Source organism: Streptomyces sp. NPDC102406 (assembly GCF_044765725.1).
GTDB lineage: Bacteria > Actinomycetota > Actinomycetes > Streptomycetales > Streptomycetaceae > Streptomyces.
In genome coordinates this window covers 225105-281633 of sequence record NZ_JBIWKP010000009.1, presented here as the reverse complement: position 1 = coordinate 281633, position 56529 = coordinate 225105, and the positions used below count along the sequence as shown (strand labels likewise).

General features: G+C 72.5%; 49 protein-coding genes, 2 pseudogenes and 1 riboswitch (1 of these 52 cut by a window edge). Of the genes and pseudogenes, 20 read left to right on the top strand and 31 right to left on the bottom strand.

Features of this window, described 5'->3' with window-relative positions; genetic code table 11:
• A protein-coding gene (locus ACIRF8_RS30205) for a glycoside hydrolase family 31 protein (protein ID WP_404219839.1) crosses the window boundary here: on the top strand, nt 1-2081 show its 3' portion. The gene continues 289 nt to the left of window position 1, outside the view; the window shows 2081 of its 2370 coding nt (coding positions 290-2370); the start codon falls outside the window, past its left edge; it ends in the stop codon at nt 2079-2081.
• Between the two features lie 36 nt (nt 2082-2117).
• On the opposite strand, the gene ACIRF8_RS30200 is transcribed toward ACIRF8_RS30205, so the two are convergent.
• Complete coding sequence (locus ACIRF8_RS30200; protein ID WP_404219879.1) at nt 2118-2633, bottom strand: NUDIX domain-containing protein; 516 nt, start codon at nt 2631-2633, stop codon at nt 2118-2120.
• A 93-nt stretch (nt 2634-2726) separates the two neighbouring features.
• On the opposite strand from ACIRF8_RS30200, the gene ACIRF8_RS30195 reads away from it, so the two are divergent.
• From ACIRF8_RS30195 to glpK, 6 genes are all read left to right on the top strand, one after another.
• Nucleotides 2727-3539 (top strand): M15 family metallopeptidase, encoded by an 813-nt coding sequence (locus ACIRF8_RS30195; RefSeq protein ID WP_404219837.1) that lies wholly within the window; start codon nt 2727-2729, stop codon nt 3537-3539.
• Between the two features lie 176 nt (nt 3540-3715).
• Nucleotides 3716-3901 (top strand): hypothetical protein, encoded by a 186-nt coding sequence (locus ACIRF8_RS30190; RefSeq protein WP_404219835.1) that lies wholly within the window; start codon nt 3716-3718, stop codon nt 3899-3901.
• A 190-nt stretch (nt 3902-4091) separates the two neighbouring features.
• Entirely contained in the window at nt 4092-4529 is a 438-nt protein-coding gene (locus ACIRF8_RS30185) for a Zn-ribbon domain-containing OB-fold protein (protein ID WP_404219833.1), read from the top strand.
• Nucleotides 4526-5716 (top strand): lipid-transfer protein, encoded by a 1191-nt coding sequence (locus ACIRF8_RS30180; protein ID WP_404219831.1) that lies wholly within the window; start codon nt 4526-4528, stop codon nt 5714-5716. Before ACIRF8_RS30185 ends, ACIRF8_RS30180 begins: the two co-directional genes overlap by 4 nt.
• A 389-nt stretch (nt 5717-6105) precedes the next feature.
• On the top strand, nt 6106-6918 hold the full coding sequence (locus ACIRF8_RS30175) for an MIP/aquaporin family protein (protein WP_404219829.1): 813 nt from the start codon (nt 6106-6108) through the stop codon (nt 6916-6918).
• 68 nt (nt 6919-6986) lie between these two features.
• The gene (gene glpK, locus ACIRF8_RS30170; RefSeq protein WP_404219827.1) at nt 6987-8507 is read left to right on the top strand and encodes a glycerol kinase GlpK; all 1521 of its coding nucleotides are present in this window, start codon (nt 6987-6989) and stop codon (nt 8505-8507) included.
• 109 nt (nt 8508-8616) lie between these two features.
• Here the strand turns inward: glpK and ACIRF8_RS30165 are convergent, their stop codons facing one another.
• The 5 genes and pseudogenes from ACIRF8_RS30165 to ACIRF8_RS30145 all read right to left on the bottom strand — a co-directional run bounded on the left by ACIRF8_RS30165 (nt 8617) and on the right by ACIRF8_RS30145 (nt 13000).
• The gene (locus ACIRF8_RS30165) at nt 8617-9222 is read right to left on the bottom strand and encodes a GTP-binding protein (RefSeq protein ID WP_404219825.1); all 606 of its coding nucleotides are present in this window, start codon (nt 9220-9222) and stop codon (nt 8617-8619) included.
• A 51-nt stretch (nt 9223-9273) separates the two neighbouring features.
• Nucleotides 9274-9522: pseudogene (locus tag ACIRF8_RS30160) on the bottom strand (DUF742 domain-containing protein); the annotation flags it as partial.
• 204 nt (nt 9523-9726) lie between these two features.
• Nucleotides 9727-9869: pseudogene (locus ACIRF8_RS30155) on the bottom strand (DUF742 domain-containing protein); the annotation flags it as partial.
• 9 nt (nt 9870-9878) lie between these two features.
• Complete coding sequence (locus ACIRF8_RS30150; protein ID WP_404219823.1) at nt 9879-10316, bottom strand: roadblock/LC7 domain-containing protein; 438 nt, start codon at nt 10314-10316, stop codon at nt 9879-9881.
• The gene (locus tag ACIRF8_RS30145; RefSeq protein ID WP_404219821.1) at nt 10313-13000 is read right to left on the bottom strand and encodes a nitrate- and nitrite sensing domain-containing protein; all 2688 of its coding nucleotides are present in this window, start codon (nt 12998-13000) and stop codon (nt 10313-10315) included. Before ACIRF8_RS30145 ends, ACIRF8_RS30150 begins: the two co-directional genes overlap by 4 nt.
• Before the next feature lie 386 nt (nt 13001-13386).
• Between ACIRF8_RS30145 and ACIRF8_RS30140 the strand changes: the two genes are divergently transcribed.
• Entirely contained in the window at nt 13387-13830 is a 444-nt protein-coding gene (locus ACIRF8_RS30140; protein WP_404219819.1) for a hypothetical protein, read from the top strand.
• 21 nt (nt 13831-13851) lie between these two features.
• Here the strand turns inward: ACIRF8_RS30140 and ACIRF8_RS30135 are convergent, their stop codons facing one another.
• The 6 genes from ACIRF8_RS30135 to ACIRF8_RS30110 form a co-directional block, all read right to left on the bottom strand.
• The gene (locus ACIRF8_RS30135) at nt 13852-18486 is read right to left on the bottom strand and encodes a hypothetical protein (RefSeq protein WP_404219817.1); all 4635 of its coding nucleotides are present in this window, start codon (nt 18484-18486) and stop codon (nt 13852-13854) included.
• A 43-nt stretch (nt 18487-18529) separates the two neighbouring features.
• Nucleotides 18530-19429 (bottom strand): hypothetical protein, encoded by a 900-nt coding sequence (locus ACIRF8_RS30130; RefSeq protein ID WP_404219815.1) that lies wholly within the window; start codon nt 19427-19429, stop codon nt 18530-18532.
• Between the two features lie 31 nt (nt 19430-19460).
• On the bottom strand, nt 19461-20987 hold the full coding sequence (locus ACIRF8_RS30125; protein ID WP_404219813.1) for a hypothetical protein: 1527 nt from the start codon (nt 20985-20987) through the stop codon (nt 19461-19463).
• Between the two features lie 69 nt (nt 20988-21056).
• Nucleotides 21057-21749, bottom strand: a complete 693-nt coding sequence (locus tag ACIRF8_RS30120; protein ID WP_404219877.1) for a GntR family transcriptional regulator — start codon at nt 21747-21749, stop codon at nt 21057-21059.
• 167 nt (nt 21750-21916) lie between these two features.
• The gene (locus ACIRF8_RS30115) at nt 21917-23329 is read right to left on the bottom strand and encodes a HEAT repeat domain-containing protein (protein ID WP_404219811.1); all 1413 of its coding nucleotides are present in this window, start codon (nt 23327-23329) and stop codon (nt 21917-21919) included.
• A 280-nt stretch (nt 23330-23609) separates the two neighbouring features.
• Nucleotides 23610-24002 carry an ankyrin repeat domain-containing protein gene (locus ACIRF8_RS30110; protein WP_404219809.1) on the bottom strand — a complete coding sequence of 131 codons (393 nt, stop codon included), beginning with the start codon at nt 24000-24002 and terminating at the stop codon, nt 23610-23612.
• A gap of 285 nt (nt 24003-24287) precedes the next feature.
• Between ACIRF8_RS30110 and ACIRF8_RS30105 the strand changes: the two genes are divergently transcribed.
• Nucleotides 24288-24482, top strand: coding sequence for a hypothetical protein (locus ACIRF8_RS30105; RefSeq protein WP_324767692.1), 195 nt, complete (start codon nt 24288-24290; stop codon nt 24480-24482).
• A gap of 37 nt (nt 24483-24519) precedes the next feature.
• Nucleotides 24520-26367 carry a hypothetical protein gene (locus ACIRF8_RS30100; protein ID WP_404219806.1) on the top strand — a complete coding sequence of 616 codons (1848 nt, stop codon included), beginning with the start codon at nt 24520-24522 and terminating at the stop codon, nt 26365-26367.
• A gap of 34 nt (nt 26368-26401) precedes the next feature.
• Here the strand turns inward: ACIRF8_RS30100 and ACIRF8_RS30095 are convergent, their stop codons facing one another.
• The gene (locus ACIRF8_RS30095; RefSeq protein ID WP_404219804.1) at nt 26402-27901 is read right to left on the bottom strand and encodes a PLP-dependent aminotransferase family protein; all 1500 of its coding nucleotides are present in this window, start codon (nt 27899-27901) and stop codon (nt 26402-26404) included.
• Nucleotides 27902-27931: 30 nt separating this feature from the next.
• Between ACIRF8_RS30095 and ACIRF8_RS30090 the strand changes: the two genes are divergently transcribed.
• The 3 genes from ACIRF8_RS30090 (at nt 27932) to ACIRF8_RS30080 (ending at nt 30390) form a co-directional block, all read left to right on the top strand.
• A complete protein-coding gene (locus tag ACIRF8_RS30090) occupies nt 27932-28678 on the top strand; it encodes a YitT family protein (protein WP_404219802.1) in 747 nt (248 codons plus the stop codon).
• Nucleotides 28675-29442 carry a glycerophosphodiester phosphodiesterase gene (locus tag ACIRF8_RS30085; protein ID WP_404219800.1) on the top strand — a complete coding sequence of 256 codons (768 nt, stop codon included), beginning with the start codon at nt 28675-28677 and terminating at the stop codon, nt 29440-29442. Before ACIRF8_RS30090 ends, ACIRF8_RS30085 begins: the two co-directional genes overlap by 4 nt.
• Before the next feature lie 573 nt (nt 29443-30015).
• Nucleotides 30016-30390 carry an RNA polymerase-binding protein RbpA gene (locus ACIRF8_RS30080; protein ID WP_003977404.1) on the top strand — a complete coding sequence of 125 codons (375 nt, stop codon included), beginning with the start codon at nt 30016-30018 and terminating at the stop codon, nt 30388-30390.
• An 80-nt stretch (nt 30391-30470) separates the two neighbouring features.
• Here ACIRF8_RS30080 and fxsA read toward each other — a convergent pair whose 3' ends face one another.
• From fxsA to ACIRF8_RS30060, 4 genes are all read right to left on the bottom strand, one after another.
• Entirely contained in the window at nt 30471-31061 is a 591-nt protein-coding gene (gene fxsA / locus ACIRF8_RS30075; RefSeq protein ID WP_404219798.1) for an FxsA family membrane protein, read from the bottom strand.
• Between the two features lie 81 nt (nt 31062-31142).
• Complete coding sequence (locus ACIRF8_RS30070) at nt 31143-31916, bottom strand: polyprenol monophosphomannose synthase (protein ID WP_404219796.1); 774 nt, start codon at nt 31914-31916, stop codon at nt 31143-31145.
• A 416-nt stretch (nt 31917-32332) separates the two neighbouring features.
• Entirely contained in the window at nt 32333-33946 is a 1614-nt protein-coding gene (locus ACIRF8_RS30065) for an amidohydrolase (RefSeq protein WP_404219794.1), read from the bottom strand.
• Nucleotides 33947-34010: 64 nt separating this feature from the next.
• Nucleotides 34011-34451 carry an Lrp/AsnC family transcriptional regulator gene (locus tag ACIRF8_RS30060; RefSeq protein WP_324767677.1) on the bottom strand — a complete coding sequence of 147 codons (441 nt, stop codon included), beginning with the start codon at nt 34449-34451 and terminating at the stop codon, nt 34011-34013.
• A gap of 236 nt (nt 34452-34687) precedes the next feature.
• Here ACIRF8_RS30060 and ACIRF8_RS30055 point away from each other — a divergent pair, with 236 nt between their 5' ends.
• Nucleotides 34688-35122, top strand: coding sequence for a hypothetical protein (locus ACIRF8_RS30055; RefSeq protein ID WP_404219792.1), 435 nt, complete (start codon nt 34688-34690; stop codon nt 35120-35122).
• Nucleotide 35123: 1 nt separating this feature from the next.
• Here ACIRF8_RS30055 and ACIRF8_RS30050 read toward each other — a convergent pair whose 3' ends face one another.
• The 3 genes from ACIRF8_RS30050 to ACIRF8_RS30040 all read right to left on the bottom strand — a co-directional run bounded on the left by ACIRF8_RS30050 (nt 35124) and on the right by ACIRF8_RS30040 (nt 39015).
• On the bottom strand, nt 35124-36227 hold the full coding sequence (locus ACIRF8_RS30050) for a phosphotransferase family protein (protein ID WP_404219790.1): 1104 nt from the start codon (nt 36225-36227) through the stop codon (nt 35124-35126).
• Between the two features lie 29 nt (nt 36228-36256).
• Nucleotides 36257-37330, bottom strand: coding sequence for a hypothetical protein (locus ACIRF8_RS30045; protein ID WP_404219875.1), 1074 nt, complete (start codon nt 37328-37330; stop codon nt 36257-36259).
• 521 nt (nt 37331-37851) lie between these two features.
• Complete coding sequence (locus ACIRF8_RS30040) at nt 37852-39015, bottom strand: acyl-CoA dehydrogenase family protein (protein WP_404219788.1); 1164 nt, start codon at nt 39013-39015, stop codon at nt 37852-37854.
• 328 nt (nt 39016-39343) lie between these two features.
• Here ACIRF8_RS30040 and ACIRF8_RS30035 point away from each other — a divergent pair, with 328 nt between their 5' ends.
• Nucleotides 39344-40585, top strand: coding sequence for a glycoside hydrolase family 18 protein (locus ACIRF8_RS30035; protein ID WP_404219786.1), 1242 nt, complete (start codon nt 39344-39346; stop codon nt 40583-40585).
• A gap of 95 nt (nt 40586-40680) precedes the next feature.
• On the opposite strand, the gene ACIRF8_RS30030 is transcribed toward ACIRF8_RS30035, so the two are convergent.
• Entirely contained in the window at nt 40681-40836 is a 156-nt protein-coding gene (locus ACIRF8_RS30030; protein WP_404219784.1) for an SCO1431 family membrane protein, read from the bottom strand.
• A 205-nt stretch (nt 40837-41041) separates the two neighbouring features.
• On the opposite strand from ACIRF8_RS30030, the gene ACIRF8_RS30025 reads away from it, so the two are divergent.
• Complete coding sequence (locus ACIRF8_RS30025) at nt 41042-42529, top strand: M1 family metallopeptidase (RefSeq protein ID WP_404219782.1); 1488 nt, start codon at nt 41042-41044, stop codon at nt 42527-42529.
• Nucleotides 42530-42550: 21 nt separating this feature from the next.
• On the opposite strand, the gene ACIRF8_RS30020 is transcribed toward ACIRF8_RS30025, so the two are convergent.
• Nucleotides 42551-43915, bottom strand: coding sequence for a peptidase C39 family protein (locus ACIRF8_RS30020; protein WP_404219779.1), 1365 nt, complete (start codon nt 43913-43915; stop codon nt 42551-42553).
• 213 nt (nt 43916-44128) lie between these two features.
• On the opposite strand from ACIRF8_RS30020, the gene ACIRF8_RS30015 reads away from it, so the two are divergent.
• Nucleotides 44129-44770 carry a uridine kinase gene (locus tag ACIRF8_RS30015; RefSeq protein ID WP_404219777.1) on the top strand — a complete coding sequence of 214 codons (642 nt, stop codon included), beginning with the start codon at nt 44129-44131 and terminating at the stop codon, nt 44768-44770.
• 396 nt (nt 44771-45166) lie between these two features.
• Nucleotides 45167-47038, top strand: a complete 1872-nt coding sequence (locus ACIRF8_RS30010) for an AAA family ATPase (protein ID WP_404219775.1) — start codon at nt 45167-45169, stop codon at nt 47036-47038.
• Between the two features lie 27 nt (nt 47039-47065).
• Here ACIRF8_RS30010 and ACIRF8_RS30005 read toward each other — a convergent pair whose 3' ends face one another.
• The 9 genes from ACIRF8_RS30005 to ACIRF8_RS29965 form a co-directional block, all read right to left on the bottom strand.
• Entirely contained in the window at nt 47066-48142 is a 1077-nt protein-coding gene (locus ACIRF8_RS30005) for a hemolysin family protein (protein WP_404219773.1), read from the bottom strand.
• On the bottom strand, nt 48139-49476 hold the full coding sequence (locus tag ACIRF8_RS30000) for a hemolysin family protein (protein ID WP_404219771.1): 1338 nt from the start codon (nt 49474-49476) through the stop codon (nt 48139-48141). The genes ACIRF8_RS30005 and ACIRF8_RS30000 overlap by 4 nt, the downstream gene beginning before the upstream one ends.
• A gap of 224 nt (nt 49477-49700) precedes the next feature.
• Complete coding sequence (locus ACIRF8_RS29995) at nt 49701-50159, bottom strand: PH domain-containing protein (protein ID WP_404219769.1); 459 nt, start codon at nt 50157-50159, stop codon at nt 49701-49703.
• A 12-nt stretch (nt 50160-50171) separates the two neighbouring features.
• Nucleotides 50172-51029 carry an ATP phosphoribosyltransferase gene (hisG, locus tag ACIRF8_RS29990; protein ID WP_404219767.1) on the bottom strand — a complete coding sequence of 286 codons (858 nt, stop codon included), beginning with the start codon at nt 51027-51029 and terminating at the stop codon, nt 50172-50174.
• A 54-nt stretch (nt 51030-51083) separates the two neighbouring features.
• Nucleotides 51084-51356, bottom strand: a complete 273-nt coding sequence (locus tag ACIRF8_RS29985; RefSeq protein WP_361079704.1) for a phosphoribosyl-ATP diphosphatase — start codon at nt 51354-51356, stop codon at nt 51084-51086.
• A gap of 34 nt (nt 51357-51390) precedes the next feature.
• Complete coding sequence (gene ribH / locus ACIRF8_RS29980) at nt 51391-51876, bottom strand: 6,7-dimethyl-8-ribityllumazine synthase (protein ID WP_399060963.1); 486 nt, start codon at nt 51874-51876, stop codon at nt 51391-51393.
• A 52-nt stretch (nt 51877-51928) separates the two neighbouring features.
• Nucleotides 51929-53218, bottom strand: coding sequence for a bifunctional 3,4-dihydroxy-2-butanone-4-phosphate synthase/GTP cyclohydrolase II (locus ACIRF8_RS29975; RefSeq protein WP_404219764.1), 1290 nt, complete (start codon nt 53216-53218; stop codon nt 51929-51931).
• A complete protein-coding gene (locus tag ACIRF8_RS29970) occupies nt 53215-53865 on the bottom strand; it encodes a nicotinamide riboside transporter PnuC (RefSeq protein WP_404219762.1) in 651 nt (216 codons plus the stop codon). Before ACIRF8_RS29970 ends, ACIRF8_RS29975 begins: the two co-directional genes overlap by 4 nt.
• A complete protein-coding gene (locus tag ACIRF8_RS29965; protein WP_404219760.1) occupies nt 53862-54500 on the bottom strand; it encodes a riboflavin synthase in 639 nt (212 codons plus the stop codon). The genes ACIRF8_RS29970 and ACIRF8_RS29965 overlap by 4 nt, the downstream gene beginning before the upstream one ends.
• A gap of 174 nt (nt 54501-54674) precedes the next feature.
• Nucleotides 54675-54805, bottom strand: a riboswitch (FMN riboswitch).
• Nucleotides 54806-54943: 138 nt separating this feature from the next.
• On the opposite strand from ACIRF8_RS29965, the gene ACIRF8_RS29960 reads away from it, so the two are divergent.
• Nucleotides 54944-55846 carry an RNA polymerase sigma-70 factor gene (locus ACIRF8_RS29960; protein ID WP_404219758.1) on the top strand — a complete coding sequence of 301 codons (903 nt, stop codon included), beginning with the start codon at nt 54944-54946 and terminating at the stop codon, nt 55844-55846.
• 106 nt (nt 55847-55952) lie between these two features.
• Nucleotides 55953-56529: SDR family oxidoreductase (locus ACIRF8_RS29955; protein WP_404219756.1), on the top strand; the 577-nt coding region annotated here is incomplete at its 3' end.

Below are 56529 nucleotides of genomic sequence, written 5' to 3'. Positions count from 1 at the left end.
TGGCCGACGGATGTCCCGAGGCGGATCCGCGGGCCGTCCTGGAGCCGGACAAGGACGGTGGCCGACGGGTGGTGTCGGAGCGGGTCACCGTGACGGTGTCGCGGCACGGCGCGGTCTCCGTGTGCACTCCGGGCGGTGTGCTGTTGCGGCGCGATCTGCCGCCGCGGTGGTGGGAGCCCGTGGGCGGCGGGGAGGCGCGGTGGGTGCAGCGGTCGGAGGTGGCGGCGGACGCGCGGTTCTTTGGGCTCGGGGGGCGGACCGCGGGTCCGCGGTTGCGTGACGGGACGTACGCCTTGTGGAACGCCGAACGGTGCGGCCTGTTCGGGCCGGGTGACGATCCGCTGTCGGTCGCGAGGCCGGTACCGGTCACGATGCCGGTCCAGATGGTGGTCGCGGACGCGGGCACGCACCTGGTGTTCCACGACAACACATGGAACGGCGCGGTGACTCTGCGTGAGGGCCGGGAGGGGGCTGGTTCGGGGCACGACCGGCCGGGGACGAGCGAGGTGCGCATGGAGGGCGGCCCGTTGCGCTGCTGGGTCGTGGTCGGTCCGCCCGCGCGCGTGCTGCACACGTGGGCGCGGTTGACGGGTGCCCCGGCGGTGCCGCCGTCGTGGGCGCTGGGGCACCATCACGCGCGTCAGGGCGGTGAGGAGGAGGTGCGCCGGGTTGTCGCCGGCTGCAAGGAGCGTTCGCTGCCTCTGGACGCTGTGCACGTGGACAGCGAGCGCCGGGGTTCGTGGCGGTCCGTCGTGGCCGCTCCCGAGGGTTCTCCGTCGGTCTCCCGGCTCGCCGAGGTGTTGCGTGGGGAGGGTGTCCGGTTGGTCTCCGTCGTCGATCCGGAGGTGAGGGCCGAGCATGGCGAGGCGGTGTTCGACGACGGCCGGGCGATCGACGCCTTCGTGCAGGATGCGGCGGGCCGGGTCGTGCGCGGGGTGTCGGGGCCGGGCGAGACGGTGTACCCGGACTTCACGGCGAAGGGTGTCCGCAAGTGGTGGGGCGGCCTGTACGAGGAGCGGCTGGCGCGGGGTTCCTCGGGTTTCTTGCACGACATGGGCGTGCCGGTCTCCTTCCTCGCGTCGGGGGTCTCGTGGTCGCCGCGGTCGGCACGGCATGCGTTGGAGGGACGTGGGGGCGACCATCGTGAGGCGCACAACGTGTACGCCTTGTGCATGGCGCGCTCCGCCTACGAGGCCCTGCGTGAACTGCAACCCCGGGAGCGGCCGTTCGTGCTCTCCCACGCCGGCTGGGTGGGCATGCAGCGCTACGGCGGGGCGTGGTCGGGGAACGTGGGGGCCGGATGGTCCGGGTTGCGCGCTTCGTTGTCCCTGGTGATGGGGCTCGGGCTGTGCGGAGTTCCGTACTCGGGGCCGGACGTGGGCGGACTCGACGGGGATGCGTCCGGGGAGCTCTCCTTGCGCTGGTTGCAACTGGGCGCCTATCTGCCCCTGTTGCGTACGTGTTCCGGTGTTCGGGCAGGGCGGCGGGGACCATGGGCCTTGGACGACGACGTGGTGGTGCACGCGCGCGTGGCACTGGACGAGCGTCGGCGTCTCTTCCCGTACTTCATGACACTCGCCCACCTGGCTCGGCGTACGGGTGCTCCGTATGTGCGTCCCTTGTGGTGGGGCAATCCGGAGGAGCGTGCTCTGCGGGACTGTGAGGACGCCTTCTTGTTGGGGGACAGCCTGTTGGTGGCTCCCGTGCTGGAGCCGGGGGCACGGCGCAGGGTCGTACGGCTGCCCCCGGGGCGGTGGTACGACACCGCGACCGGTGCGGTCCTCGACGGGCCGGGTGCGGTGTCGGTCGAGGCTCCCCTGTCGCGGATCCCGGTCCTTGCCCGCGCCGGGTCGGTGATCCCCGTACGGGGTGAGGGGGGTGGCACCGAGGTGGAGGTGTGGGCTCCGGAACCAGGCCGTGCAGGGGGTGGCGTGGTCGTGCCGGACGCGGGGGACGGGTGGGAGGAACCCGCGGTCGAGCGGTATCGGGTGCGTTGGAGCGGGGGCCGGGTGGTCGTGGAGGAGGACGACGAGCACGGCGGCGGTGCACCGCCGCGCCCGGTGCGCGTACGCGGCCTGTGAACCGTTCCTCACGGGCTCACCGACCGCTCCCCCGGGTCACATGTAGCGGCCCTCGAACCATGCCTCGACGGCCAGGGTGTGAAGCGGGAAGGCCAGCTCCGCGGGGCGTCGCAGGAGCTGCCAGCCGTCCGTCTCGTCCGTGGGGGCGCTGACGGGCAACTGCGCGGCCGGGCGCTCGGGCAGTCGGCCGAAGAGCAGGAGGTGGCCGTCGGGGGCGCTGAGGGCGTCCACGAGGCGTACGTCGCGGGCAGCCGCCTCGATGCCCGTCTCCTCCTTGAGTTCACGGACGACGGCCTGCCGCCAGTCCTCCCGGTCGTCGATGAAGCCGCCGGGCAGCGCCGTCTCCCCGCGCGCGGGGGCGACCGTACGGGTGATCACGACCAGGCCCGTGCCGGTGGCGTCGTACACGGGTTGCAGGGCGACGGCGACGGGCAGCGGGTTGCGGTAGGCGACGGAGTGACAGGCGGGGCAGGTGCGCGGCCAGCCGTGCGCCTCGGTCCCGTAGGCGGTCCCACAGCTCGAACAGTGGGAATCCGGAACGGGGTTGACCATGGGGTGGGTTGATGCGGACACGGCGCGGACTGTATCCGATCACCGGTGGCCGCCCTTCCCCGGAGGGGTCGGGTCCTGATAGACGGAGGGGCCATGAGGCGAACCTTCTCCGCTCCACGGAAAATCGCGACCTTGTCGGCCGCCGCGCTGCTCGGTGTTGCCGCGGCCCCCGCGACCACCGCCCAGGCGACACCTGATCCCAAGGCGCCCAAGAACTTCGTGGCGCTGAGTGATGTCGATCCCACGATCATCCAGGAGATCCGCTATTTCACGGAGCACGACTTCGTGGGCGAGCCGATCGACGGTTACAAGAAGCCCCTGTGCATTCTCACCGAGCCTGCCGCCAAGGCGTTGCACAAGGCACAGCTCGGGCTTTTGAAGAAGGGCTACTCCCTGAAGGTGTACGACTGTTATCGGCCGCAGCGGGCGGTCGATCATTTCGTACGGTGGGCCAAGGACCTGGACGACCAGAGGATGAAGCCCGAGTTCTATCCGCAGGTCGACAAGACGCGTCTGTTCGCGGACGGTTACATCGCGGAGAAGTCGGGTCACAGCCGGGGCTCCACGGTCGACCTCACCCTCGTGAAGCTGCCTGCCCGGCCCACGCGGCCTTACGTGCCCGGGGAGCCGCTGAGGGCGTGTTACGGGCCGCAGAAGGACCGCTTCCCCGACAACTCCGTGGACATGGGGACGGGGTTCGACTGCTTCGACACGTTGGCGCACACGGATGATCCGCGTGTTCGGGGTGCGCAGCGGAGCAATCGGGATTTGCTGCGGGGTGCGCTCTCGGAGAAGGGGTTCGTCAATTTGCCTGAGGAATGGTGGCATTTCACGTACAAGCCCGAGCTTTTCCCCGACACCTACTTCGACTTTCCCGTGAGCCGTCGGTCGCTGACCGGGAGATAGGTCGGTAACCGGGAACAAGAGGGGACGGGTTCCGGCGGGAGCAACACCTCGTCGGACGGCGGCCCGTAGCCGGATTCGAGGAGTCCCCCCGGTCGTCGCATGATGTCTTCGTTCTCACCACACGACCCGGGGATCATGAAATCCGCACGGTCCTGGCCACCGTCGCCCTGCTCACCGTGGCCCTTACCGCATGCGGCGACGCCGCCGCCGAGAAACAGGCCGGCTGCCGGAGGGCACTCGGCTTCGTTGCGGCCCAGTTCGAAGCCACCGAGACCGACAGACCCGACGGCTGTGAAGGCGTCAGCCAAGAGGACTACATGCATCTCCTCAAGGCCGAGGTCGCCAGGGGCGACGACAGGTGAGGACGTGATCGGGAGCACCCCCGTGGGTCCCGGGCACGTCCTCACCGCTTAGACGGACGCACGGGAGGCGTGCACGGTTCTCCTCCGGTCGTGCCGGATCCCTGACGGTAGGGGCCCGGCCCGTGGCACACTTCTGACGTACCGTCAGATGTGTTGTCGGGGAGGCACTGTGCCGCGTTCGCGTACGCCTGTGGTGGCCGACTGGTTCGCCGGGGAAGGGGACGAGTTTCGTCTGCTGGGGACCCGTTGTTCGGCGTGCGCGTCGGTGTTCTTCCCTCGTGAGGAAGGGCGTTGCCGCAATCCCGGGTGCGCCGGCGGTGGTCTGGTCGAGGTGCCGTTGTCGCGTCGGGGGCGTGTCTGGTCGTACACCGATGCCCGTTATCGGCCGCCACCGCCTTATGTCTCGGACCGGGAACTTCCGTGGGAGCCGTACGCGTTGATCGCTGTGGAGCTTGCGGCAGAGCGACTGGTGGTCCTCGGACAGGCGGCTCCCGGAGTGTCCGTGACCGATCTGGCCGTCGGCATGGAGGTGGAGCTGGTACCGGGGGTGCTGAGCGAGGAGGGGGACGACGAGAGCGGCACGGCCTGGACTACATGGCACTGGCGGCCGACGGGGGTGGCGGCATGACGGGGGATGTGGCGGTGCTGGGCGCGGGCATGCACCCCTGGGGCAAATGGGGGCGCGGCTTCGTCGAGTACGGGACGGCGGCGGCGCGGGAGGCGCTCGCGGACGCGGGCGTGCAGTGGCGGGACGTGCGCTCCGTGGTCGGCGCGGGCACCGTGCGCGGCGGCTATCCGGGCTATGTGGCGGGGGCGACGTTCGCCAAGGCGCTCGGCTGGCAGGGGGCCCGGGTCGCGAGCGTGTACGCGGCTTGCGCGTCGGGCGCGCACGCCATCCACACGGCGCGGGCGCAGATACTCGCCGGGTTGGCGGACGTGGTGCTGGTAGTGGGTGCGGACGCCGCGCCCAAGGGCTTCTTCCGGCCCGCGGGCGGAGAGCGGCCGGACGATCCCGACTGGTTGCGCTTCCGGGTCCTGGGGGCGACCAACCCGGCGTACTTCGGCCTCTACGCACGTCGTCGCATGGCCCTGCACGGTGACACCCTGGAGGACTTCGCCCAGGTCAAAGTCAAGAACGCGGCGTTCGGGGCGCTCAATTCGAACGCCCGATACCGCACGGCGGTGACGGCCGAGGAGGTCGCCCGTTCCGCCGTGGTGGCCGACCCGCTGCGCCTGCTCGACATCTGCGCGACGTCGGACGGTGGTGCGGCGCTCGTCCTGTCCAGCATGGAGTTCGCGCGCCGGCACGGAGCGAAGGACCCGGTCCGTGTCCGGGCGGTCTCCACGGTGACGCCCACCTTTCCGAACACCGTGCTCGACCTGCCCGACATCGCGACGGACTCGGCGGCGGGCGTCGAGCCGCAGGGGCCGCCCTTCCGGGCCGCGATAGCCCGCGCCGCCTACGAGGAGGCCGGTATCGGACCCGAGGACCTGTCCCTGGCGGAGGTCTACGACCTGTCCACTGCCCTTGAGTTGCAGTGGTACGAGGACCTGGGCCTGTGCGGGGAGGGTGAGGGGGCCAAGCTGCTCCGGGACGGTGCCACCGCGCCCGGCGGTCGCATACCGGTGAACACCAGCGGTGGGCTCGCCTCTTTCGGTGAGGCGGTTCCGGCACAGGCGATCGCCCAGGTCTGCGAACTCACGTGGCAGTTGCGGGGCACGGCGGGCGCACGCCAGACGGCGGGGGCCCGGGTCGGCATCACCGCCAACCAGGGACTGTTCGGGCACGGCTCGTCGGTCGTCGCCGTGCGCTGACCGCACACTCCCCCGCCGGATTGCTGCCGTGCCTCAAATGCCTTGTGCTGCAAGGGATTTGACGGACGGAGCGCTACCGGTCAACCGGTGCGGTCCGCGACCTTGACGCTCCAGTACGCCCGGTGAACACTTCCGGATGTCAGTCGGCATCGCCGCATGTCGGCCCACCGTCCACCGGGGTCCTTGCCTGCCCCGGTGGCGTTTCCTGCCGGTCGCGGCAGGCCGGGCCACCTCCCACGATCGGCGGCTGTGCGGGCACTCTCGGCGCTGACGCCGGGCGGGGCGCGGGATGCCCCGCCGTCGGCGGAAGCCGTCGTAACCAGCCATGGATTCGCACCCTGCACGGAGGACCGGGGCCGACCGCCCCGGGCAAGGGCCTAGGAGCCGCCATGAGCAACGGAGACATCTTCGTCGGTGAGGTCATCGGCACCGGCATTCTCATCCTGTTCGGCGCGGGCGTCTGCGCCGCCGTCACCCTCAGACATTCCAAGGCGAGGGCCTCCGGGTGGATCGTCATCGCGTTCGGCTGGGGCTTCGGCGTCCTCGCCGGGGCGTACACCGCCGCACCGCTCTCGGGCGGCCACCTGAATCCCGCCGTCACCCTCGGCATCGCCGTCGACACCGGCAAGTGGGACAAGGTCTGGGTCTACCTGTGCGGCCAGATGGTCGGGGCGATGCTGGGCGCCGTCCTCGCGTACCTGGTCTACCTCGCGCAGTTCAACGCCAACGTCGGCCCCGGCACGACGAACGCCGAGGGCGCGGGCCGCACCGAGGCCGCTGAGGGTACCGAGGGCGAGCCGGCGTCCGCGGTCGTCGCGGACGAGGAGGGTCCGACGCCGACGCTGGGGATCTTCTCGACGATCCCCGAGATCCGGAACCCGGTCGCGAACCTCATCACGGAGATCATCGCGACGGTCGGTCTGGTCCTGCCCGTCCTCGCCTTCGGGCTGACCAAGGGCCTGGGCGAGTCGGGCACCCAGGTGCTGGTCGTGGCCCTGGTGGTGGTCGGCATCGGTCTGTCGCTCGGCGGGCCCACGGGCTACGCCATCAACCCCGCCCGTGACCTCGGGCCGCGCATCGTGCACCAGTTCCTGCCCATTCCCAACAAGGGCACCTCCGACTGGGGGTACGCGCTCGTCCCGGTGGTCGGACCGCTCATCGGCGGTGTGCTGGCAGGGCTCATCTACAACGCGGCGTTCTGAAACCCGGCGCCCGGACCGCTCCCGACAGTTCTCTCCTCGAACGACCGTCTTCTCACGAAGGGGTAGCCATGCCCGACAACTCCGTGAAGTACGTCGCCGCCATCGACCAGGGCACCACATCGAGCCGCTGCATCATCTTCGACCACGCCGGTGGGATCGTCGCCGTCGACCAGCGCGAGCACCGCCAGATCTTCCCCAAGCCCGGCTGGGTGGAGCACGACGCCACCGAGATCTGGTCCAAGGTGCAGGCCGTCGTCGCCGGTGCCATCGCCAAGGCGGGGTTGCGCGCCGACCAGCTCAGCGCCCTCGGCATCACCAACCAGCGGGAGACGACGCTCCTGTGGGACCGGGCGACCGGCAAGCCCGTGCACAACGCGATCGTGTGGCAGGACACGCGCACCTCGGCGCTGTGCACCGAACTGGGCGGCACGGACGGGCAGGACAGGTTCCGCGATCAGACGGGCCTGCCGCTGGCCAGCTACTTCTCCGGACCGAAGGCCGCCTGGCTGCTCGACAACGTGCCGGGCCTGCGGGCGCGCGCGGAACGCGGCGAGATCGCCTTCGGCACGATCGACTCGTGGCTGATCTGGAACCTCACCGGCGGCGTCGACGGCGGCGTCCACGTCACCGACGTCACCAACGCCGGACGCACGATGCTGATGAACCTGGAGACACTTCAGTGGGACGCGTCGATCCTGTCGGCCATGAACGTCCCGGAGGCCGTCCTCCCGGAGATCCGCTCGTCGGCCGAGGTGTACGGCACGGCGGTGGGCCAGCTCTCCGGGGTGCCCGTCGCCTCCGCGCTCGGCGACCAGCAGGCGGCCGTCTTCGGGCAGGCCTGCTACGACACGGGGACGGCGAAGAACACGTACGGGACAGGCAGCTTCCTGCTCCTGAACACCGGTGAGCGGCCCGTGCCCTCGAAGAACGGGCTGCTCACCACCATGGGGTACAAGATCGGCTCCGAGGCGCCCGTGTACTGCCTGGAGGGCTCCATCGCGATCACCGGCGCCCTGGTGCAGTGGTTCCGTGACCAGCTCGGCATCATCAAGACCGCCGACGAGATCGAGACGCTGGCGGCGAGCGTCGACGACAACGGCGGGGCGTACATCGTGCCGGCGTTCTCCGGCCTGTTCGCGCCGTACTGGCGCTCCGACGCGCGCGGTGTCGTCACGGGCCTGACCCGCTACGTCACCAAGGGGCATCTCGCCCGGGCCGTCCTGGAGGCGACGAGCTGGCAGACCAGGGAGGTCGTCGACGCCATGTACCAGGACTCCGGGGTGCGGATCACGACCCTGAAGGTCGACGGCGGCATGACGAAGAACAACCTCCTGATGCAGCACCAGGCCGACGTCCTCGATGTGCCCGTCATCCGGCCCAGGGTCTCCGAGACGACGTGCCTGGGCGCCGCGTACGCCGCCGGGCTCGCCACGGGCGTGTGGAACGACCTGGACGAGCTCAAGGCCCACTGGCAGCGGGACGCCGAGTGGACGCCGTCGATGGACGCGCGGGTCCGGGACCGGGAGTACCACAACTGGCGCAAGGCGGTGGAGAAGAGCTTGGGCTGGCACGAGGAGGAAGGGGCCTGAGCGGAAGGGGCCCGGCAGGACGGGCCGCGCGAGCCCCTGTCCGTACCGCAGGCAGCACGCGCGCGTAGCGGCGAAAAAGCGTCTACGCGCGCGTGCTGCGAAGTCCGGATCAGGTGACCGCGGGCTGTCGGCGCCGGGCCGCGGTCGCCGCGGCGTGCTCGACGACACCGATGAGGACGTTCTTCACGGAGTCCTTCTCCCGTGCGTCGCACAGGACGACGGGGACACCGGCGTCCAGGTCGAGCGCCTGGCGCACCGAGTCGGCGGGGTAGCGAGCGGCCCCCTCGAAGCAGTTGACGCCGACCACGAAGGGGATGGAGCGCCGCTCGAAGTAGTCGACGGCGGCGAAGCAGTCCTCCAGGCGGCGGGTGTCCGCGAGGACGACGGCGCCGAGGGCCCCGGTGGCTAGCTCGTCCCACAGGAACCAGAACCGGTCCTGTCCCGGGGTGCCGAAGAGGTACAGGACGAGGTCCTTGCGGAGCGTGATGCGGCCGAAGTCCATGGCGACGGTGGTGGTGTGCTTGCCCTCGACGCCCTGGGTGTCGTCCACGGGCCGGCCCGCCTCGCTCAGCAGCTCCTCCGTGCGCAGGGGCCTGATCTCGCTGACCGCGCCGACGAGCGTGGTCTTGCCCACGCCGAAGCCACCGGCCACCAGGATCTTGAGCGTGACGGGCTCGACGGGGCCCTTGCCACGCTCGGAACGCCCGAAGATCATGGGTTGTCTCTCCTGCCTCACTGATGTCGCTGTGTGCTGTGCAAGGCCGTTTCAGAGGGCTCTGAGGCCGTCGATGACGTCGCGCAGAATGCTCTCGTCGGGCAGTTCCGCGGGCGGCACGGGGCGGGTGACGTGGACCAGCTCGTCGTCGACGAGATCGCCGATGAGGACGCGTACCACGCCCACGGGCAGGTCGAGTTCGGCGGCGAGTTCGGCGACCGACTGCGGGGCGTCCTGGCACAGCCCGACGATGTCGACGTGTTCCGGCGACAGGGTCTGGTCGGCCACCGGGTCGGGGGGGGGGGGGGGGGGGGGGGCGGGCCGGCCGCCGGGGGGGGGGGGGGGGGGGGGGGGGGGGGGGGGGGGGGGGGGGGGGGGGGTGGGGCGGGGGGGGGGGGTTGTCGGGCCCCGGGGGGGGGGCGTGCGGCCCCCCCCCCTGGTGGTGGTGGTGGTGGGGGGGGGGGGGGGGGCGCCCCCCGGGGGGGGGGGGGGGGGCCCCCCCCCCCCACGACCGCGATCAGGTCGAGGCGATGCTGGGCCGCGCTGGTGGTGCGGCCGCGTGTCATGGCGTACGGACGTACGACGGGCCCGGCCTCGTCGTCGAACCAGTGCTGCGTCTCCTGCGTCCCCTCACCGTCTGCGCTCATTGCGACCCACTACCCCCCGGCGGGCTGATCCGTGCGCGGAGCCGTCCCCAGATGTGCGCCCACCCGCTTGACCAGCAGAGTCATCTCGTAGGCGACAAGGCCGACATCGGAGTCCGCGTCGGAAAGGACGGCGAGGCAGCTCCCGTCACCGGCCGCGGTGACGAAGAGGAACGCCTCGTCGAGTTCGACGACGGTCTGCCGGACGCCCCCTGCGTCGAAGTGCCGCCCCACCCCCTTGGCGAGGCTGTGGAACCCGGAGGCGACGGCGGCGAGGTGCTCGCTGTCCTCCCGGCTGAGGTCCTTGGAGACCCCGGTCGGCAGTCCGTCCCCGGAGAGCACGAGCGCCTTGCGGATACTGGCGACGCGCTCCACCAGGTCGTCGAGGAGCCAGTTGAGCTCCCTGGAACCACCGTTCGTGGTGTGCGCGGCGGTCTTCGGTGCGGTCATCGACCGTCCCCTTCAGAAGTCGTTCCCTGTGCTGTGCCGTCCGCGCTGTCGTCGCTCGCGGCGTTCTCCTCACGGCCGCGCCGCCAGCCACGCTGGAGCGAGGCCATCCGGTCGCGCACCTCGTCGGCGTCCCGGTCGGCGGGCGATGCGGAGACTGTCTCTTCGGGGGCCTTCGCGCGGTCACCGCGCAGGTCGGGCCCGTCCTTCAACTGCGGGGCCAGATTGGCCTGCCGGACGCGCTTGGGCAGGCCGCCGGCGGGGACGTCCGGCTGCTCCGCGACGGTGGGCTCGGTGGCCCGCGCCCGCCTGCGGGGCAGCTCCGCGAGGGAGGCCGGCGGGGTGGCGCGCAGGCCGTCGCCGCTGTCGCGGTCGTGCCGCTCCCCCGGTTCGCCGGTGTCCCGGTCGAGGGCGGCGGGCCGGGTGCGGATGACGGGTCTGCCGTGCGAGCTGACGAGTTTGGGGGCGCGGCGGCGCGGCAGCGGCACCAGCCCCTCCGGCGTCCCCTCGCGCTCCCCGCCGTGGGGCTCGTCGGCCTGCTGGTGCTGCTCGCCCGGAGCCCCGGCGACGGGGCGGCGGGGGCGGAACAGGGCACCGCGCTCGCTGTCCTCCTCGCCCAGGGCGCCCGGGAAGGGGGCCATGTCGGACGTGGTCAGCGGGGCTTCCAGCTCGATCGGCCCGTCGAGGACGGAGGCCGGCAGGCCGGGCAGGCCGTCGGAGGTGCCGAGGGTGGCCGGGGTCGGGCGGCGCCGGGCGTCGGGCCGGTCGAGGCGGAATCCGGCGCCTTCGGTGTCGGGGGCGTCGGTGAGCAGCGCGTCGGGGATGAAGACGACCGCGGTCGTGCCGCCGTACGGGGACGGCTGGAGGGAGACGCGGACGTTCTGCCGCTGGGCGAGGCGGCTGACGACGAAGAGGCCGAGCCGGTCGGTGTCGGAGAGTTCGAACTCGGGCGTCTCGGCGAGGCGCAGGTTGGCGTCGAGGAGGGCGTCGGCGGCCATGCCGAGGCCGCGGTCGTGAATCTCCAGCGTGAACCCGTTGGCCACGTGTTCGCCGAGGACCTGCACGGCGGTGTGCGGCGGTGAGAACACCGTGGCGTTCTCCAGGAGTTCGGCCACCAGGTGCGTGAGGTCGGCCACGGCCGGTCCGGTCACTGCGATCCGCGGCAGGCGGCGGACCTCGATGCGCTCGTAGTCCTCGACCTCGGCGACGGAGGCCCGCACGATGTCCATGAGCTGGACCGGCTTGCGCCACTGCCGGGACGGGGCGGACCCGGAGAGGATCACCAGGCCCTCCGCGTGACGGCGCATACGGGTGGTCAGGTGGTCGAGGCGGAACAGGTCGGCGAGCTCGTCGGTGTCGTCGGTCCTGCGCTCCATGGCGTCGAGCAGGGTGAGCTGCTTGTGCAGGAGGACCTGGCTGCGGCGGGCGAGGTTGACGAACACCTCGGAGACACCGCGGCGCAACTCGGCCTGTTTGACGGCGGCTTCGACAGCGGACCGTTGCAGAGTGTTCAGTGCCTGGCCGACTTGCCCGATCTCGTCCTTGTCGTACTCCAGGCGCGGGGCCTCGGTCTCCACATCGACCTCCTCGCCCGCGGCGAGGCGGCGCATCACGCCCGGCAGCCGGACGCCGGAGGCCTCATGGGCCTCCAGGCGCAGACGGCGCAGGTCGCGGACGAGACCGCGGCCGATCCTGACCGACAGGAACAGGGAGACCAGCAGGGCAAGGAGGCCGAGCACGCCGGCGATGCCGGCCCGGAGGAAGACCTGGAGGGCGATGGGGCGGGCGCGGTCCTGGTAGCGCTCGGCGGCCGCGGTGTCGCGGTCCACGAGTTCGCCGAGCACCTGCCCCGCGGCCTTGTCCCAGCTCGCGGCGGTGACGCCCTTGGGTGCGCCGGGCGCCCCGTTCGCGACGGCGTTCTCGGCGGTGCGCAGAGGGGTGGTGTCGGGGCCGCGCCAGTAGCGCTGGAAGCGGGCGCGTTCATCGGCGGGCAGCAGGGCGAGGTGGGTGTCGTACAGGAGGGTGCGCTGGGCGATGAGGTCGGAGACCTGGCGCAGTTCTTCCTGTGTGAGCCGCCGGGCGACGAGGCCGGAGCCGACCAACGCGTCTTCCCTGGACAGCAGTTCGCGGGCCTTGATGACTCCGACGACGGCGCGGCCCTGGCGTTCCACGTCGGCGTCGTCCAGGGCGGTGAGGCCGAGGAGGAAGTCGTCCGTCGGCTCGATCAGGTGGGTGTAGAAGTCCAGGGCCTGGGCCCGGGTGACGGTTCCCTCGTCCACGTTCCTGCGCAGCGACTCGATGCCCTCGAAGCCTTCCACTGCGGCGTCCAGGGCGCCGCGCGCGTCGCTGTTCAGGCCGTCGCGCAGGCCGGTGTCGGCCGCCTTCTGCTTGATCCGGGACATCTGCTCGTCGGCGGCGGAGCGCCGGGTCCGCAGGGTGGACTGCGCGTCCGAGGCGCGGGGGTCGGCGAGGTACACGAGGGTCTGGCGGCGCTCCTCCTGCAGGGCGCGGCCGGTTTCGACCAGCGGGTAGCCGATCGCGTCGGCGGCCTTGCCCGCCGAGAGCAACTGCATGGCGGCGCGCCCCGTGATCACCGAGGCGAAGGCCCAGATCGCCGTCAACGACAGGAGCGGCACGAGCAGCAACGCCACGATCTTCCGGCGGATGGACTTCCCGCGAAAGCGCATGGCCTCCCCCAGATCGGCCCCGCGTCGTCAGGGGCACACATGTGCGTCAACAAACGGCGTGAGCCTACTACTGAGACAGGAGCAACTCGAAGGCCTGTCCGGATGCCGTCCGGCCCCGCCACGGCACGGGCGTCCGGAGTTGTCCGGGCATTGCGGGAGATTGCATCCCGGGATCGAGGACAAGCCCCGCGTTCACAATCGGTCGAAACCAAAAGGCAGTTGGCTGGAACTTTTCGCTTCCGACCACCGGATCAGGGCAGTTGTCCGAATTCGGGAATCTTTCGGGGCCGCCGCGCGTCTTCACCACAGAACGTAGGTGGGGGCACGACGGGCGCACCGAGAGGCGGCGTGAACCAGAGCAAACCGGGCAGTCACTGTGCAGGCCGGTGCGAGGTGTCGGACCGGGCCCGGGAACGGTGGGGAGTGGCGTGATGACGGATGTGGCGGAGCGACGCGAGCTGTGGGTCGAGGAGCCGGCGAAGCGACGCCGGATGCCCGATCCGGTGCGTACGGCGGCGGTCCGCGCCGTCCTCATCACGGCGGTCACGCTGATCCAGGCGATGGTCGCCGTCCTGTGCACGCTCGCCGACTCCTGGCTGGCGTTCCCCATGGTGCTCAGCAGCGTGGCCAGCACGGTCGTGGCGACATGGGGCGTGCTCGACGTATGGGTGACGCGCCAGGTGTGGAACCAGCGGCACGGTGTCGTCTCGGTCCCGGCCAGCACCGCCCGCCGACTGCGCAAGGAACGCCGCCGGGCCCGCCGCACCGCGCGGCGGACGCCGGAGAGCATACGCAGGCACGGCGCGGCGGGGCGGTTGACGCATACGTGACGGTGGGCCCCGCCGCCCCGGTCAGGCGTCCCGCGCCACGGACGCGGCGGGCTCGGCCGGCCGCTTGAACATCCGGGTCGCCGTGATCTCGCCGTGCACCGTCTCCCCCGTCCCGTCCGTGTGCTGCTGCGGCAGGCCGGGACGCAGATGCTCCTCCACGCTGATGTACTTCAGCCCGGCGCGGAGGTCCGCGTCGTTGCGCAACCGGATCACCAGCGGGAACTCGGCGAGCGCCGTCGTGTCGAACAGGCCCGTGGTGTAGAGGAGTTGCACGCCCAGGGCGTCGGACACGGCGCGCTGGAGCTCCAGGAGGTACGTGGCGTTGGCGCGGCCGATGGGGTTGTCGAGGAACAGCGTGCCCGCGTGGCGGTGCTTGTCGCGGCCCCGGTCGTTCGAGCGCAGCGCGGCCATCGTGCAGTACAGGGCGATGGCGGCGGTGAGCAACTGGCCCCCGGAGAAGACGTCGCCCATCTGTCCGACGGGCACCCGCTCGGCGCGCAGCACCGCGTCCGGCTTGAGGATCTCGACAGCGACGCCCTTGGGCTCCAGAGCTGCGGCGACGCCGCGCAGCAGCAGCGACATGCCGTCGCGCCGCATGTCGGAGTTCTTCTTCACGGCGGCGCGGGTCGCCTCGTCGATGACCTCGCCGAGCCGCTCGGTGAGCGTGGCCTGGTCGGGCTCCTCGAAGCGGATCCGCAGGAACTCCTGTCCCGACCACTCGCCGAGCCCCTCGGGAAGGCGGGACAGGCGCTGGGCCGAGCGGAGCGTGGCGAGGGACGACTCGACGAGGCCGCGCAGCCGGTCCACGATCGAGTCCCGGTTGCGTTCGAGCTGCGCCAGCTCGTCGGTGAGCACGCGCAGTCGGGGTGCGAACGCCTCCGCCCAGCGCTGCGCGTGCTCCGGCAGCGCCGACGCGGGCAGCTCCCGGATCTGCTGCCGCGCGGGGGTGCGCACCTGCTCGTAGCGGGTGGAGTTGGCATGCCGTACGAGGATGTCGCTCGCCTCGCGGACGGCGGCCTCGGCGGCGGACAGGTCGGCGGCGCAGCCCCGCAGGGAGCGGCGGGTATCGGCCGCTGCCGTGCGGGCCTGCTCCAGGGTGCCCGGGTAGGGCTCCTGCTCCTCCTGCTCCTCGGCGTCGGTGTGGTCGCGCAGCAGGTCGCGCAGGAGCGCGGCGGTCTCGTCGAAGCCGCCGGTCCCGTCCTCGGCGGTCCGGTGGGCGTCGAGGAGGTCGCCGTGGGCGGCGCGGGCGGAGTTCAACGCCTCGGCGCGGGCGGCCAGTTCGGTGGTGACGGTACGCAGCAGCGCGGCAGCCTGATCCACGTCGGCGGGGACGAGGTCCTCGGGCAGCTCGGTGTGGGCGGTGCCGTCCTCGGGCGCGAGCCGCTCGGCCTCACCGCGCAACCTGCCGAGCTGTTCGCTCGCCGTGGAGGCGCGGGTCTCCAGGAGCTGGACGAGTTCTTCGGCGCGGGCGGCGGCGGCCTGCCGGGACGGGCCGTCGGCCCCGTCGGGCGATTCGAGGAGGGCGGCGGCGCGCGTACGCACCTTGTTGCTGAGCCGGTCCAGCTCGGTGAGCGCGGCCGATTCGTCGCTCTCGGCGCGGGCCTGCTCGGCCCGCAGGTCGGCGCCGACGCCGACCTTCTCGTACAACTGTGACGCGGCGCGGTAGGCCTCCCGCAGCGCGGGCAGCGACGCGGTGGGCGGCTCCCCCTCGGGCACGTCGTCGGGGGCGCCGGCGATCTCGGCGCGCTCGGCGCGCAGCGCGCGGGCGGTACGGCGGGTGTCGTCGGCGGAGCGCTGGGCGGAGCGCCGGTCCTCGTCGGCGGCGCGGGCGCGCTCCAGGCAGGACTGGGCGCGGGCCTCCGACTCGACGGCCTCGTCGGCGAGTTCGCGGACCTTGGCCTGCCACGCGGCACGCTCACGCAGGCGGTAGGCGAGACCGGCGAGCGCGTCGGCGGCGCGCCGGGCGCGCTGGGCGGCTTCCTGGCGCTCGTCGCGGACGCGGGTCGCCTCGGCGGCGGCCTCGTCCGCCTCGGCGCGGACGGTGCGGGCCTCGGCGAGTTCGGCCTCGGTCTCCTCGGCGAACGTACGGGCTTCTCGCGCGGCGGTGGCGAGTTCGGTGAGGCGGCCCGCGGGGCAGCCGGAGCGCCAGGAGCTGAGCCGCGCGGCCAGTTCGCGGTCCTTGGCGAGGCGTCCGGCGAGGGCGCGGATGTCCTCGTCGCGCCGGGCGGCGCGGGCGCGCAGGGCCTGACGTTCCTCGTCGGCGGCGTGCTCGTCGTGCATGGCCGGGTTCGGCGGTACGAGGAAGACGCCACTGGCATCCGCGTCCGACGCGCTCTGCGCGGGGGTCGGCGCGAGCAGGGCACCGGCGGTGCCGACGGCGACGGCGGAGCGGGGCAGCAGGGCGGCGCCCGCGAGGATCTCCCGGGCCCGAACGTGGGAGGCGGGGTCGGTGATGATGACGCCGTCGACCAGTTCGGGGCGGGCGGCGAGCACGCGCGCGTGGTCGACGGGGTCGACGGCCTGGGCGAGGTAGCGCCAGCCGGGCAGGGCGGGGATGCCGTGCTCGCCCAGGTACTCGACGGTGGCCAGCACGTCGGGTCCAGGCGGCAGCAGGCCGCCGTCCCCGAGGGCGCCGAGGATGCGGGAGTCGTCGGCGGCGGCCGTGCGCAGCTCGAACAGGTGTCGCTCGGCGGAGGCGACAGAGTCGTCGAGGAGGGTCTTGAGGTCGTCGGCGGCGCGGTCGAGGTCCTCGGCGGTGAGGGGGGCGTCGGTGGCCGGGTCCGCGTCGGCCGTGGCGGTGCCGCTCGACGGGCCGTCCACGCCGAGCAGTTCGGCCAGTCGCTCCTCTCCGGCGAGGGACGCGGCGGCCCGCTCCTCAACCCGGTACGCCTGCTCGGCCGCGTCGGCGGCGTCGGCGGCGCGGGCCGCGGTCAGCTCGGCGCGGGCCTCGGTGGAGGCGGCCTCGCGGGCGTGCTCGGTGGCGCGGCGGGCGGCCTCGCGGGCGGTGTCCCAGGCGGCGACGGTCGTCTTCTCGGCGTCGCTCGCGGCGAGTGCGGCGCGGGCCGGGTCGGCGTCGGGCGCGCTGTCGTCGAGCCAGCCCGCGCGGACGGCCTCGGCGGTCTCCTGCTCGACCTCGCTGAGGCGCTGGCGCAGGTGGCCGAGTTCGCTGCGGGCGCGCTGCGCCTCGGTGGCCGCGACGGTCGCGTCGCGGTGCGCGGTCTCGCCCGCCTCCTGGAGGGCGGCGGAGCGCTCCTCCTCCTCGTTCGCGTGGTGCTCGGCCTTCTCGGCGGCGCCGTGCAGGGCCCTGACCAGTTCGGAGGCGGCCTTGGCGCGGGCGGCGAGGGCGGGTGCGGCGTCCCGCTCGGCCTCGCGGATGGCGGCGGCCACGCGCGCGGAGCGGTCGGAGGCGGCGCGGTGGCGCAGTACGGCCTCGGCGGCCTGCCAGGCGGAGTGCAGGGTGCGGGCGTCGGCCAGTTCGCGCTTCTGCGCGGCGGCGGCCTTCTCGGCGCCCGCGAGGGCCAAGGAGGCGTGCCGGTAGGCCAGTTCGGCGGCGATGAGGGCGCTGCGCCCGCGGGCGGTCTCGGCCTCGGTGACGGTGTGTGCGGCGGCGGTGACCTGCTGGGCGAGGTCGGCGGCGCGGGCACGCTCGACGGTGGCCCGCGCGGAGAGGCGGCGGGCGAGCGTGCGGGTGCGGCGCTCGGCGGCGGCGTGGATGTCACGCGCGCGTGCCCGGGTGTCGGCGGCTTCGACGATGCGGGTGAGCAGATCGACGGAGCCCGCGGTGAAGTCGCGTTCGGCGATCAGCTCGGCGCGCCGTCCCAGCTTGTTCCCGAAGCCGCTGACGAGGTCGGCGAGGCCGTCCGTGTCGCGGGTGTCGGTGACGGCCCGCAGCAGCAGGTCGGTGAAGTCGGAGTCCTTCTTGACCGCGAAGAGGCCGGCGGCCTCGCCCTCGTCGGCGTTCATCTCGCGCTGGTAGCGGAAGAGTTCGGGGTCGAGGCCGAGGTCTCCGAGGTGCTCGTTCCACCGGTCGTGGATCTCTTCCCAGTGCACTTCGAGGTGCGGGTAGGCCTTGCCCGCCTCGGTCAGCGCGTCGCGGAAGCCCTTCATGGTGCGGCGTCGGCCCTGTGCGCCCGAGGCGCCTTCGGCGAGGGGGCGTACGGCGGTCGACTCGGCGACGGGCAACGAGTCGAGGCTCAGTCCGGGTCCCGGCCGGAACGAGTACCAGGCCTCGGCGAACTTCCGCGGGTCGTTGGAGACTTGGCGTCCGCGCCACTCGCTGGCCTTGCCGACGACCACGCATTCGCCGGTGAGGGTGTGCTGCCATTCCAGGGCGACGTGTCCGCAGTCGTCGGCGAGCAGGAACTTGCGCAGCACTCCGGAGCTGGCCCCACCCAGCGTGTTCCGGTGGCCGGGGAGCATCACGGAGAAGATCAGCTTGAGCAGGACCGACTTGCCGCCGCCGTTCTCCAGGAAGAGCACACCGGCCGGCGCCGGGCGGCGCGGCGGGCCGACGGGCTCGTCCTCGAAGAACTCCGCCTGGGCGGGCGCGGGATCGGGCACGGGCTCGCCGACGCCCCGCAGGTCGAGCACGGTGTCGGCGTAGCGCGCACCGGCCGGCCCGATGGAGTAGAGGCGAATCCGGGACAGCTCGTACATGGCGGACTCTCGTGGTAGGTACGGACGGACGGTCGGGAAGCGGTCAGGAGTGGAAGGGCAGGCCCGCGTCGGCGACGAGCTCGGCCGCGTCCTCGTCCATCGGCGGCAGCAGGCTCGCGGATCCGTCGCTCACGGGAACCACGCCCAGCTCCAGGAGTTCGGCCATGGCCGCGGTGCCCGCCATGTCGCGGACCTGCAACTGGTAGCGCGCCGTGGTCCGGTACGTGCCGCCGCCGTCGTCGCCGGTTCTCTGCAGGAAGCCGGAGTCCGTCAGGAAGGCGAGGGCCTTGCCGACGATGCCGGTGGTGGAGCCTGCGAGGCGGCGGGCGTCCTTGGTCGCTCCGGTGGCGCTGCGCCGCGCCCAGATCCGCCAGGCCGCTTCGAGTCCGGGGGCGTCGGTGGCGGGGTCGGTGTTCTCGCCCTGCTCGTCGGCGCGCTCCTCCAGCCTGCGGCAGGCCTGCCGGACGAAACCGTCCACGCCGTTGACGCTGACGCGGCCGATGTAGCCGTCGTCGGCGAGGTCCTCGGGGCGGGGGAAGGCGAGCGCGGCGACGGCGAGGTGGGCGAGGCCGTGCAGGAAGCGGTCCGTGGAGTCGGCGGCGGTGCGGCGCGCGTAGTCGCCCATGCGGACGGCGAACACGGAGTCCTCGGCGGCGGTGACGGCCATGCCCGCGCGCGGGGAGACCTCAAGCACGACGAGGCCGAGGCCGGTGGCGACGGCGTCGGCGAGGCGGGCGAAGGGAGGGTCGTCGCGGTAGCGGCGCAGCAGTTCGCCGTACTCCTGGTCGCGGGAGGGCTGGAGCTTGGGCTGGAGGCCGAAGGAGACCAGCCGGGCCGCGTCGGCGGCGTCGGCCGGCGTGACCGGCGCCGGGGCTTTGGGCGAGCCGGGGACGGCGGCCTCGGGCTCGCCCCACTCGGTGTGCTCGTCGTGGTGCTCGGTCACGGGCGGTACTCCTTGATCGTCTTGCGGTGCCTCACGCGGCCTCCGTCCGGTCGGCGGCCATGCCGGCCGCGTCGAGCAGGGCCGTGCCCACGATGAGGTCGGCGCCGCCGAACTCCGGGTCGTCGAGCTCGGTGCCGTCGTCCACGGCGAAGAGGAGCTTGCCCTCGCCCTGGCGGTAGGCGGTGCCGACGGGCGGGCTCGCCGCGTGGACCGCCAACAGGGCGACCAGGTAAGGCAGTTCGCTGTCGCGCCGGCGCGCTTCGGCCAGCAGGCCCGACAAGCGGCGCGGTGCGTCCGCGGGCAGGTCGAGCAGTTCCTTGGCGCTCGCGAGCTGCTCCTCGCTGAACCGGCTGTCGTCCGGGGTGGCGACGAGGTCGGGTTCGGGCATCTCGGCCCCGAGGTGCTCGCGCTCCTGCGGCGGGGTCAGCAGTATGTCGACGAGGTCGCCCACGCGTACGGAGACGGGGGTGCGCAGACCGGTGCCGTGTGCGAAGAAGGCGTCGGTGACCTTGCGGGCGCTCTCCACCGGCAGCGGCAGCAGGGGCGCGACGAGCTGTCCGTACAGGTCGAGGCCCGCGCGCGCGGAGGGCGCGGCGAAGGCCTGTCGGTCCTGCTCGGCCCGGAACAGCGGCCCGGCTTCGAGGAGGCGCGACTGGAGCTGCGTGTGGCGGCGGATGCAGTCCTTGACGATGTCGACGAGTTCGGCGGCGCGGCGCTTCTGCTCGGGGTCCTCGGACTCGTCACGGGCCTTGCGGATGTTCGTCAGGATCGCGTTCTCGTGGCGGTAGCGGTCGGCGACGTGGTCGAGCGCCTCGGCGATCATGTCGGGGACGGCCTTCAGCCAGTCGACCGCGCGGACATTGCGCCGGGTCGCGTCCAGTGCCTTGCGCAGCGTCTCCGAGTACTGCACGGTCCGGTACCGGGCCTGCTCGGCGGCGAGTTGCGCGTCCGCGAGCCGACCGCGGCTGATGAGCACCTCCAGCTTCACCTCGGCGGCGATCTGGGCGCTGGTGACGTCGGTGTCGAGGGCGCCGACGAGGACGTTGACGGCTTCGTCGGTCGTGCGGAGGTAGACGCTGCCCCCGTAGCCGGGGACTTCCTCGATCAGCTTGAAGTCGTAGTCGCGGCGCACATAGGAGCCGTCCGTCGTGAACGTGCCGTACACCGCGCGGAATCCGCGGTCCACAGTGCCTACGTTGATCAGGTTCTCCAGGACCCAGCGGGCGACGCGCTCGTGCTCCGCGGCGGGCCGCTGCGGGGCCTGGGCGGCGATGCGCGGCACGAGGCGGGCCACTATCTGCTCGTGGTCGGCGCCCGTGTCGAAGTCCATGTTCAGCGTGACGAGGTCGATCGCGGAGAGCGCCACCTCGGCCATGCCGTACGTCGAGTACTCGCCCGCCAGATTGGCCTTGCGCACATCGAGGTCGTGCAGCGGCGCGGTGCAGGCGAGCGCGCGGAGCCGCCGCGCGAGCCCTTCGTCGGCGGCCGGCCCGGGTGCGGGGCGCGGCCCCGCGCTGAGCTGGGGCGGAACGGATTCCGTGGTGGCAGGCGAAGTCACGGAGCACAGACTAGGCGCTGGGTCTGACAACGGTCGAAACGACGCAGATGCGACGGTGGTCCGGGGCGGCTACAGGGCCGCCGGGACCCGCTGCCCGTACACCTCGACGAGCCCGTCACGGGAGTCGTCGAGGTAGTCGGCGAGCAGCGCCTCGGCGGCTTCCTTGTGCCCGCGGCGGAGCGCCTCGACGATCTGCTGGTTGCGGGCGAGGTAGGGCTCGTGGAGGCCGCGCGGATCGTCCACGACGTGGAAGGCGAGCCGCAGTTCGGCCAGGACGCTGCGCATCAGCTCGTCGGTGCGCTCGCTGCGGGCGAGGGCGACGAGTTCGCGGTGGAAGTGGATGTTGGCGGTGGAGACGCTTTTCCACTCGCGGGCCTCGGCGGCGCGCTGCCCGTCGGCGACGGCCGCGGCGATCCGGTCGAGGGCGTACGGGGGTTCGCCGAGGGAGCGTACGACGGCGCACTCGATCATGCGGCGGATCCGGTAGATGTCCTCGACGTCGTCGACGCTGAGGACGCGTACGAACACCCCGCGGTTCAGCCGGTGTTCGAGCAGCCGCTCGTGGGTGAGCAGCCGGAACGCCTCGCGCAGGGTGTTGCGCGAGACGCCGAGGGCGCCTCCGATGCTGTCCTCGGACAGGCGGGTGCCGGGCAGGAAGAAACCGTCCGCGATGCGGCTCCTGAGGATGTCGGCGACGCGCTCGGCGGTGCTGGTACGTCCCAGCAGCGCGCGGTCGTCGGCGAGTGCGTTCGGTTCTTCCATGGCCACGGCCGCATTCAAGCGTAGATACAGGAACGAGACAACATGGGTATCGCACCACGTGGGTATCGAGGGATCGTTCAACGATGCATGCTGCCCGCGTACCGGCGCGGGAGGCGGAGGGAGAACGGCGGGAGGCGGCCCTCGGGCCGCCTCCCGGCATCAGCCGCTCACAGCGCCGGCGCGTCCGGTCCGATCCTGGCGCGGACGGCGGTCTGCACCTCGGCCTCCTCGGCCGGGTCGGCGGCGAGCCTGCGCAGTTGGTCGACGACGCGGGCGTCGCCGGTCTCGGCATGGCGGGCCGCGACCTCGCGGGTGGACTCCTCGCAGTCCCACAGGCACTCGACCGCGAATCCGGCGGCGAAGGAGGGGTCGGTGACGGCGAGGGCGCGGGCGGCGCGCCCGCGCAGATGGGACGAGGCGGTCTCGCGGTAGATGTGGCGCAGCACGGGCGCGGCGCAGGCGATGCCGAGTCGGCCCGCCCCGTCGACGAGGGGCCACAGGGTGGGGGCGTCCGGCCCGTCGCCCCGCACCGCTTCCCGCAGGGCGTCGAGCACCAGGTCGCTGTCGGCGGCGGCGCCCCGGCAGGCGAGCACGCGGCCCGCGGCGGCGCCGAGCGCGTCGGGCCTGCGGGCCCAGCGGCGGGCGCGCTCGACGGTGGCGAGGCTGCGCATGCGCTCGAAGGAGTCGAGGGCGGCGTCCACCACCACGCGCGCGGGTGACTCCACCGCGGCCTCGATGAGGTCGAGGACGTCGGGGTCGTGGGCGTCGGCGAGGTAGCGCAGGGCGGTGCAGCGGGCGCCGTCGGTGCCGTCCTGCGCGGCGCGCACGATCTGGGCGCGGTCCTCGGGTCCCGCGACGGCCGCCAGGCAGCGCGCGGCGGGCACGTACAGGACGGCTCCGCGTTCGAGGCCTTCCTGGGCCCAGTCGAGGACGGCCCGCACGCTCCACTCCGGGCGGGGGCCCGCGGGGGTCAGTTGCCGTTGCCAGCGGTCGAACGACCCGGCTTCCTGGGCGGCACGCACGCGTGCCCGCACGTGGGGCCGGGAATCCTCGGCCCACAGCCGCCAGGGCCGTGGTTCGAAGGCGTCGCGGACGGCGGCGACGAGTTCCGCCTCGTCTTGCGCGGAGAACCGGGCGAGGACGGGCTCGGCGAGGGCGCGCAGGCCCGCGTCGTCGTCGCGCAGGGCCAGCTCGTCCAGGGCCCAGGCCCAGTTGGAGCCGGAGGCGGCATACCTGCGCAGCAGCGCGAGGGCGTCCCGCCTGCCGTACGAGGCGAGGTGGCCGAGGACCGCGAGGGCGAGCCCGGTACGGGACTCGTCGGTGTCGACGAGGTCGTCGGGGTCGAAGAGGTGTCGCTCGATCGCTCCGAGCTCGCCGTGGAGGTCGAGGTAGAGGCGGGCGTAGTACAGGGAGCGGTTCTCCACCTGCCAGTCGCGGCGGGGATCGCTCCGCACGCAGTGGTCGAGGGCCGCGAGCGCCTCGGCCCGCGGTGCCGTCAGCGCGTGCAGGGTGCCGTCGCCGCGGCCCCGCTGCAACAGGCCGAGCAGCGTACCGCTGGGCGCTATGACCGGTTCGAACATGGGAAACAGCCTCACATCAAGCGTCGACGCAACCGGGAACCTGCACCTACCTGGCCACGCGACAACACGTCGGGACGCCCGCCGTCTCCAGCTTGCTGTAGACCATCTCTCTGCCTCTCGTCCAAGGCCCGATCCCGGGCCGATCACGACCCGCGCGGCTCGTGGGCATCACCTGCCCCACCGTCGCGTCCGTACCTCACGCCGTCATCATGACCCAGCGGTTCTACCCACCGCGACCACATTTCGCGTACCCCCGTTTTGCCTGGTCACTGCCGGTGCTTCAGGAAGCTCCGAAGAGTTCGACCAGCTCCGTCTTGCCGAACATCCGGGCCGTGTCGACGGCCGACGGCGTCCCCGCGGCGGGATCGGCTCCCCCGTCGAGCAGCGCCCGGATCACGCCTTCCTCGCCCTTGAAGACGGCGCCCGCGAGGGGGGTCTGCCCCTTGTCGTTGGCGCGGTTGGCGTCGGCTCCGCGCGCGAGGAGGGCACGTACCGCCTCGGCATGGCCGTGGTAGGCGGCGAGCATGACGAGCGTGTCGCCACGGTCGTTCGTGAGGTTGGCCGGAACGCCCGCGTCCACATACCCCACGAGCGCCTCGCTCTCGCCCCTGCGGGCCAGATCGAAGATCTTGGTGGCCAGCTCCACGACCTCCGGGTCGGGGGCTTCGCTCATCGGCCGGACCGCCTTTCGTATACGTGCCGGTACAGCCGTGCGGCCGTACGAGTGAATCGACAGAGTACTGCCCACCGGCAGACATGGGCCGACCCCGCCGAGGCAAGGATCACCGCCGGTGCGGACGATCGTCCGGCTCGACGCCCCGGGCAGCCCGGCACACCGCCCGCCCGCTGAATGGGTGAAAAAAGAACGATGCCACCCATTTGCACCTTTTGTCGTATGGATACATGCTGTGAGCCTGGAAGAACTCATGGTGACTGTCCCCTCACCCAGGAGAACCTCATGATCCTGTCCATCTCGGGCGTCGTGCTGCTCGGCATCATCGTCTTCCTGTTCTTCCGCAAGGACGGCCTCAAGGCCTCGCACGCACTGGTCTGCGCCCTTCTCGGCTTCTATCTGGCGGGCACGGCCATCGCCCCGAGCATCAAGGCGGGCGGCGCGAGCCTCGCCAGCCTGCTCGGCGGGATCAAGTTCTGACGGCACACCCACCCGCACACACCATCAGGAGACCGACGTGGCCAGGCGCCCCCTCCCCCGCATCCTGAGCAATGGCAGCGCCTCGATCGCCCGGAGCCGGGACATGGCACGGACGGCCGCCGACAGCGCCACCGACGTACTCCACCCACTGATCACGATCACTCGTGGACTGCGCCGGCTGGCCGCGGCCGGGCGGCGCAAGTGGGTCGGCACCCCCAAGGACCGGCGCGGGCCGCTGCTGTTCCTGGTGGGCGCCGTGGTCCTGGTCATGGTCTTCCTGCCCTACGGGCCGCTGCTGGCGTTCGTCTCCTTGATGGGCGCTGCCGCGTGGAAGGGTCGCGAGCCGAAGGAGCCGGTGGACAGCGGGCCCGACGAATCGCAGGTCCAGCGACTGTCCTCGCTCTACGAAGCGCTCGTCCCGTACTTCTCCGTACCCGAGGACCCCAGCCCGCTGTACGCCCACGGCGGCGAGTGGGAAAAGGCGTTCGAGGCCTACGACTTCGACGCCGACGGCCGCTTCCAGAAGCTCTCGATCCGCTACCCCGCCTACTTCACCGACGGCGAGGCCGAGTCCCGTGCCCGTATCGAGCAACTGCTCAACGCCAAACTGGGCCGGGGCCGCGAGTACCACTTCGGATGGGACGAGGAGGGCAACCGTCTGACAGTGACGGTGCTCGCCCCGCTGCCCACGGACATCGCCGCCCAGCGCTTCGTCACCTCCCCCGGCGAGACCGTCCTCGGCTTCACCGACGAGACCGGGGTGCAGCGCACGCTCCCGGTCCTGGACGGCGAGGAGCAGCGGGACGCGCCGCCCGTCGTGTGGCGCACCGGCATCCGCTCCACCGAGCCCCATCTGCTCATCGTCGGCCAGCCCGGCAGCGGGACGACCTCCCTCGTGCGCTCGATCGCGCTCCAGGCCCTCCAGCACGGGGACGTCCTGATCATCGAGGGCAGCGGCACCGGTGACTACGCCTGTCTGGTCGGGCGGTCCGGCGTCCTCGCCGTGGAGTCGGGGCTCGCGGGCGCCCTGGCCAGCCTGGAGTGGGCCGCGCACGAGACCGAGCGGCGGCTGATCTCTGCGAACCGGGCGCGGCAGGCCGGGCACCCCGCGCCGGAGGACATCAAGCGGCCCCTGTGGATCCTGCTGGACCGGCCCACCGCCCTGGGGCACCTGGCGGCGGCGGACGGGCGCGAGGACCCGCAGTCCCTGCTCCAGGTCCCGCTGCGGCACGGACGCGCGGCCGGGGTGACGGTCGTCGTCGCGGAGCAGTTCGACAGCCTCGGCGCCCTCGACGAGGTGGTCGGCCAGCACACCCGCGCGCGCGTGGTGCTCGGTCCGGCGACGCCCGCCGAACTCCAGGACGTCCTCGGCCTGCTGCCCCGGACGACGCCCACCGCCGACGTGCCGCCCGGGCGCGGCTACGCCCGGCTCGGCTCCGGGCAGGTCCACCGCCTCCAGGTGCCGGCCACGCCCGACCCGCACGACGAGGCGACGAGCGAGGCCCATCGCCGCGCGGTCATCGCGCTGCTGCCGGAGCGGACGATGCCGGCGGACGCCGCGCGCGCGGGCGAAGCCACTTCCGCCGCCACGCGCGCGGGTGAAGCGCCTTCCGCTGCCGCGCCCGCCGCAGCCGCGCCCACCACCTCTGCCGACGCCCCCGAGCACGCCGGTGGCGCGGCCGAGGCCGTCCCGGTGGAACCGGCGCCGGGCAAGGCGGTCCCGAAGGAGACGGTCGCGAGCGAGCCGGTCACGGGTCGGGCGCCCACGGGCGAGACGATCGCGCTGGAGACCGTCCCGCGGGAGATCCCGCAGGAGCAGATCCCGGCGGACGCGGCCCCGCCGCAGGTGATCCCGGAGGCGGCCGAAGCGCTCGCGGAGCGGTAGGGGGAGAGCGGAAAGAGGCAGGGGGCGTCGCCCGTCAGGCGATGAGAGTGCGTGGCACGTCCCCGCCCGCGGCCTGCCCCTCGCCGACGAGCCGGGCCGCCGCCGCGAGCCGTGTCGCCGCCTCGTCGGCCACGGCGCCGCCCACGGTGAACGGCAGTCGCACGTACCCCTCGAAGGCGCCGTCGACGCCGAACCGCGGCCCGGACGGCACCCGCACCCCCACCCGCTCCCCGACCTCGGCGAGCCGGGAGCCCGACAGGCCACCCGCCTTCACCCACAAGGTCAGCCCGCCGTCGGGAACGTCGAAACTCCAGCCGGGCAGCTCCCGCCGCACCGCCGCGACCAGCGCGTCCCGGTTGTCGCGGGCCTGGTCGCGCCGTAGTTGCACGGCCGCCTCCCAGCCTCCGGTGCTCAGCAGCCAGTGCACGGCCAACTGTTCGAGGACCGGTGTGCCCAGATCCGCGTAGGCCCGCGCGGCGACCAGGCTGCGGATCACGTCCGGGGCGGCCCGTACCCATCCGATCCGCATGCCCGCCCAGAACGCCTTGCTCGCCGAGCCGACGGTGATCACGGTCGACCCCGCGGGGTCGAAGGCGCAGACCCTGCGGGGCATCACGTGATCCGGGTCGAAGTGCAGTTCTGTCATGGTCTCGTCCACGACGAGCACCGTGCCCGCCGAGCGCGCGGCGTCCACCAGCGAGCGGCGCTGCTCCTCGTCGGCGAGGGCCCCGGTCGGGTTGTGGAAGTCGGCGACGACGTACGCGAGCCGGGGCGCGGCGTCGCGCAGGACCTGCCGCCAGCGGTCGAGGTCCCAGCCGGTCAGGCCGTCGGCCATGGCGACCGGGACCAGCCGCAGGCTCGCCTCGCGCATGAGCTGGAGGATGTTGGCGTAGCTGGGCGACTCGACCGCGACCCGTTCGCCGCGGCCCGCGAAGAGGTGGCAGATGGCGTCGATGGCGCCCATCGCGCCGGTCGTCACCATGATCTGCTCCGGCATGGTCGGGATGCCGAGCGCGGTGTAGCGCTCGGCGATCATCGAGCGCAGCGCGGGCAGCCCGGCCGGGTAGTCCCCGTGGGTGTGCGCGTAGGGCGGGAGCTCTTCGAGGGCGCCCTGGACGGCGCGGGTCAGCCAGGGTTCGGGGGCGGGCAGGGCCGCGGTACCGAGGTCGATCATGGAGCCGAGCGCTTCGGGCGGCAGGGGTTCGAGGCCGCGGGCAGGCAGCGGGTTGCCCGCGGGGACGGCGGTCCAACTGCCCGCTCCCCTGCGGGACTCCAGGAACCCCTCGCCGCGCAGGGCCTCGTAGGCGGCGGCGACCGTCGTCCGGCTCACCGAGAGCGCCTGCGCCAGTTCCCGTTCGGCGGGGAGGCGGGCGGCGACCGGGACGCGGCCCTCCAGGACGAGCAGGCGGATGCCGTCCGCCAGGGCGCGGTAGGCCGGTGGGCGGCGCGTGCCGGGCCCCGCCGGGCGCGCCTGCTGCGAGGTGAGCAGCCGGGCGAGCTGGGTCGAGCCGATCGCCGAAGTCCACTGCGCCATCGAAATCAGTCCACCTTCCCGGAATTGGCCATGGTTGCCATCCGTTTCCACGCCACAGAGTGTCATGTGCCAGGCCACTATCACCACAGGGGGCATTCCTTGTTCAGATCATTGGGGTCGTCGTCCGTCCCGGCCGGCGGCTCCGTCGTCCGCCGACTGGTCCAGCTCTACGGGGGTCTGGTGCTGTTCGGCGCCAGTTCGGGGCTGCTCGTCGAGGCGGGGCTCGGTCTGGAGCCCTGGGGCGTCCTGCACCAGGGGCTCGCCGAGCTGACCGGTATCTCCATCGGCGTCGTGTCGATCGCGGTGGGCGCCATCGTGCTGCTCCTGTGGATCCCGCTGCGCCAGCGCCCGGGGCTCGGCACGGTGTCGAACGTCTTCGTCGTCGGCCTCGCCATGGACGGCACCCTGGCGCTCGTCCCGGACGTGCACGCCTTGGGGATACGTGTGCCGCTGCTGCTCGCCGCCATCGTGCTCAACGGGGTGGCGACCGGCCTCTACATAGCGGCCCGGTTCGGTCCCGGCCCGCGTGACGGCCTCATGACCGGGCTGCACCGACGCACCGGCCGCTCGCTGCGCCTGATGCGCACGGCCGTCGAGATCGCGGTCGTCGCCACCGGTTTCCTGCTGGGCGGGACGATCGGTGTGGGCACGGTCCTGTACGCCCTGGCGATCGGGCCGCTGGCCCAGTTCTTCCTGCGGGTCTGCGCCGTCCCCGCGCCGGCGGCCCCCGCCGTGGCCGCCGAGGAGCCGGGACGGCGGGCGATACTGCGTCGGTGACCGCGCACGTACGCCACCCCTACCTCGACCATCCCGGGCCCCTCGCCCTCGCGCATCGCGGCGGGGCGGCGGACGGCCTGGAGAACACCGTCGCCGCGTTCCGCCGCGCCATCGGCCTCGGCTACCGCTACATCGAGACGGACGTGCACGCCACGGCCGACGGACGGCTCGTCGCGTTCCACGACGCGACGCTGGACAGGGTCACGGACGGCAGCGGCCTCATCGCCGACCTCCCGTGGGAGGACGTGCGCCACGCGCGCGTGGCGGGCAGCGAACCGGTACCGCTCTTCGAGGAGCTGTTGGAGACCTTCCCCGACGTGCGCTGGAACGTCGACGTCAAGGCGGGGGCCGCGCTGTTCCCCCTCCTCGACCTGATCCGCCGCACGCGCGCGTGGGACCGCGTCTGCGTCGGCTCGTTCTCCGAGGCGCGTATCGCCCGCGCCCAGGCACTGGCCGGTCCCCGGCTCGCCACGTCGTACGGCACCAAGGGAGTGCTCGGGCTGCGACTGAGGTCGTACGGGATGCCCGCCGCGCTGCGCCGCTCCGCCGTGTGCGCCCAGGTACCCGTGGCCCGGTCCGGGGTCCGGGTCGTCGACCGCCGCTTCGTCCGGGCCGCCCACGCGCGCGGGGTGCAGGTCCACGTCTGGACGATCAACGACAGGGCCGAGATGGGACGCCTTCTCGATCTCGGCGTCGACGGCATGGTGTCCGACGACATCGAGACGCTGCGCGACGTCCTCAAGGGCAGGGGGATGTGGACCTGAGGACCGCCGGAGCGGCGGTGGAGCGGATCGGCCCGATGTCGGCGGCGACATGGCGCGTTCGGCGTGGTGCCCCTACGCCGCCCGGGCGACCGGCGCTCGGCACGCGCGCCGGTCCGGGTGCCCGCACCTTCACCCGGACGGTCGGCATCGGCCCGGCCCTCGCGGGTACCCAGGCCCTGTCACGGTCACTGTTCCCGCATCTCGTGCCGGTCGGGAAGGAGGCGACGCATCGCCGCGCGCACGGGATGAGCGACCGGGGAAGGGGCGATCGGGCCCTGGCGGCGCGCGACGCGGCAGTCCCGAATCGGCCCGGATTTAGCATCCGAGGGCAAAGGCCGGTAGTGTACGCGGTTGGCCTGCCAGGCGTACCGTTACTGCACGTCAAGAATGCCAGACGCTAGGTGACATCTGGTGTCAGATGTGACAAACCGGGCGTCGGTGGGTACAACAAGGGGCGGCTACGACGGCGACGCATGACCCGGAACGGGAATCTTTACCGCCGACCGGACGTTGACCGGATGACGACGACAGCGACACCTGTCCTGTGGGCGACAAGCCCGGGAGGCACGATTCATGAGTGAGCGAGCTCTTCGCGGTACACGCCTCGTAGTGACGAGCTACGAGACGGACCGCGGTATCGACCTGGCTCCGCGCCAGGCCGTGGAGTACGCATGCGAGAAGGGACATCGCTTCGAGATGCCCTTCTCGGTGGAGGCCGAGATCCCGCCGGAGTGGGAGTGCAAGGTCTGCGGGGCCCAGGCACTCCTCGTGGACGGCGACGGTCCTGAGGAGAAGAAGGCCAAGCCGGCCCGTACGCATTGGGACATGCTGATGGAGCGGCGCACCCGCGAGGAGCTCGAAGAGGTCCTCGAGGAGCGTCTGGCCGTCCTGCGATCGGGCGCGATGAACATCGCGGTCCACCCGAGGGACAGCCGCAAGTCGGCCTGACCCGAGGGGGACCGGCACAACGCGAGACGGCCGGGGCCGGACACACACCGTGTGTCCGGCCCCGGCCGTCTTGTCGTGCCCTACGAAGGCATGATCGGCGGGCGCGGGTCCGCGTCGTCCCCGCGACCGGCGGGCCCGGCGTCCTCCCTGACGACCTCGCCCTGGATCACCGTGCCGCCCCCGGGCCGGTCCCCGCGCGCCTGCTGGAACGCGGCCCCGAACGCGCCCTGGGTGGCCGCGCTCATCCGCCGCTGGACGGCGCGCTCCGTGGAACGACTCAGGGCCGCGCGGACCGGCGGGACAAGCAGCAGCAGGCCGAGGGCGTCCGAGATCAGGCCGGGGATCATGAGGAACAGTCCGGCGAGCATCAGCAGCCCGTTGCCCTGGGGCCGCTGCTCGCCCGCTTCCACGCCGCCCGACTGCCCGCGCTGGAGCGTCTCGCTCAGGTTCTGGAAGGCGCGGCGGCCCGCCGCCTTGATCACGACGGCGCCGAGCACGAAGCCCGCCACCAGGAGCAGGCACAGCGTGAAGCCGCCGACCGCTCCTGCCACCACCGTGAGCAACCAGATCTCCAGGATCACCCACGCGGCGACGCCGAGCGGCAGGAGGGTGCGGACCCGGGAGCGCCGGGCCTTCGTGGGCTGGTTGCGGGGCGGAGTGCCAGTGCTCATGCCCCCAGTGTGCCTGGGGACACGTCCGAGTGACGTAAGCGGGAAATCAAGATCGTTGCGAGCGGCGGGCCTGCCGCGCCGTCAGGATCTGTCCGGCGTGCGGCCGAGCATCTTGCCCACCCGCTCGCCCACGCCCCACGTGGTGACGCGCCACAGGGCCTCCACGACGATGTCCTTGCTCATCTTGGAGTCGCCCAGCTCGCGCTCGACGAAGGTGATGGGGACCTCGACGACGCGATAGCCGGCCTTCACGGCGCGGCGCGCGAGGTCGACCTGGAAGCAGTAGCCCTGCGAGGCGACCTCGGCGAGGCCGAGGCCTTCCAGGGTCTCGCGGCGGAAGGCGCGGAAGCCGCCGGTGACGTCGCGGATCGGGACGTCCAGCAGGAGCCGTGAGTACGTGGAGCCGCCGCGGGAGAGGAACTCGCGGGACTTGGGCCAGTTCACGACGCGCCCGCCGGGCACCCAGCGCGAACCGAGCACGAGGTCCGCGCTCTTGAGCGCGGTGAGCAGCCGCGGAAGTTCCTCCGGCTGGTGGGAGCCGTCGGCGTCCATCTCGACGATGACGCCGTATCCGTGCTCCATGCCCCAGGCGAAACCGGCGAGGTACGCGGCGCCGAGCCCCTCCTTGCCGGTGCGGTGCAGGACGTGGACCTGGTCGTCGTCGGCGGCCAGCTCGTCGGCGAGCTTGCCCGTGCCGTCGGGGCTGTTGTCGTCGGCGACCAGGACGTGGGCCGCGGGGACCGCCGCCCGGACACGGCCGACGATGGACGTGATGTTCTCCGCCTCGTCATAGGTCGGAATGATCACCAAGGCCGTACCCAGAGGGCCGAACCCGCGCCCGCCGCCGTCGCTCACAGCTTCCCCTTAGAACTTCAGTACAAGGGGACCACCATAGCGAGCGCCGCAGCTCGGGCCGACACTGCGGATCGGGGCCGGACGTCCTTCGGGCCGACCTGGGGCCCGCTGGCTGCGGGTCGACCGAAAGCCGTTGTCTACTGAACGCCCGGGCCCCACCCGGGTCGCACCTCGCCGACCGGCCGGAACGGTCCGGCGCCCCGTGGCGCGGGCGCCGGTCTGCGTTCTACGACTGCCTGGTTCGCCCGGTCGTGCGAAAGGTGGTGGACCCGGCCGAACCTACCCGCCGACCGCCGCGGTCTGTCAACAGCCGTTCGACCTGGGCCTTCTCATGAAGTCGCCTGGTCAGGGCGGAGGATACGCAGGTCGCGTGGGACCGCAGGGAACCGGGATCCGGTGCGCGCCGCCCCGGTACATCACTCGTCCGGCCCTACGAAGACCGGCTGGCCGAACACCACCGTCCGCAGGCAGACGGGGAGTTGGGCGCCGGGTGAGAGATCCGGCAGGCCGGGGGTGCCGGAGCGCGGGTCGGTCGACCAGCGGGCCACCCGGTCGTCCGGTGCCTGGACGACCAGTTCGTCGGTGCGCCAGACGGCGTAGTCGGCGGGGGCGCCGGGCACCAGGATCCCGGCGTCGTCGCGGCCGACGGCGCGCCAGCCCCCGCGCGTGTGGGCGGTGAAGGCGGCGCGCACGGAGATGCGGTGCTCGGGTGTGCGGTGGAAGGCGGCGGCGCGGATGGTGCCCCACGGATCGAGCGGGGTGACCGGGCTGTCGGAGCCGAAGGCGAGCGGCACACCGGCGCGCAGCAGGGCGGCGAACGGGTTGAGCGTGCGCGCCCGTTCGGCGCCGAGGCGGTCGGCGTACATGCCGTCCTCGCCGCCCCACAGGGCGTCGAAGGCGGGCTGCACCGACGCGGTGAGCCCGAGCTCGGCGAAGGCGGCGATCGTCTCGGGGGTCAGCATCTCGGCGTGTTCGACGCGGTGCCGGGCGGCGCGCACGCGCGCGAGGCCGACCTTCTCGGCGGCGGCGCGCGCTCCGTCGACGACGGCGGTGACGGCGGCGTCGCCGATCGCGTGGAAACCGGCCTGGAGGCCCGTCTCGGTGCAGGCGACGACGTGTGCGGCGACGTCCTCGGCCGTCAGGTAGGCGGTGCCGGTGTGGGCGGCGTCCTGGTAGGGCGCGTGCAGGCAGGCCGTGTGCGAGCCGAGGGCGCCGTCCACGAAGAGGTCGCCCGCGGCGCCGAGGGCGCCCAGGGAGCGGGCCCGCTCGATGTCACGGTCGGCCCAGTACCCGGCGACGCGGGGGCCCGGCTCGGAGCGGGCGAGGTCGAGCAGTGCGGTGAAGTCGTCCTCGGAGGAGATGTCGGGGCCGCCGCACTCGTGGATCGAGCCGATGCCGAGGGAGGCGGCGTGCCGCAGGGCGGCGCGCTGGGCCTCGGTGCGCTGCTGCGGTCCGACCGCGCCGAGGGCGGCGGCGCGTACGGCATGGTGGGCGTCGCGCGTCAGGGGCTCGTCGGGCGCGTATCCGGCGCGGTCCCGGACGCCGGGCACGAGGTCGAGCAGGGCGGTGCTGACGACGGCGGAGTGCACGTCGATCCGGGAGAGGTAGAGGGGCCGGCCGCCGGTGGCCTCGTCGAGTTCGGCGCGGGAGGGCGGGCGGCCGTCGGGCCAGCGGGCCGCGTCCCAGCCGTGGCCGAGCAGGACCCGGTCGGCGGGGCGGGCCGCGGCGTGGTCCCGGACGAGCGCCAGGGCTTCGGCGCGGGAGCGGGCGGCCGTGAGGTCGAGGCCGGTGAGGGCGAGCCCGGTCGACGTGGTGTGGACGTGGGCGTCGGTGAACGCCGGGGTGACCAGGGCGCCGTCGAGGTCGACGATCTCGTCCACGCCGTCCGCGAACGCGTCCGCCGCGCCTTCCGAACCGACCCAGGCGACATGGCCGGCCTCCACCACCATGGCGGTGGCGAAGGGGTCGGCGGGGCTGTGGACCTCGCCGCGCCGGAGGAGGACGGTGCGGGGGCTGGGGGGCGTGCTCATGAGGGGCATTCTCCCGCGCCGGGTGCTCCGCGCGGGCGTCGGGGTCCCCTGTGGCGGGGTGCCCTCAGATGCGCGGCGGCCGGGCCTCGTAGGGCGTCGAGAGGACGACCGTCGTGCGGGTCGAGACACCGGCCAGGGAGCGGACCCGCGCCAGCAGGTTCTCCAGTTCGTGCGGGGTCTCCACGCGGACCTTCAGGATGTAGTTCTCCTCGCCGGCGACGCTGTGGCACGCCTCGATCTCGGGGACGCCCGCGAGGCGCTCCGCGATGTCGTCGGGGGCGCTCGGGTCGAACGGCTTCACGGAGATGAACGCCGTGAGCGGCAGCCCCACCGCCTCGGGGTCGACGACGGCGGCGTACCCGCGGATCACCCCGCGCTGTTCGAGGCGGCGGACGCGCTGGTGCACGGCCGACGTGGACAGGCCGGTGGCCTTGCCCAGGTCGGTGTAGCTCATCCGCCCGTCCTTGACGAGTAGCTGCACGATCTGTCGGTCGAGCTCCTCCATGCGGCAGAACCTACAGGGCCCGTGATCGCGCGGGATACCCGAAGACCGCCGCGGCGGGGCCCGAGCGGCCGTCACGTCTACCGCTCCCCCGGCATCCGCAATCGGCATGTGACGAACGCCACACCCTTTGGGCCGTGTCCTCGCGTGTGAAGCGGTTACCTCGCGGGCGGGACGGGAAGTGCTTGCTGTGGTCGAGGCCGCGGCTCCTGGTCGGCCCACCCGAGGGGGAGATTCCCATGCAGAATGTGAAGCGTCCTGGACGCCCCGCGCGCCAGCGCAAGCAGAACGTCGTCGAGTCCCTGCCGGAGGGCGTCGAACCCGACGTCCTCGACGACGACATCGACGCGTACGACACCTTCGAGATGTACCGGGTCCTGTGCCCGGACTGCGCGCAGCCCATCGCGCTCCTGGCGGACGAGGACGTCCTGCCCGAGCACGCGCTGTGCGCCTCGCCCTGGAATCCGTTCGGGCTCACCGTCTGTGCGGGCACCGGGCGCCCGGCCGCCGAGGCGCGGCCCGCCGACGAGGTGACGGGCACGCAGGAGCAGGACACGGCGCTGCTGTTGACGCTCCCTCAGGGCCTCGACTGGCGTACGCAGCCCTTCTCGCACGTGGGCGGGCCCGGTTCGCGCCCGCTGCGGGTCCCGGTCCAGGTCCGCAAGGCCGCCTGACCTACCCGACGCCGCCCCAGTAGCTGCCCTGCACCATGGCGCGCAGACTGTCGTGGTGCAGGATCAGTGTGTCCGGGTCGGCGGGCGCGACGGCCTCGCCGAAGTGGATCCGGCGGTAGGCGACGCGGAGCATCACGACGGCGTGCCGCAGCGCCGCGTACAGTGTGTAGAAGTCCATGTCGCGCGGCCGGTGGCCGGTGAGTTCGGCGTAGCGCGCCTCGATACGGTCGCGGCGCAGGAAGCCGGGCAGGCCGCGACGGCCGGAGCTCTCGGTCAGGTCCTGGAAGAAGCGGTGCAGATAGACGGTCCAGCCGAGGTCGACCTCGCGCGGGGCGAGCGCCGCCATCTCCCAGTCGAGGACCGCGGCCGGGGTGAAGCCGTCGTAGACGATGTTGCCGATGCGGGCGTCACCCCAGTTGAGGACGGTCTCGCCCTCGTCGTGCGGCCACAGCGCGGTCAGTCGCTCGAAGGCGCTCTCGATGAGGGGTGAGCGCGGCAGTCCGTCCACCACCCAGGCGTAGTACGCGCGTTGGGCCTCGACGTGGCGGCGCAGCGCCCTGCCCGCGCCGGGCAGGGCGAGGAAGTCCGCCTCGGCCGCGGGCACGTCGTCGTGCAGCCGGGCCAGCACGCGCAGGGTCGCGTCCTCCAGCCGCGCCCGCTGCTCGTCGGTGGCCGCGTGCAGCCAGTTCCCCTCGTACGTGTAGGGCATGACGTCGGGCGGCACCCGGCCGGCGACCCCCTCCATCACGAGGAAGGGCGCGCCGAGCGGCCCCGGGTCCTCCTCCAGCCAGAGCACGCGCGGGACGGGCAGCGCGGTGCGCTCGGCGACCAACCGCATCGTGCGGTACTGGCGCGGCATGTCGTACACCGGGAAGACCGTGTACGCGGACGGGTCCGCGGCCAGCCGTAGCGCGCAGGCCCTGACCGGGGGCCTGGGGTGTTCGAGGTCGAAGAGAAGGGTCTCGCTGGACATCCCGTTGGACTGGGGGACGGCGATGTTCGCCGCCTTCGCGCCGGGCAGCCTGCGGTCGAGCCAGGCGGTGAGGCGCCGGGCGGTCTCCTCGGGTTCGCGGGTGGACGTGCGGGGGCGCGGTGCTGCCGCCATGGCCCCAAGTCCCTTTCCGTACCGGGTGGTCACGGGCGCCGGGGTGCCACCGCGTCGAAGCCGGTGAAACCGCTCGGGTCGTGGCGGCCGAAGCTGCCGTGCTCGAAGATGCCGAGGCCGACCTGTCCGTCGAGGGTGAAGCGGGCGGCGTGGTCGGTCACCCCGTAGGCGGCCAGTGGGTGCGCCGCGGGATCGGAGAGGTCGTAGGCGCGGCGGTCGGTCCAGCCGCGTCCGCGCCAGGTGCCGTGCTGCCAGTCGTCGGCCGGCGGGTAGCCCGCGCCGAGCGCGAGGGGTGAGGAGGTGAGGATGTCGACGCCGAGTTCGAGGGGTTTGCGGTCGACCGGGTCGGTGAGGTGGAGGACGGCGCCGCGCGGGTGGCGGGTCCCGGGGTGGTAGTCGATCTCGGTCCGGGGCCAGCCGAGTTGGCGGTCGCGGTGGCCCTCGCGGACCAGCGTCGCGTCGTTCAGGGTGCGGTGGCCGTCGGCGTCCTCCTGCACGACGACCATCAGGAAGCGGTCGTCGAAGCGGACCGGCGCCCAGATCCAGTGGAAGCCCTCGGTGGGGTGCTCGTCGGAGAGCCGGCCGCCCTCCTCCCCCGGCACGGGCCGCACCCCCCAACTGCGGTCCCGGGTCCCGGTCCAGCCGCGCACCTCGATCTCCCGGCCACCGATCCGCAGCCATCCGTCGCAGTGACCGGCCTGCACGAACCGGGTCCCCTCCAGGATGAGCCGGCCGCCTCGGCGCTGTGTGTGGCGCGGCTCCCACAGGGCCGGGAAATCGGCGTGCCAGGTGATCTCGTACGCGAGTCCGCCGGGGTCGTCCGGGTCGGCGGCGCAGGTGAGGACGAAGTCCTGGAGCGGGCGCTCGACATGGACGTGGAGCGGGCCGACCTCCATCCGCGTACGGGCCTCGTCGCTCAGCGCGTCGCAGGCGCGGACGGCGTGCAGGGTGGAGCCGGTGCGCAGGGTGGCGTAGGCGTCGATCACACCGAGGTTGGGGTAGACGCCGAGACCGAGGATGAGCAGGAAGTGGCCCTCGGGGTCGATGAGATGGAAGATGCCGCGGTCGTAGGCGTTGCGGTCGCTCGTGGCGACGTGCTTCATCGACAGCGGCACCTGGTGCACCGGGTACTCGTCGAACGCGACGGGGCGGTCGTCCTCGGTCACGGCATCCCTCCCTGGACGTACGGCGGTTGACGTCGGCCGGGAGGGCGCGGGCTGCCCGGCAGCAGAGTTGACGGTACGTCAGCTCCACGGGGGTGGCCAGACGTGCTACCTGCCGGGGCCGCGCAGGCGGTGAGGGCGTGAACTGACGCCCTATTCCGCCCATCGGTGACCTGCGCGGCCTCCGGTCCGTTGCTCTGGCATGACCCCGACGCAGACACCGGCTCCTGCGCCCACCGGCCGACGCAGGCACGGCCTGGTTCCCGCGCACGCAGAATCGGTTCGCCAGTCCTTCCAGCCCCTTCCGCCACTCCAGCCCCAGCCACCGCAGCCGCAGCCGCAGGACCCACCCCTCTACCGCGCCCTCCTCGCCGCATGGGCCGAGCGCGGCAGGACCCTGCCGGGGCAGCACGACCCCGAGTGGGCCCGGCTGGTGGCGCCCATCGTGCGCCCGGGGCAGTTCAGCGGGTTTCCGGACCCGCGAGGTGACGGGCGATGACCATGCGCTGGATCTGATTGGTGCCCTCCACGATCTGGAGCACCTTGGCCTCCCGCATCCAGCGCTCGACCGGGAAGTCGGCCGTGTAGCCGTAACCGCCGAGGACCTGCACCGCGTCCGTGGTCACCTGCATCGCCGCGTCGGTGCAGAGCAGCTTCGCCATGGCCGCCTGCGGGGAGAAGGGCCGGCCCGCGTCCCGCAGCCGGGCCGCCGACAGGTACAGGGCACGGCCCGCCTCGATCCGGGTCGCCATGTCGGCGAGCAGGAACCGGATGCCCTGGAAGTCGGCGACGGGCCGTCCGAACTGGATACGCCCCTTGGCGTACGCCACCGCCTCGTCGAGCGCCGCCTGCGCCACGCCGATCGCGCAGGCGGCGATCCCGAGCCGGCCCGAGTCGAGGGCCGACAGGGCGATCTGGAAGCCCTGCCCCTCGTCCCCGATGCGGCGCGCGTCGCTCACCCGTACCCCGTCGAGGTGCACCTGGGCGGTGGGTGAGCCCTTCAGCCCCATCTTCCTCTCCGGCGGGGCGGCGCTCAGGCCCTCCGCGTCGCCGGGGACCAGGAACGCCGTGATGCCGTGCGCGCCCTCGCCGCCACTGCGGGCCAGGACCGTGCAGAAGTCGGCGACGCCGCCGTGCGTGACCCACGCCTTGGTGCCGGTGAGCACCCAGTCGCCGCCGTCGCGCACCGCCTTGGTCCGCAGGGACGCCGCGTCCGAGCCCGAGGAGGGTTCGGAGAGGCAGTAGGCGCCGAGCAGCCCGCCGCCCAGCATCCCGGGCAGATGGCGCGCACGCTGCTCCCGCGTACCGAAGCCGGCGAGGGCGTGGCACGACAGGGAGTGGACGCTGACGCCGAGGCCGACGGTCAGGCGGGCCGCCGCCAGTTCCTCGACGACCTGGAGGTACACCTCGTAGGGCTGGTCGCCGCCGCCGGACGCGGAGTCGTAGGGCAGTCCGAGCAGTCCGGCGCGGGAGAGCAGGGTGAAGGTCTCGCGGGGGAAGCGGCCCGCTTCCTCGTCCTCGCAGGCGCGGGGGGCGATCTCCCGCCGCGCGATGTCGCGGACCAGGTGCAGCAGCTCCCTGGCCTCGTCCGTCGGCATCTGGCGTTCGACCTCGGGGTGCGGCATGGCGACGCTCTCCTCCCTGATCGGGCACGGCGGCGGCGCGCGGGGGTGGGGCGGCGCCGCCGGTGGTCACTACCGGGCCGATGCTGCCCTTCCGGGTCGCGGAAGGGTCCGACCGGCGGCCGCGGCGTGTCGAGTATGCCCGGGTGAGCGCGGGCGGACCCCCGCGAAATTGGTTCGGACCATTGACCCCACTGGTCTAGTCCTCCTACTGTTCCGTTCAACGACTCGGCGCGTTCATGTCACCCACGGCGAGCGCGTCGCATCGAGTCGGACGCAGGTCCACAGCACCACTTCCCCCCCATGTCCCCCTCCCCCACGAGGAGACACGATGCTCAGACCGCACCTCCCCCGCGCGCGCTTCAAGGCGCTCGCCGCCGCCGCGTGTTGCGCCGTCCTCGGCGCGGGGCTGCTCGCCTCCGCGGGCAGCGCGGCAGCCCAGGCGGACGTCACCCCCCACACGACGGCAGCCGGTTCCAAGGTCGTCGGATACTTCACCGAGTGGGGTGTCTACGACCGGAACTACCACGTCAAGAACGTCGAGACCTCCGGCTCCGCCGACCGGCTCACACACATCAACTACGCCTTCGGCAACGTCCAGGGCGGCAAATGCGCCATGGGCGACTCGTACGCGGCGACCGACAAGGCGTACACCGCCGACCAATCCGTGGACGGCGTCGCCGACACCTGGGACCAGCCGCTGCGCGGCAACTTCAACCAGTTGCTCAAGCTGAAGAAGCGGCACCCGGGCCTCAAGGTCCTGTGGTCCTTCGGCGGCTGGACCTGGTCCGGCGGCTTCACGGAGGCCGCCAAGAACCCGGCCGCGTTCGCCCAGTCCTGCTACGACCTGGTCGAGAACTCCCGGTGGGCCGATGTCTTCGACGGCATCGACATCGACTGGGAGTACCCCAACGCCTGCGGGCTGACCTGCGACACCAGCGGACGCGACGCGTACAGGAACCTGATGGCGGCGGTGCGGGCGAAGTTCGGCAGCGGCTCCCTGGTGACGTCCGCCATCCCGGCCGACGCCTCCGCGGGCGGGAAGCTGGACGCCGCCGACTACGCGGGCGCCGCGAAGTACGTCGACTGGTACAACCCGATGACGTACGACTACTTCGGCGCGTGGGACGCCAAGGGGCCGACCGCGCCGCACTCGCCGCTGACGGCGTACGACGGGATCCCCAAGGCCGGCTACACCACCGACGCCACCCTCACCAAGCTCAAGGGCGCGGGCGTACCCGCCTCGAAGCTGCTGCTCGGCATCGGCTTCTACGGGCGCGGCTGGACCGGCGTGAAGCAGGCGGCGCCCGGGGGCACGGCGACCGGCCCTGCCGCCGGGAAGTACGAGCAGGGCATCGACGACTACAAGGAGCTCAGGACCAGGTGTCCCGCGACGGGCACGGTCGGCGGCACCGCGTACGCGTACTGCGGCGGCGACTGGTGGAGCTACGACACCCCGGCGACCATCGCGGGGAAGATGGACTACAAGAACCGGCAGGGCCTCGGCGGCACGTTCCTCTGGGAGCTGTCCGGCGACACGGCGAACGGTGAGCTGATCAAGGCGGTCGGCTGACCGTCGCGGCACGGCGCGAGGGGCGGGTCCGGGGTCCGGGCTCCGCCCCTCGCGGTCGTCCGCGGACGACGGGGGTGCGCAGACAGGCTCTCAGGTCACATCAGGCCGGTCTGGGTGACGAGCATCGCCAGCACGACGACGAGGGCCCAGCCCATGAGGTGCTCGACGATCTTGGGGCCGTCCTCCCGCGGGCCGCCGGTGCGGGCACGCGAGGCGGCGAGGGCCTGGCTGGCTACGGAGCTTGCGGTCATGGGTGTCTCACTCACTCGGTTCGTGGGCGTGGTCGTGCTCCCCCGGGCGCCGGGAGCCTCGCACAACCCTGGGCCCCCCTCCGACGCCTCTACCACTTTGCCACCGAAATGTCGCTCTGCGACCGAGACCTTGGTCACGCACAACCGGCGCGGAACGCCGTGCGTCCCACACTGCGACGCGTTCCGTCCGACCGGAAGGTTCTCGATGCGCACCTGCCGAACGCCCCGCCGCAGAACCCGTCTCGCCGTCGCCGCCACGATCACCCTGAGCGCCGCCCTGACAGCCCCGGCGGCCGTCGCGCGGGCCGCCGACGGCCCGCCCGCGCCGACGCCGGGCGCCGCGGGACTCGGCGACCCGATGTTCCCGCTCGACGGCAACGGCGGCTACACCGTCCGCCACTACACGCTCGACTTCGACTGGCAGGCGCCGCGGACCCCGTTCGCCGCGTCGACGACTATCAAGGCCACGGCACGGCAGGCGCTGTCCCGCTTCGACCTGGACTTCGCGGGCAACGAGCTGCGCTCCGTCACGGTGAACGGCCGCACGGCGCAGGCCACCCGGGACGGCGACGAGCTGGTCGTCACGCCGAAGTCCCCGCTGCCCGAGGGCAGTTCGTTCACGGTGCGGGTCGACTACATCGCCGACCCGACACAGATACGCCACCGCGACGACGCGATCGAGGACTACGGCTGGATACCGACGCCCGACGGCACGGTCCTCTACCCGCAGCCCAACGGCGCCAAGCTGATCTTCCCCTGCGACGACCACCCGAGCCGCCGGGCCCCCATCACCTTCCGTGTGACGACGCCCGCCGACCTGACGGCCGTCGCAGGCGGACGGCTCGTCGACCGCTCCACGCGCCCCGACGGCCGGGTCCGCTGGACGTACGACTCGGAGCAGCCGGTGGCGGCCCAGCTCGTCCAACTGGCCGTCGGCAGGTTCCGGACGATCGACAGCTCGGGTCCGGGCGGGCTCCCGCTGCGCGATGTCGTGCCGGACGCGCTGGTGGCGCCGACCAAGCCGTACCGCGACCGCACGCCCGCCCAACTCTCCTGGCTGCGCGAGCGGTTGGGGCCCTACCCCTTCAACAGGTACGGCGTCCTGGTCGGCGACACGGACCTGGGGGTGGCCCTGGAGACGCAGACGCTGTCGCTCCTGCCCAAGGCCGACCTGCTCGGCACCGAGGTCGATGCCGAGCGCGACATGGTCCATGAGCTGACCCACCAGTGGTTCGGCGACAGCGTCGCCCTCGCCACCTGGTCCGACCTGTGGCTCAGCGAGGGCCATGCCCGCTTCTACGAGCGCCTCTACTCGCAGGAGCACGGCGGCGACAGCTTCGAGGCCGCCATGCGGACCGCGTACGAGAACCACGACCAGTGGCGCCGGCAGTACGGGGCACCCGCCGAACCCACCGAGCCGAACCTCTTCAAGCGCATGCGCTACGACGGCTCCGCGCTGGTCCTGTACGCGCTGCGCGAGCAGGTCGGCGCCGACACCTTCCAGCGGATCGAGCGGGCCTGGCTCACGAAGTACCGCGGCAGGGCCGCGTCGACGGCCGACTACCTCGCGCTGGCCTCGAAGGTCGCCGGTCAGGACCTGGCGGGCTTCCTGCGCCCCTGGCTGTACGGCGCGACGACGCCGCCCATGCCGGGGCACCCGGACTGGGTGGTGAACCCGGTCGTCACCGGCTGACCCGCGCGGCCCGGCGCCCCGTCAGCGCACGCCCACCGCCGCCAGCGCCTTGCGCTGACCGGCGGACGGGTGGGCCGGGAAGTACAGGTAGCAGACGCCGCCGGTGCCGGAGACGACCTTGCCGGAGGCGTTGCGGCGCTTCGTGCGGAGCCAGATCGTCTCCCACTCCGCCCGCTTGTAGACGCGGCGCACCGCCGGGTCGCTCGGCGAGGCCGGGTCGTTGGCGATCACGTCGCCGTCGGCGGTGAAACCGATGACGGTCATGAGGTGCCCGGCGGTGCCGTACCCCGCGCCGGTCAGCTCCTCCTTGAGGAACGACTGGGACGTGATGGCCGGGATCCCGGCCGCGATCAGCGTCTCCAGGTCGGTCAGGGAGGAGAGGCGGGTGACGACGCCCTGCATGTCCTTGTACGTCGCCGCGTACGCCGCGTTGAACGGCCAGTTGCCGCAGCCCTCGTACTGGTAGTCGTAGGTGAACCGGGCGGCGTGGCAGACCTGGGGGTCGGCGTAGGCCGGGTCGACCCAGGCGAGCTGGGCGGCGGTGGGTTTGCGGCCCCAGTACTCGATGATCATTTGCGAGGAGGTGGGGCTGCACCACGCCTCGCCGCCGTTGTCGTACTCCGGGTACTGGCCGGAGTGGATGTTCTGCGAGTAGCGCGGGACGGTCAGTTCCTTCGCGAGGCCGGGGGTGGACGCCGGGACGGTGAAGCGGTCCGGCACGTCCGAGCCCATGGCGCCGAGCCGCCACACGGTCGGCGCGGCCTTCGACCCCGGGGCGCGCAGCAGGGTCAGGCGCAGGCTGTACGAGACGAGCCGCAGGCCGGAGGCCGCGTCGTCGATGGAGAACGTGTCCGTCCAGATGCTCGACCTGCCGTCGCTCTGGTCGTCCACGGAGGTGCGGCGGATGTCGACGTCCTTGTCGTCGCCGGCCGTCCAGCGGCCCATCACGTACCAGGGCGTCGGCGACCCGTCGGAGTAGGTGCCCCGCAGCTCGACCTGGATCCAGGTGCCGGCCGGGGTGCGCGCGTTCCAGGAGGCGATGACCTCGGTGGCGGGGACGCTCAGGCGGTGGACCGGCGAGGTCCACTGCGCGTACTCCCACTCGGCCGTCCGGTTCAGGTGCGGGTCCTTGTAGGTCATCGTGCCGACCGCATGGGCGAGGGTCACGCCGGGCCGGGCGCCCGCGACGGCGCGGGTCCCCTTGCCGGTGCCCGAGCGCCAGTCGGCGTGGGTCGTCCAGGTGTGGTTGTCCACGAGGCGGGCCGCGGCTTTCGCTCGGGGGGCCGCGGAGGCGGCCTTGGCCGTCGTGGCGGCGAGGGCCGCGCCCGCCGCGGCGGCGAGCACGGTTCTGCGGGAGGGGCGGGAGTCCGGAACGGGTCGGGTCATCGGGAGGATCCCCCAGTCGAGGAGGTCGGTCGGACGGTACGGGCACGGCCGGGTGCGGGCCTGACGGGCGATGGGGCCAACTATGGCCGCAGGGAGCGGACTTCCACCAGCGTTTCGGGGCCTGTGGCGTGCACCAATATTGGTCTCCACCACTGGAATGACCTGCGGCGGCGCATCCGAAACCCCGCGGCGGCCCCACGTACCCTTGCCGCCGTGAGCTATCTGCGTGAGCCCCTGGACCAGTACGCCGACCGGGTCCGCCGGTGGCCGGTCTCCTGCGGCCCCGTGCGTCTCGTCGGCATCGACGGGCACGCGGGTTCCGGCAAGTCGACCTTCGCGACGCGGCTGGCCGAGGCGCTCGGCGGGGCGCCCGTGCTGCGCCTCGACGACCTCGCGAGCCACGACGCCCTCTTCGAATGGACGGACCGACTGCGCGAGCAGGTGCTGGCGCCGCTGCGCCGCGGCGACACCGCGCACTACGAGACGTACGACTGGCGCGCCCGCCGCTTCGACGCCGTGCGTGAGTTGCCGCCCGCCGACGTGGTCCTGGTCGAGGGGGTGGGCGCGGGACGGCGTGCCGTGCGGCCCCATCTCGCGAGGTTGCTGTGGATGGACCTTTCGGACGAGACGGCGTGGGCGCGCGGGCGGGCCCGGGACGGTGCGGCGCAGGCCGACTTCTGGGACGGCTGGATCCCAGCGGAGCGCGAGCACTTCGCGCGCGACCCGTCCAGGCCCTTCGCCGACGAATTGGTACGGGAGTGTCCCCTGGGGTACGAGATGCGCGAGGGACCTGGTGTGGCCCCGCAGAACCGACGCCCGGTCACACAGGGTGAGGGACCGCCAGCGGTGCGCTGAACCCCTCCGAACGGCCTTTCGCCACTTTGCCCGAGACCCTCAACTCTGCTTGACCGAGGGGCCGTACAGGACTTACGTTCTCAATGTGCGGCCTTTCGGGGTCGCCCGCAGACGCGAAGCCCCCGGTTGTTCCCCCGTGATCGGGGGCTTCGTTCTGCCCGCAATGCCCTTTCCCGGGCGCTCCGAGGCGCCCGTCGTTCACCCTGGGTCACCAACGGCCACCGCCCTCACCTGCGCGAAATCCCGGGGTCCCGGCCTTCCGCGCCCTACGGTCGATCAGCCCTCCGCAGGTACGATGCCTTTCGGTGCGGCCTGCGGACGGCTCGCTGTCCGCATCGTGACAACTCCCGTCCATGACAGAGCGGTTCATCGGGGGCACGGCTTGTGGGGGACGTGATGGACTTCGGCACCGGTGCGCCGACGGGCCCGGCCGACCTCGCCTGGCTGCGGGGCGTCGACGCGTACACGATGGGCGCCTATCCGCAGGCGGAGGAGGAGTTCCGCGCCGCCGTGCGGATGGATCCGGGGATGGCCGACGGCTGGCTCGGACTGCACGCGCTGCGCATCGACACGACGACGGCGCTGCTGCGGATGTTCCGGCACCGCGACCGGTTCGGGGAGCAGCGCACGCGCCACCGGCGCACCCTCAACTCCTGGTACTGGCTGGGCTGGTGGGTGCAGCCGGTCCTGGAACATCCGCGCGATCTGCTGCTGGCGCATGCCTCGCACTGGCTCGACGGGCGCCATGTACCGGAGCTGGACCGGGCGCTCGCGACGCTGCCGCCGGCCGACGCGGACCCGCAGGTGCGCTTCCTGCACGCGTGCCGGGCGTACCTGGTCAAGGACTGGGAGCAGTTGGTCCGGCAGACCGAGTCGTTGATGGACGATCCGATGCTGGGCATCGAGGCGGGCCTCTTCGGCGGAATGGCGCGGGTGCGCCTGGAGATGTACGGGCAGGCCGAACCGCTGCTCTCCTCGGCCCTGATGCGCTGCCGCAGCGAGCAGCCGCAGCGCAAGGAGCTGCGGTACTGGCTGGCCAGGGCGCACGAGGGCACGGGCCGTTCGGCCGCGGCGATGCCGCTGTACCGGGCCGTGCACCGGGTGGACCCCGCGTTCATGGACACCTCGGCGCGGCTCGCGGCGATCGCCGAGGGCGACGGGTACGACTTCACGGACGGCCCCGACCTGTCGCCGCTCACCCTGACGGGGTATCAGGACGGGCCGGAGGCGGCGGAGTCGGCCGATCCGCTGTACGCGAGCGACGGGCGGGACCTGAAGGTCACCGAGCCGGATCTGCCGCCACCGGGCGGCACCGGCGTGGAGGAGCCCGACATGGTGCGGGAGAAGGCCGTGGTGCCGGTGGAGGTGCCGCTGCCCGCGGGCCCCGCCGATCCGGTGCTCCTGGAGGAGGCGCTTGCCGAGCTGGAGCTGATGGTGGGCCTCGAACCGGTGAAGCGGCAGGTCAAAGCGCTCTCCGCACAGTTGAACATGGCACGGTTGCGCGCCGGGCAGGGGCTGCCGGTCCAGCCGCCCAAGCGCCACTTCGTCTTCTCGGGGCCCTCGGGCACCGGCAAGACGACGGTCGCCCGCATCCTCGGCCGCGTCTTCTACGCGCTCGGACTGCTCGGCGGCGACCATCTCGTGGAGGCGCAGCGCGCGGACCTGGTCGGCGAGTACCTGGGTCAGACCGCGGTGAAGGCGAACGAGCTGATCGACTCCGCGCTCGGCGGGGTGCTGTTCGTCGACGAGGCGTACGCCCTGTCCAACTCCGGGTACGGCAAGGGCGACGCGTACGGCGACGAGGCGCTCCAGGTGCTGCTGAAGCGCGCCGAGGACAACCGGGACCACCTGGTGGTGATCCTCGCCGGCTATCCGGAGGGCATGGACCGGCTGCTCGCGGCCAACCCCGGTCTGTCGTCGCGGTTCACGTCGCGGGTCGACTTCCCCTCGTACCGTCCGCAGGAGCTCACGTCGATCGGTGAGGTGCTTGCGGCGGAGAACGGGGACGCGTGGGACGAGGAGGCGCTGGAGGAGCTCCGCTCCATCGCCGCGCACGTCGTGGAGCAGGGCTGGATCGACGAACTGGGCAACGGGCGGTTCCTGCGGACGCTGTACGAGAAGTCGTGCGCGTACCGGGATCTGCGGCTGACCGGCTATCTGACGGAGCCGTCCCGGGACGACCTGGCGACGTTGCGGCTGCCCGATCTGATGCAGGCGTACGGCGAGGTGCTGTCCGGGAGGGGACCGCAGGACCCGACCGCGCTGTAGGGCAGCCGGGACCTGCGGCACCTCGTCCTAGGTGAGCGCCCCTTGTTTCTGGCGGGCCTCGGGGACCTGCGGTTCGTCCCGGTGGGCCGGGTCGCGGACCTCGCCCACCAGGAGTTCCAGGACGTCCTCCAGCGCGACCAGGCCGAGGACGCGGCCCGTGCCGTCCGCCACCTGGGCCAGGTGCGTGGCGGCCCGGCGCATCACCGTGAGGGCGTCGTCCAGGGGGAGTTCGGCGCGCAGGGTCGTCATGGGGCGCCAGAGGTGCTGCGGGACGGCGCGGCCGGTGTCGGGGCCCTCGATCAGGTCGAGCACGTCCTTCACGTGCAGGTAGCCCATGAAGGCGCCGCCGTCCGCGCAGAGCGGGAACCGGGAGTAGCCCGTGCGGGCCGTCAGCGCGATGATCTCCGCCGGGGTGACCGAGGGGCCGACCGTGACCAGCGCGGAACGGTCCAGGAGGACGTCGGTGACCGGGCGGGAGCCCAGCTCCAGGGCGTCCTCCAGGCGTTCCTGCTCCTCCGGACCGAGCAGACCGGCCTGTCCGGAGTCCTCGACCAGGCGGTTGAGCTGCTCGCTGGTGAAGACGGCCTCGACCTCGTCCTTGGGCTCGACCCTGAACAGGCGCAGGACGAGGCGGGCGCAGGCCCCCAGCGCGATCGTGACCGGCTTGCAGAGCCGGGCGAAGGCGACGAGCCCGGGGCTGAACCAGAGCGCGGTCTTCTCCGGCGCCGCCATCGCCAGGTTCTTCGGCACCATCTCGCCGATGACGAGGTGGAGGGAGACGACGGCCGCCAGGGCGATGACGTAGCCCAGCGGGTGGATCGCGCCGTGCGGGACGTGCACCGCCTCGAAGAGGGGTTCCAGGAGGCGCGCCACGGTGGGCTCGGCGACCGCGCCCAGCGTCAGCGAGCAGACGGTGATGCCGAACTGGGCCGCCGCCATCATTTGCGGCAGGTGTTCGAGCCCATACAGGACCTGGCGGGCCCGCTTGCCCGGCACGGGTTCGATCTGGCTGCGGCGCACCGAGACCAGGGCGAACTCCGCGCCGACGAAGAATCCGTTGGCGAGGACCAGCAGGACGGCGAAGAAGAGTTGCAGGGCGCTCATCGGGCTGCCTCCAGCAGTGCCTGCGGGGCGTCCGCGAGCCTGACGATGCGGACCCGTTCGGCCCGGTAGTGGTCGACCTGGCGCACGGAGAGGCGCCAGCCGGGCAGCTCGGCCCGGTCGCCGGGGGCGGGGATGCGGCCGAGGAGGTCGGCGACCAGCCCGGCCACCGTCTCGTAGGGGCCCTCGGGGGCGTCGAGTCCGATGCGGCGCAGGATGTCGACGCGGCAACTGCCGTCGGCGTCCCAGGCGGGCCGGCCGTCCTCGGCCGGTGCCGCCGCCAGTTCGGGCTGGTCGAGCCGGTCGTGCTCGTCGCGGACCTCGCCGACGAGCTCCTCCACGATGTCCTCCAGGGTGACGACCCCGGCCGTGCCGCCGTACTCGTCGACGACGACGGCGATGGGCTGCTCACTGCGCAGGCGGGCGAGGAGCGGCTGTACGGGGAGGGTCTCCGGGACCAGGAGCGGGGCCTGGGCGATCCGGACGACCGGGGTGCGCAGCCGCTCGGGCGCGGACATCGCCAGGGCGTCCTTGAGGTGGACCATGCCGATGACCTCGTCGATCCGCTCCCGGTACACGGGGAACCGGGACAGGCCGGTCGCGCGAGTCAGGTTGACGACGTCCTCGGCGGTGGCGGAGGCCTGGAGCGCGCTGACCTTCACGCGCGGCGTCATCACGTGCTGCGCGGTCAGTTCGCCGAGGGACAGGGTGCGGACGAACAGGTCGGCCGTGTCCTGCTCCAGGGTCCCGGCCTGCGCGGAGTGGCGGGCCAGGGAGACCAGCTCGCCCGGGGTGCGGGCGGAGGCCAGTTCGTCGGCCGGTTCCACGCCGAGGGCGCGCACGAGGCGGTTGGCGACGGTGTTGAGCAGGGCGATGACCGGGCGGAAGAGGCGGGCGAAGGCGTGCTGGGGGCCTGCCACGAAGCGGGCCACCTGGAGCGGCCTGGAGACCGCCCAGTTCTTCGGGACCAGTTCGCCGATCACCATCTGCACGGCGGCGGCGAGCAGCATGCCGACGACGACCGCGATGCCGCCGGCGGCGCCCTCGGGGATGCCGACGGCGGTGAAGGGGCCGCGAAGGAGTTCGGCGAGGGCAGGTTCGGCGAGCATGCCGACGACCAGGGAGGTGATGGTGATGCCGAGCTGGGTGCCGGAGAGCTGGAAGGACAGCTCCTTGAGGGCCGCCACGACGGTACGGGCGCGCTTGTCGCCCGCGTCCGCCGCCTGTTGGGCGTCCTGGCGTTCGACGGTGACGAGTCCGAACTCGGCCGCCACGAAGAATCCGTTGGCGAGGATCAGGAGGAAGGCTGCCGCGAGGAGCAGCAACGGGATGGTCATGCCGCGCTCTCCACGGACCTGCGCGCGAGGGGCGCGCCATGTCGGGAGGGGGCGGCGCAGATACTGCCGGACGATCCGTCCATCGCTGGAGGGAGTCACTCCTTGGTTAGCAGGAACCCCCGGTCACCCGTCCGGGCGCGTCAGGGGCGGGGCGGCACACGACGCGCCCCGCCCAACAGGTTAATCAAGTCCGGGGGGAAGGTGTCAGGGGCCGGGGCTCTGTGTCAGCCCTGGGCTGCGGTCCGGGTCTCCGTCAGGGCGCGGAGGGTCTTCGCGTCGCGGATGGCGCTCTGGCGGGCGATGCCGGGCTGGATGCCCATGGCGGCCAGGCTGGTGCCGTCGGTCAGGTTCAGGAAGACCCACGGGTCGCCGGGGCGCAGGTTGACCTGGACGATCTCCGCCCAGGCGAGGCGGCGGCTGCGGGCGATGTTGACGACGGTGACGCCCGTCTCGTCGGCGACGACCTTGGGCCGCGCGAGCAGCCCGAGGACCGCCCAGAACAGGGCCGCGGTGAGGATGAAGCTCATTTGCTCGCCCGTGCTCATCGTGTCGAGGACGAGGGCGATGACGGTGATGACGACGAAGCAGGCGGCGCCCAGCACGTGCAGGACGGCGCGGGTGCGCCCGGGGCGGAAGGTGACGGGCAGGTCGGGCAGGTCGGGAACGGCTGCGGGTTCGGGCATGGCTCGGGGTCCTCAGAGGCGGCAGGCGTGGATGGCCGTGGTGAGGATGGCCCGCGCGCCCAGGGCGTACAGGTCGTCCATGATGCGCTGCGCGTCCTTGGCGGGGACCATGGCGCGGACGGCGACCCAGCCCTCGTTGTGCAGCGGCGAGACGGTCGGCGATTCGAGGCCCGGGGTGAGGGCGACGGCCTTCTCCAGGTGCTCGGCGCGGCAGTCGTAGTCCATCATCACGTAGGTGCGGGCGACGAGGACGCCCTGGAGGCGGCGCAGGAACTGCTGCACCTTGGGCTCCGTCGTCTCGTCGGCGCTGTCGCCCTTGCGGCGGATGACGCACGCCTCGGACTTCATGATCGGCTCGCCGAAGACCTCCAGGCCCGCGTTGCGCAGCGAGGTACCGGTCTCCACGACGTCCGCGATGGCGTCGGCGACGCCGAGTTCGATGGCCGTCTCCACGGCGCCGTCGAGGTGCACGACGGAGGCGTCCACGCCGTGCTCGGCGAGGTACTTGCCGACGATGCCCTCGTAGGAGGTCGCGATCGTCTTGCCCGCCAGGTCGGCGAGGTCCTTGACCGCACCGGGGCGGGAGGCGAAGCGGAAGGTGGAGCGGGCGAAGCCGAGCGGCAGGATCGTCTCGGCGTTCGCCCCGGAGTCGATCAGGAGGTCCTGGCCGGTGAGCCCGATGTCGAGCTTGCCGGAGGCCACGTAGATCGCGATGTCCTTGGGGCGGAGGTAGAAGAACTCGACGTCGTTGTCCGGGTCGACCGTGACGAGTTCCTTGGACTCCTTGCGCTGGCGGTATCCGGCCTCATGCAGCATCGCCGACGCAGGTCCGGACAGTGAACCCTTGTTGGGGACGGCGATGCGCAGCATGAGGTCGGATTCCTTCGCGTGGTGAGGGGAGTTGAGCGGGCGGGGCGCGTCGGCTCAGAGGTGGGCGTACACGTCGTCGAGGGAGATGCCGCGGGCGACCATCATCACCTGGACGTGGTAGAGCAACTGCGAGATCTCCTCGGCGGCTGCTTCCTTGCCCTCGTGCTCGGCCGCCATCCAGACTTCGGCGGCCTCCTCGACGACCTTCTTGCCGATGGCATGGACGCCCTTGCCGACCAGCTCTGCGGTGCGGGAAGTGGCGGGGTCGCCGGTGGCGGCCTTCTGCTGGAGCTCGGCGAAGAGCTCCTCGAACGTCTTATTGGACATGGTGCTGCCTACTTTACGCGGCTCTCCCCCGGCCCTAACGCCAGGGCTCGGAGACGGTACGCAGCGTGGTGGCGGTGGCCACGGCCGCGGTGACCGCTTCGTGCCCCTTGTCCTCGCGGGAGCCCTCGATGCCCGCGCGGTCCAGGGCCTGCTCCTCGGTGTCGCAGGTCAGCACGCCGAAGCCGACGGGGACGCCGGTGTCGACGGAGACCTGGGTGAGGCCCTGCGTGACGCCCTGGCACACGTACTCGAAGTGCGGGGTGCCGCCGCGGATGACGACGCCGAGCGCGACGATCGCGTCGTAGCCGCGGCCCGCGAGCACCTTGGCGACGACCGGCAGCTCGAAGCTGCCGGGGACGCGCAGCACGGTGGGCTCGCTGATGCCCAGCTCGGTCAGGGCGCGCAGGGCGCCGTCGACGAGGCCGTCCATGACCTTCTCGTGCCATTGGGCGGCGATGACGGCCACGCGCAGGTCGCCGCAGTTCTTCACACTCAGTTCGGGGGCACCCTTGCCGCTCACGCGCTTCTCCTCGTACGTAGCTGGATGGGGGGAGTTGGTGGGATCACCGGGGTTACTGGTTGGTGCAGGCGGTCGCCGTGGGGGCGTCCAGCCAGGGCAGGTCGTGGCCCATCCGGTCCCGCTTGGTGCGCAGGTAGCGGAGGTTGTGCTCGCCCGCGCTGATCGGCATGGGTTCGCGGGCGGTGACGACGAGGCCGTGCCGGGTGAGGGCGTCGGTCTTGTCGGGGTTGTTGGTCATCAGGCGCAGGGTGCGCACGCCCAGGTCGTCGAGGATCTGGGCACCTGCCGCGTAGTCGCGGGCGTCGGCGGGCAGGCCGAGTTCCAGGTTGGCGTCGAGGGTGTCGCGGCCGCGCTCCTGGAGCTCGTAGGCGCGCAGCTTGGAGAGCAGGCCGATGCCGCGGCCCTCGTGGCCGCGCAGGTAGACGACGACGCCGCGGCCCTGCTCGACGATGCGGCGCATGGACTCCTCCAGTTGCGGGCCGCAGTCGCAGCGCAGGGAGTGGAAGACATCGCCGGTGAGGCATTCGGAGTGGATGCGGACCAGGACGTCCTCGCCCGTGCCCATCTCGCCGTGGACGAGGGCGACGTGTTCGACGCCGTCGACGATGGAGCGGTAGCCGTACGCCGTGAACTCACCGAAGGCGGTGGGGAGTTGCACGGTGGCTTCGCGCTTGACCTTGGGTTCGGCGGAGCGGCGGTAGGCGATCAGGTCCTCGATGGAGATGATCGTCAGGCCGTGTTTGCGGGCGAACGGGATCAGCTCGGGCAGGCGCAGCATGACGCCGTCCTCACCGGCGATCTCCACGATGGCGCCGGCCGGGCGCAGGCCCGCGAGGCGGGCGAGGTCGACGGCGGCCTCGGTGTGGCCGTTCCTGACGAGGACGCCGCCCGCCCTGGCGCGCAGCGGGAAGATGTGGCCGGGGCGGACGAAGTCGCCGGGTTCGGCCGTGCCGTCCGCGAGGAGGCGCAGGGTGGTGGCGCGGTCGGCGGCGGAGATGCCGGTCGTGACGCCGTGCGCGCCGGAGGCGTCGACGGAGACGGTGAAGGCGGTCTTCATGGACTCGGTGTTGTCGCCGACCATCTGCGGGAGGTCGAGCCGGTCCAGTGCGTCGCCCTCCATGGGGGCGCAGATCAGGCCGCGGCACTCGCTCATCATGAAGGCGACGATCTCGGGCGTGATCTTCTCGGCGGCGACGACGAGGTCGCCCTCGTTCTCCCGGTCCTCGTCGTCGACGACCACGACGGGGCGGCCTGCGGCGATGTCGCGGAGGGCCTGCTCGACCGGGTCGAGGCTCAGGTCGAGGTCGGCGGAGACCTCGTACAGGTGGGCTGCGGTGCTCATGCGTGGGCTCCTTCGAGCGCGGGGGCGGTGGCCTGCGCGGCGCGGGACCGCAGCCACCAGTCGCGCATGCCCCACAGGACGAGCGCGCCGTAGATGACGTAGACGAAGCCGGAGAAGGCGAAGCCGTTGGCGAAGTTCAGCGGGACGCCGACCAGGTCGACGAGGAGCCAGGCGAACCAGAACTCGACCATGCCGCGCGCCTGGGCGTACATGGCGACGACGGTGCCGACGAAGATGTACGCGTCCGGCCAGGGGTCCCACGACAGGGTCGGGAACGCGGTGAACAGGCCGCCGACGGCGAGCGTGCCGACGGCGGCGGCGCCGACGAGGGCGCCGCGCTCGCGCCAGGTGGCGAAGCGGACGGCGATGGAGCCGTCCTGCGCCGTGCCCTTGCCGCGGTTCCACTGCCACCACCCGAAGAGGGCGACGACGATGACGACGAGCTGCTTGCCCGCGCTGCCCGAGAGGTGGGCGGTGGCGAAGGCGGTCAGCAGGATGGCGCCGGAGACGAGCTGGGCGGGCCAGGTCCATATGGAGCGGCGCCAGCCGAGCGCGAGGGCGATCAGGCCGATGGTGTTGCCGATCATGTCCGACCAGAGGATGTGCTGGTCGAAGATGGTGAATGCCTCGGTGTTGAGCCAGTTCACTGGGTGCCCCCCTGAGCGCTGTCCCGGTCGTCGTGCTGATCGCTGCCCTGGTAACCGAGCATCCGCTCGACGTATTTCGCGAGGACGTCGACCTCGAGGTTGACCGGGTCGCCGGGCTGCTTGATGCCGAGCGTGGTCAGGTCGAGGGTGGTGGGGATGAGGCTGAGGGTGAAGTAGTCGGCGCCCGCCTCTACGACGGTCAGGCTCACGCCGTCGACGGTGATGGAGCCCTTCTCGACGACGTACCGGGCCAGCTCGGCGGGGAGCGAGATCTTGACGATCTCCCAGTGCGCGGAGGGGAGGCGCTCGATGATCGTGCCGGTGCCGTCGACGTGGCCCTGCACGATGTGCCCGCCGAAACGGCCGTCGGCGATCATCGGGCGTTCGAGGTTGACGCGGGAGCCCGTGGTCAGCGCGCCGAGGCTGGAGCGCTTGAGGGTCTCGGCCATGACGTCGGCCGTGAAGGAGTCGGCGTCGTGCTCGACGACGGTGAGGCAGACCCCGTTGACCGCGATGGAGTCACCGTGCTTGGCGCCTTCGGTGACGACGGGGCCACGGACGCGGAAGCGACACGCGTCATCGAGCGTCTCGACGGCGGTGATCTCGCCCAGCTCTTCGACGATTCCGGTGAACACTTCCCGGGTCCTCCCTCATAGGGCGTGGACTCCGGGGCACTGTCGTACGACGACGACAGAACGTACGGACTGCGACACCGGTCATGGGGAACGACGCCGAACGGCGGGGCCGGCCACTGCTCGTGGAACGGCACCCGGAACAGACGGCGACGCGCACCCTGGGGTGCCCGCCCGCCGCGCACTGCCTCCCATCCGGACTTTAACCGTCGGTCCAGGAATTTCACCTGGTCAACCGGTCACTGGACGTGACCGGGTCGCGGACTGTAACCGCCGGTTCGGACTTTCACCGACCCCGGAGTGCGCTGCTTCTGGTACACGGCCAGTGTGCCACGTCCAGTGGTTGTGCATGCAAGCGAATACTGTGGGCTGACTCACAGATCGCCGGGGCGGTTCGCACCCGGTTCCGGGAATACCGCAGGCCGGCCGCCTGGCAGGCTGGGCGGGTGACGACTTCGCCGGAACCCGGCCGCACGGCCGAGGAGTTCGAGAACCACCGCTCCCGCCTGTTCGGCCTCGCCTATCGGATGCTCGGCTCCGCCGAGGAGGCGCAGGACACGGTCCAGGACGCGTATCTGCGGCTCAGCGCCACCGAGCCGGGAGCGGTCGAGCATCTGGGCGCCTGGCTCGCCAAGGTCGTCACGAACCTCTGCCTCAACCGCCTCGCCTCGGCCCGTGTCCGGCGCGAGCGGTACGCGGGGCCCTGGCTGCCGGAGCCCGTCCTCACCTCGGACGGGACGCTCGGCCCGCTGGAGTCGGCCGAGCGCCGCGACTCCGTGTCGTACGCCCTGCTGGTGCTCCTGGAGCGGCTGACCCCGACGGAGCGGGCGGTGTACGTGCTGCGGGAGGCGTTCGCCTACGGCTACCGGGAGATCGCCGGGGTGCTCGACCTCGGCGAGGCGAACTGCCGTCAGCTCCACCGGCGCGCGGCGGCCCGCGTCGCGACGCCCGGCACCCGGTTCGCGCCGTCGGGGCGGGTCCACCGCGAGCTGGTGGAGGCGTTCGTCGAGGCCGCGCGGGCCGGTGATCTGACGACCCTGGAGAAGACGCTGGCCGCCGATGTGACCTGGTGGGGCGACGGGGGCGGCAAGGTCAGCGCCGCGCGTCGGCCCATCGAGGGGCGCGAGAAGGTGGTGCGGTTGCTGCTCGGCATCGGGAAGGGTTTCGGGGCCGACGTGGAGTACACGATCGCCGAGGTCAACGGGGCGGCGGGGCTGGTCGCCCGGTCGGGCGGGGCGGTCTTCGCGGTGGTCGCGTTCGAGGTGCGCGGCGGCGAGATCGTGACAGCGCGGACCATGGTGAACCCGGACAAGCTGGGGTTCCTTGCTCGGCAGCTCGCCTGCGGCTGAGAAAAAGTTCGCCGCGACTGTCACATCCGCGCGCTCCCGCCGGTTCTGAGCTGACGACGGGCGTTCCACCAGGGGGCGCTCCCTGTCCGAAGGAGCTGATGCGGCGGTGACCACGATTCTGGTGACCGGGGGTACCGGAACGCTCGGCCGGCTCGTCACCGAGCGGCTGGGCGATGCCGGGCACGAGGTGCGGGTGCTGAGCCGGCACGCCGAGCCCTACGCGGTGGATCTGCGGGAGGGCGGGCCGGGGCTGCGCCGGGCGGTCGAGGGCGTGGACGTGATCGTGCACTGCGCCTCGACGCCGCGGGGCGGTGACGAGCGGGCGGCACGGCATCTGATCGAGGCGGCCCGCGATGCCGGTGTGCGGCACGTCGTCTACATCTCCATCGTCGGCGTGGACCGGGTGCCGTTGCGCTATTACCGGGCGAAGTACGCGGTGGAACGGCTGGTCGAGGGGTCCGGGCTCGGCTGGACGGTGCTGCGCACGACGCAGTTCCACGCCTTCGTGCGAACGATGCTGCGAGGCTTCGCGCGGCTCCCGGTGATGCTGCTCCCGGCCGGTGTCGACGACCAGCCGATCGAGGTGGCCGAGGTGGCGGACCGGCTGGCCGAGCTGGCGCAGGCGCCGCCCGCCGGGCGGGTGCCCGACATGGGCGGTCCCGAGGTCCGTACGCTCGCGGACC

Coding starts and splice junctions, on each gene's coding strand:
- ACIRF8_RS30025 (WP_404219782.1), top strand. CDS start 41,042: ATGCGCACCTGCCGAACGCCCCGCCGCAGAACCCGTCTCGCCGTCGCC.
- glpK (WP_404219827.1), top strand. CDS start 6,987: ATGCCCGACAACTCCGTGAAGTACGTCGCCGCCATCGACCAGGGCACC.
- ACIRF8_RS30165 (WP_404219825.1), bottom strand. CDS start 9,222: ATGATCTTCGGGCGTTCCGAGCGTGGCAAGGGCCCCGTCGAGCCCGTC.
- ACIRF8_RS30035 (WP_404219786.1), top strand. CDS start 39,344: ATGCTCAGACCGCACCTCCCCCGCGCGCGCTTCAAGGCGCTCGCCGCC.
- ACIRF8_RS30005 (WP_404219773.1), bottom strand. CDS start 48,142: ATGAGCGCCCTGCAACTCTTCTTCGCCGTCCTGCTGGTCCTCGCCAAC.
- ACIRF8_RS30115 (WP_404219811.1), bottom strand. CDS start 23,329: ATGTTCGAACCGGTCATAGCGCCCAGCGGTACGCTGCTCGGCCTGTTG.
- hisG (WP_404219767.1), bottom strand. CDS start 51,029: ATGCTGCGCATCGCCGTCCCCAACAAGGGTTCACTGTCCGGACCTGCG.
- ACIRF8_RS30200 (WP_404219879.1), bottom strand. CDS start 2,633: ATGGTCAACCCCGTTCCGGATTCCCACTGTTCGAGCTGTGGGACCGCC.
- ACIRF8_RS30050 (WP_404219790.1), bottom strand. CDS start 36,227: ATGGCGGCAGCACCGCGCCCCCGCACGTCCACCCGCGAACCCGAGGAG.
- ACIRF8_RS30145 (WP_404219821.1), bottom strand. CDS start 13,000: ATGCGCTTTCGCGGGAAGTCCATCCGCCGGAAGATCGTGGCGTTGCTG.
- ACIRF8_RS30065 (WP_404219794.1), bottom strand. CDS start 33,946: ATGAGCACGCCCCCCAGCCCCCGCACCGTCCTCCTCCGGCGCGGCGAG.
- ACIRF8_RS30080 (WP_003977404.1), top strand. CDS start 30,016: ATGAGTGAGCGAGCTCTTCGCGGTACACGCCTCGTAGTGACGAGCTAC.
- ACIRF8_RS30055 (WP_404219792.1), top strand. CDS start 34,688: ATGCAGAATGTGAAGCGTCCTGGACGCCCCGCGCGCCAGCGCAAGCAG.
- ACIRF8_RS30010 (WP_404219775.1), top strand. CDS start 45,167: ATGGACTTCGGCACCGGTGCGCCGACGGGCCCGGCCGACCTCGCCTGG.
- ACIRF8_RS30030 (WP_404219784.1), bottom strand. CDS start 40,836: ATGACCGCAAGCTCCGTAGCCAGCCAGGCCCTCGCCGCCTCGCGTGCC.
- ACIRF8_RS30045 (WP_404219875.1), bottom strand. CDS start 37,330: ATGAAGCACGTCGCCACGAGCGACCGCAACGCCTACGACCGCGGCATC.
- ACIRF8_RS30195 (WP_404219837.1), top strand. CDS start 2,727: ATGAGGCGAACCTTCTCCGCTCCACGGAAAATCGCGACCTTGTCGGCC.
- ACIRF8_RS30095 (WP_404219804.1), bottom strand. CDS start 27,901: ATGGCGCAGTGGACTTCGGCGATCGGCTCGACCCAGCTCGCCCGGCTG.
- ACIRF8_RS30040 (WP_404219788.1), bottom strand. CDS start 39,015: ATGCCGCACCCCGAGGTCGAACGCCAGATGCCGACGGACGAGGCCAGG.
- ACIRF8_RS30105 (WP_324767692.1), top strand. CDS start 24,288: ATGATCCTGTCCATCTCGGGCGTCGTGCTGCTCGGCATCATCGTCTTC.
- fxsA (WP_404219798.1), bottom strand. CDS start 31,061: ATGAGCACTGGCACTCCGCCCCGCAACCAGCCCACGAAGGCCCGGCGC.
- ACIRF8_RS30020 (WP_404219779.1), bottom strand. CDS start 43,915: ATGACCCGACCCGTTCCGGACTCCCGCCCCTCCCGCAGAACCGTGCTC.
- ACIRF8_RS30110 (WP_404219809.1), bottom strand. CDS start 24,002: ATGAGCGAAGCCCCCGACCCGGAGGTCGTGGAGCTGGCCACCAAGATC.
- ACIRF8_RS29975 (WP_404219764.1), bottom strand. CDS start 53,218: ATGAGCACCGCAGCCCACCTGTACGAGGTCTCCGCCGACCTCGACCTG.
- ACIRF8_RS30000 (WP_404219771.1), bottom strand. CDS start 49,476: ATGACCATCCCGTTGCTGCTCCTCGCGGCAGCCTTCCTCCTGATCCTC.
- ACIRF8_RS30180 (WP_404219831.1), top strand. CDS start 4,526: ATGACGGGGGATGTGGCGGTGCTGGGCGCGGGCATGCACCCCTGGGGC.
- ACIRF8_RS30060 (WP_324767677.1), bottom strand. CDS start 34,451: ATGGAGGAGCTCGACCGACAGATCGTGCAGCTACTCGTCAAGGACGGG.
- ACIRF8_RS29985 (WP_361079704.1), bottom strand. CDS start 51,356: ATGTCCAATAAGACGTTCGAGGAGCTCTTCGCCGAGCTCCAGCAGAAG.
- ACIRF8_RS30090 (WP_404219802.1), top strand. CDS start 27,932: ATGGTTGCCATCCGTTTCCACGCCACAGAGTGTCATGTGCCAGGCCAC.
- ACIRF8_RS29995 (WP_404219769.1), bottom strand. CDS start 50,159: ATGCCCGAACCCGCAGCCGTTCCCGACCTGCCCGACCTGCCCGTCACC.
- ACIRF8_RS30150 (WP_404219823.1), bottom strand. CDS start 10,316: ATGACCGCACCGAAGACCGCCGCGCACACCACGAACGGTGGTTCCAGG.
- ACIRF8_RS30175 (WP_404219829.1), top strand. CDS start 6,106: ATGAGCAACGGAGACATCTTCGTCGGTGAGGTCATCGGCACCGGCATT.
- ACIRF8_RS30135 (WP_404219817.1), bottom strand. CDS start 18,486: ATGTACGAGCTGTCCCGGATTCGCCTCTACTCCATCGGGCCGGCCGGT.
- ACIRF8_RS30120 (WP_404219877.1), bottom strand. CDS start 21,749: ATGGAAGAACCGAACGCACTCGCCGACGACCGCGCGCTGCTGGGACGT.